Origin of the sequence: Prevotella communis (genome assembly GCF_022024175.1) — a bacterium.
GTDB lineage: Bacteria > Bacteroidota > Bacteroidia > Bacteroidales > Bacteroidaceae > Prevotella > Prevotella communis.
Window position 1 is genome coordinate 3,287,277 of the sequence record NZ_CP091794.1, and the last position, 57,671, is coordinate 3,344,947.

A 57,671-nucleotide genomic window follows, 5' to 3' on the forward strand; every position below is an offset into this window, starting at 1 on the left:
TTGCTATTAAACACTGGATAGAGAGTGTTTACAAACTCACGATGACCAACTACGCGATAGGTCACTTGGTCATTGGCAGTAAAACTACCATAGAATTTCTTATCCGTAAAACATTTATCACTTCGGCATCGACTATCGCAGAAATGGCAAGGTATCGGTAGCAGTGTGCCATAATCATTCTCTTTACAATAATCACTGATTCCCTTATTAAGATTCTTGGGTTGCCATTCGCCACAATATTCAGCCCTCACATCAAGCAAGGTCATAAGTCCTTCTGGTGCTAATAAAGGTGCCAAACGTTCCGCAAGCACTTTAAATCCATCCCTACCAAAAATTCCCATCTGCATCAATTCGTTGACAAACTTAAACGACAGTATTATGTCATATCCGTTCCCAAGATGAGATGTGTAGTGGTTAAAATCCTGCATCGACTTAATGGGCATGGGCACACAGCGAATTTTGATATTGAACCGTTTTTTAAGAGGCGACAATTCAAGGATGTCACTTAAATGATCTAATGCCAAGTTGTTACCATCAAATGCCACAACATCCAAATCTTGGATATTAGGAAGTATCATAGCAATAGCACATATAAGACCGGTCACGTCACCTCCTGTGCCACACCCGAATGTGAGGATTCTGAGAGAGGTCTTACTGTCAAGCCTTTCTTTATATGGCTTGTATGAGAACAGATTCTGATGAATGCAAAATGATTCTGCATAGCTCCTTGGGAAATAGGTTCCAAGATAATCTATGTTTTTATCCACACCCGACTCGAGGTTAAGTTTAAACTCATTCGGATCTGGTCTTTCCTTTGCGCCAAGCTGTACAAATATATAATCGTATAGCCATTCTGGAAATACTTTGCATGTATTCATAGTCAACTCATTTTTTTATTTCGTCCCCGCCTCTAAAACCACAAAAGAGCAAAAAGCCCAAACCCCTTTTTATATTGATCACTCTTCATCATAACCCATCACAACTCTATAACCAATAACCTCTAACCCATAAGCTTTCCAGGTCTATAACCTCTTACAAGTCTACACCTGTTTACGGTCGTTTACATTAATCGCAAGCCATTTTTCTTTATCTTGCTCTATAAGTAACACTGGAGGAAAACATAGATACTCGTACCCACATGTCCTCTGATCCTTCCTCCTATCCCCTTTACTTCCTTTTATATTTTTGGTAAGGATGTTTAGGACTTTGAGGATACATACGTTCCAAAAGGCCTTCTTTTAACATAGAAGGAATAACGCTCGTAAGCAAATAATCCGGATTTCTACCAATAGTAGTTGCTATATGTTCAAGAGAAACCCATTCATCACAAGCTCCCAATATAATTCTTCTCAGTTCATCCCTGCCCAATCTTCTTTTGGGTTTACTTCCTAGATTACTTCCTAGATTACTTCCTAGATTACTTCCTAGATTACTTCCTAGATTATCACTTACATCGGAAGTCTTACGAGTTTGTGGAATACGATATTTTGTACCTCGTCCATGACCCTCAGCCACTAGATAGCCTTTTCCACACATATCCTTTAGCAGATCATAAATATCCGCTTTATGGATATCCAGCGTATATCTTAGTCTTTCATTTGTCACATAACCTTCCGTATAAGCAAGAGCCAAGGTCTGTAAACAGTTATGCTCTATCCTTAGCACACTTTTTCCAAACGACTCTACAAGCCCTTCCTTTACATTCGCATCCAACAAAGAAAGCATTGGCAAATACAGGTTCACCACATCAGGACGACAGGTTGTATTAACATACGGAGTACGCCAGTTTGCATCACTCCAACCTTTCAATATCTTATCTACACCACTACCAGCCTTCTCAGCAGCACCGAGCATCATAAACATCTTCTGCAATGATTTGTTCCTGCATACGCTCTGGCCACCATGATAGTACTGAGCCTTCGTAATAAGCATAGAACCTGGGTTCGAGAATATAAACATATTCTTCACATGCTTCACAATCAAATTAGCATTCACAGAAAAATCAGAGTGTACACAAAGATTAATAAAAGCCTCACGTACTGCCACATGAGCAGTTGTCTCCTCTTTGCGCGTGTTTCCTTCTAACCGGAACGGATTAGGCAAGAAACTCTGTAGCCTTGGCAGCACCCTTCTGTAGTATTGGAAAAGGTTTGCCTCCCACGTCCCATCAGGATAGATTCTTGCCGACCACCTACCATCTGGGTCATTGTTAAGCCATTCTTGATAATCTGGGAAGAAATCAGGAGCACAAGCATTGTCTGTGATAGAATCATACTTTCCAAACATCAACAGACCAGCCAGAGTAAAACCCTCTTCACCAGTTTCTCTGTCTTTACGGTATCCCCCAAGTTTCTCTAACAACGTCATATCATCCATAACCAACCATGGATGATTCGGTCTTGCAGTGGCAAATAACTGTCTGTACTGCTGTATCGACTCTTTATCTATGTCGTCAAGACTATAATTTGATAATATTCTACTGTCTGCTGGTCTAGAGTCATTAGCATCTGCAAACATCCTCTGTATCTCTTTCTCCGTACATTTGTAATCGCCCTCATAATTCCGTTTAAACGTACCATTATAAGGATTCGTCGTTCTAAATACAGGTTTCTGTTCTCTGCTAGCACAAGGGATATGAAAGAGCATGATGTTGAAACCGCTATACTTCACGACCTCTACATCATCATTCTTCAGCAGGTTACAGCTTACCGTCGATTTATTATTAACGTTACTCCAAAATTCTTTCTGGTATTTCTCTATCGTTTCGTCAGGAATAACATCCAGATAAAGTCCGTCAGTCTTTTCCTCCACACCAAATATGATGGTTCCCCCTTCTGTATTAGCAAATGCAGAATAAGTATCCCAGAAACTGCCAGGGAAACCACCTGAAGCATGTTTAAACTCTAAGTCTTCCGACTCCTTCTTTGTAAGGATGTCATTCAGAAACTCTCTTATTTTATTTTGATCTCTAAACTTTTGCATCACTAGTGTCTAAATGCCAATTATTCCTCGGTGCAAATATACGATTAAACGAGCAAAAAAACAAATACTATATATGATCTCTCGCCATTTGGCGACTCAATTAATGATTAATTAACGTTCCAATTAAATGGAAATTATATGTTGAAATAAAACTGTCTTGGTTCTCATCAAGGAATAAACTGTTTTTTCCTGTTTTTTCTTTCAGATGTTTGTAATAACGCAGTTATGTGCTATGTGTTATGACTTTGATGTGAAAGCTCGCTTTCAAAGCCAAAAGCTTTACACTTAGCACACAGGCTCTGCAAGAGCTACAAACATATGAAAGGGTTATTCCTGTTTTTTTTCTCCCCAAATATTTTGCTCGATTTTGAATCAATTTGTTGGATTTCTCACCGTAGGTGACTCCCATCAAATTTCCGGACCTTTAGGTCCTTCTAATTTTCGTGTTTAATTTTCTTGTAATTTTGAGCTCTGCGACCATAGTTCCGTTCCGCTCGGCTTTCTTGCGTCCCGCTGGTAGCAAGCGACCAGAGGTCGAGCGGCCGCTTGGCCAGTCCAAGAATCCGACCAATCCGTGTTCACCTTCAGCCCTCAGCCCTCAGCCTTCAGACCTCTCTCAGCAGTCCCACCGGCACATACGCTATCGCCACACTCGCTATCCCTTCTATCTCCACGCACACCCTCTTACATCGTTTTATCCGCCTTATCACGCCAGTCACGCCCTCAAACGCACCACCCATGATTTCCACGCGCTTACCCTCCTTTCCTACGATTGTCTCATCATCCAGCCACATCACGCTGTCATCCGTCTTCGAAGCCACCCGCATAAAGTTCTCCATCTGCCTGCCAGGCACCGTCATAATCGTATGCGCCTCATCAGCAGTATGGTCCATCATATACCTCAGCGGCTCCAGTATCTCGTTCTTCGCTTTCAGCTCACTTATCCTCTCCTGACAAGAGTGAATAAAGATCAGGTTATTGATAGCAGGCACCAACACCCTCCGTGATTCCACCTCTCCCTGTTTCCGTGATTCCACTATCCGGTACGTCATCGGCACGAAACTCTCTATCCCAAGCCTGTCCAGCTCCGCTTTCACCTTCATTTCGCGTGCATACGTCACCCTCATTGGAAACCAAAGATTGGGGTCACCACACATTGTTGTGTCGCGCCCAATTCTCGCCTCAGCCCTCGGTTCTCCGCCCTCAGGCCTCAGCCTTCTCCCGTCTTCCGTCTCCATCATATCACTCTGATTTTCAGGCGCTTTATGACTTTAACCACAGCCTCCTTACCTAGTCAGCTGCTTTCAACGCCACAAAAATACAAAATTTTTCCGAGTTTTCTTCAAACCAACCACTTTTTTTGTATAAAAACCTCCCTTCCCCATCATACATCAGCCATCACTTTCCGTATTTCCTTAGATCCGCATTTCCATAATTCCTGCGAAGCACGCCCTCAGCCATCAGCCATCCGACATCTTCCGTATTTCCGTGAATCCTTGGATTCCTGATTCCGTTGCTTCAGCACGCCTCCACCCTCTCAGGCCTCATCTTCCCCGCATTCATCGCCTTCCTGTTCGTCTTCACCCAGTTCAGCATGTCATGCTCCTCAATCCGATGCCGCGACGGATTACGATGGTTGCTTTCTATAAAATCAACCACCTCATTATATCTTGTCAACCATCTCGTCTCTTGATCCATAATCCGTTATTCATCAATTACGCATATTCTCAAGTGGTCATCACTAAGCGTTTGTTTATCTGATATCAATACATCCAGACATCTACCGATTCTCTGCAATGTTACTTAATCTATTGAGGTCATTTCCTAAACCACCCATTAACATATTATCCACCAATTTTCCATATTTTGTCTGCAAAAGAGCATTATTTGATTTTCTCTCTATTGTTTCTAAATAATTAATGAAAGTTTGGACAACATTAACCCTAACCTTCATATCCTTCTTACCATTACTCTTTTCAGGAATTGGGAACTTTTGAACTAGATTTTCATAGACATCTTTTTCAAATAAAGGCGTATCTTGCAATATTAGCTCAACATAATAAAACCTATTTATCAATTCTGTCACATAATAATGTCCCTTAGCTGTTATTGTTATTGAGAAAATTTCTTCTGGAAAATTATTCCAGCTAATATCAGATAGTACTTTATCTGTCTCTATAAAATTATCCGTCAATAATGACTCCAGCTCTTTATTAATAACGTCTTCCCTATAGCCATAATCCAGGAATTCTTTTAGCAGATCGCCATAACTTATGAATTTATTTATATTGCCTTCAAAAGACAATTGTTCATCGAGTACTTTAAGTAGGTAGTATTTAATAAAATAATCAGAATTAGGACTTGATGGGTAGAGTATATTTTGTATCTTACTAGACTTATGATTATAATACAACTTATTTTCCAACGCAATTGTTTTTACGAACTCATGAATAGGTATTGTAATGATATGATCACCTTTGTTGAACAATACTCTCAATACATATTCTGACACATCTGTATAACCCGATATCAGGAATGTTTTAAACAAGTTAAGTCCTTCTCTGATATTAGGGAAACTCATATGTCTTAAAAAATCCAATATGGGAGCATTTTTTGCACCAAATAACGAACTTTCTATTCCGGTGAAGAATTCCTCTATTTTATCTTCATTAAGCATATATTGTTTGTCTCCAACGGACCCTGTAAAAGAATGCGTTTTACTGAATTGAATATTTTTCACTAAATAGTTAAGTCTTTTCTGTAACACTTGTCCATAATCTGGTGCTGCAATATGATACGCATTACTTATGAAAGCATTAAAAGGAGGTCGATTTCTCCAGTTATAATAATACCCTTCTCGTAATGAAATAATTACGCCAAATCTAGCCTGTGTATTCAATGAACATGCGTTCAAATATACTTGCTCTTGAATCTTGTCGCTTAATTGATCGGCATTATCAAAAATCACTACTATCCTTTTATGGATCTCTCTAGTAAGATACTTGTTAATCGCCATGAAATGATCTTGGCTATTACGCATTTTATCTTTAAAGAATGATGCTAATTCTTTTTGATACTCATCTTGATTGTTTTCAAAACTATATCTCCAAACTCCCTTCTTGTTTTGATTTATTTCTCTTATATAAATTCGTTCTAAGACCTCTAACGAGTTGATATTGAGTTGTGGATATTTATCGCAAAATTGAATAAGTAAATCATTATAGATATTCTCAAAATCAACACAATCCGCTCCTGTATAGTATTTCATTAGGTTGACAAATAAATACGGATTGTCTTGCAGATTTTTTCCATCTGATTCATTTTTAAATAAAAAGTTTAAAAAAGTGGTCTTACCTGCTCCTCGAGAACCAATAATAATGATTGGTTTGGGTGTCTCAGAGTTTGATGATAAAGACGGGAAGCTTTCAATTTCATCTGTAATCTGATTGCTTATACTATCAGAGTTAACAGCTTTTATCACTTCTTTTAATTTGGGCGGAGTGTCACGGAACAACCCTCTTAATTCTCTTTTGTTTTTTATCACCTCTTTATTTTCGACATAACATTCTTTTATAAACTCGATATCATCATCCTCTTCATTGGAATTATAAATATCTCCAAATGCCTTGTCTATAAACGGTGCAAGTTTCGCCGAAAGGTCATTCCTTACAATTTCATTATCTTTATTCAAAATAGATGATAGTACTGTTTTTGAGAATGATATTTCCACGTCAAACAACTGTTTTATGCCACAATTCCTAATAACAGACTCTTTAGAAAGCGTATTCCAGAATTCAACATAATTATTAAGAATATCTTCAACTCCGTTATAAACTATACAGTTATTCTCTTTCCAAGGAATACCATTTGTATTAAAGAATTTGGCTATGATATATTGTTTTCCATTTGTAACTACACCAATATCACAACCACAATCATCTAAATAATGGCGAATTTGATCTATTACATCTTTATTGGAAGAATAAATCGAATTTAGCTTGCATTTTCTCTTGTTTTGGTTCGGCAGTATTAGGTCATTAAACTGTTTTTTGGCTTCAACAATTAGGGAAAAACCAGCAATCGATATCTTATAGTCATAATAACCGCTGTCCACGTGACCTTCTCTTCTTATGTCTGCTTCATCCCATCCTAGCACATTAATCAAAACTGTATCAATAAGCTTTGATCTTGTGTCAGACTCAGACATATTAATAGATTTGTATGTCTCGTAATTATTCACAAATTCATCGAAACGTACTTTTGAATCATCGAATGATATTGTATTCATATTATTAACCATTATGATTATCTACCTTCTATTTTGGCTCTCACCTTCAAACCACAAAGAGGCACAGCCTCATAGCCATACCCCTTCAACAATCTCAATCCTTTCATCTCCATAAATCCCAGACTCCTTAGCTTCGTCAATCCGTTCTCAATAATTATTTTCATAGGCCTAAACATTTCACCTCTCGTAATACCCTACAACCAGGGGAGGTACATCTCCTGAGACCTTATCGGCAATAGTTTTGATATCACGCATAAGCTATTCGTACACTTTTTATGGATTTCAAAAAAGAGGCTGAGTCGATATACAGCCCCTCAAGGATAGGCTTCAAATCGATATACTCCTCCTCGGGCTCAGCATTGTGACTGTATTTAGCCAGCACCACCAGATAGCCATCATCCCACTTGACGACATCCACATACCTTTCCAGGCTATATGGAGCCCGGAAACGGATGTTGTAGCCGCCAAAACTAAAGGCGGTAAAGCCATCTGCACTACTGAGGATAGCCTCATCCTTTCTATTTGAATTCTCGCTATTGTTCATCTAAACCCAATTATTCTTCGGTGCAAATATACGATTAAACGAGCAAAAAAGCAAATATTTTGTATGATTTGTCACGATTTGTTGAATTTCTTCGACGAGCGAAGCGAGTAGAACTCGATTACTCGCCTTTAGGCGATTCAATTAACGACAATTAATGGTATAATTCTGATAATTATATGTTCAAGAAAAATTGTTTTTTAGGCTTTCCTAGCCGTTGTTTTTTCTTTTCGATGCTTGTAATAACGGTAGTTATTGCGATAAGTGGCATGGAGTGGGCATAAGAGCTCGCTCTTAAAGCCAAGTCCATACCACTTATCACTAGAGCTCTGCAGGAGCTACAAACATCGAAAAGGGTTATTTCTGTTTTTTTCTAACCTTTCCGTTCTCTCTATGTGAATTATTTCGTACCTTTGCGCGTCAAAAGAAAAAGTCATGCCCAGACAGCCACGTAAACCATCAAGCACCGGTATCTTTCATGTCATGATGCGAGGTATTAACCATCAGGAAATCTTCTGTGATGCAGAGGACTATTACCAGTTCATCAACACCCTCGACCGTATGCGCGTCCAATACGATGATGATGGCAATCCCTGTGGCACCAACTGCACCTATTATGCCTATTGCTTGATGTCAAACCACTTCCATCTGCTAATACGTGAACGAGAAGAACCCGTTGGTGACACCATCAAGCGTATAGCAAGTTCTTACGTTTATTACTTCAACAGAAAATATGGTCGTGATGGACATCTGTTCAAGGAGCGATTCAAGTCAGAGCCAGTAAATGACATGGCCTACTTCACCACCCTACTGCGCTACATCCATCAGAACCCAGTCAAGGCAGGTATCGTAGAACACGTCAAAGACTACGAGTATAGTTCCTGGTCTGAATATGACGGAAGCGTAGATTCAGTCTTTCAGATTTGCAATACGCAGACAGTGCTGAATCGTATTCCCTTTACCGAACTTGAAGCATGGGCAAACGAGCCTCTACCCGAAGACGTCTATTGCCTGGATATTGAAGGCAGCTCTCGCCGCAGGCCCTCAGACGATCAGATTTGGAAACTTATTATAGAGAAAACTGGTGTTACTAATAATAGTGCCTTTCAACAGCTGGACAACAACACCAAGCAACAAGTCTTTCTCGAACTAAAAGATTGTGGTGCCTCTTTGCGTCAACTGGAGCGACTCACCGGCATAGGTAAGGGAGTCATCCACCGTATCTGGAACTCAGATAAACTCTGATGTAGATTTACGTCCTTCATTTTATCAAATCAGGCCACTTTAAGCAGTTCGACTTGCATCCTCATGCCACCGCGAGACGCTGACCTGTCCCCCCTGTCCCCCCCTGTCCCGTTCAAACATCAGCCATCTATCATCTTACATCTTCCATCTTACTTCATAAAACACATCAGCCCTCAGCCATCATACATCAGCCATCTATCTTCTTTCATTTTCCATCTTACTTTATAAAATACATCTTCCTTCACACATCAAGCACCTTCTTACATCTTTCCGCCCTCAGCCTTCGTTCTTCCCTCTTCCCTCTTCCCTCTTCCATCTTACTTCATAAAACACATCATCCATCAGCCATCAAACATCAACCATCTATCATCTTCCATCTTACTTCTTACATCTTACTTCATAAAACACATCAGCCTTCAGCCATCACACATCAGCCATCTTCTCGGTTAATCCCGGCCGGATTTTCATCCGATGCCCTTTCTTGGAGTTCCAGAATCCAACTTCCAATCACGAAAATACTGAAGGAGGCGATAACGAAAAAAGGATAATAATTAGAAATACTACCGCAAGGCAGATAAAAAATTAATTAATTCGGGGAGGGGAGATGTTCACGTCTCTCATAAAGACAAATAGATTCTCCAACAAAAGCAATAAAAAAATGACAGGAGCTTGGCTTCTGGCTAATGACTTGAAACAAATATCTGATTGCACAGGTGGTCATAAAGTGATGCAGTTCGATACTGCCAGTCAGAACAAATTAAAGAAGAAATCATTTAATAGAAATGGCAAAATTTAAAGAGAATGGGAAGCTGAAGCTTCTGATAATTGTTGGTACGCGCCCGGAGATTATCCGTTTGGCAGCGGTGATAAACAAGTGCCGTCAGTACTTTGACTGTCTGCTAGCACATACTGGTCAGAACTATGACTACAACCTCAATGGGGTTTTCTTCAAGGATTTGAAGCTGGCAGATCCTGATATCTATATGGAAGCCGTGGGCGATGACCTCGGTTCTACGATGGGTAACATCATTGACAAGTCATATAAGGTGATGGTTGAGACCAAGCCAGATGCTGTATTGGTTTTAGGTGATACCAATAGTTGTTTGTCAGTGATTGGTGCCAAGCGTCTGCATATCCCCATCTTCCATATGGAGGCCGGCAACCGTTGTAAGGATGAGTGTCTGCCTGAGGAGACCAACCGCCGTATCGTGGATATTATCAGCGATGTGAATATGGCATACTCAGAGCATGCACGTCGTTATCTCGCTGACTGCGGACTGCCAAAGGAGCGTACCTACGTTACAGGTAGCCCAATGGCAGAGGTGCTTCATCAAAATCTAGCAGAGATTGAGGCAAGCGACATTCATAAACGTCTGGGCTTGGAGAAGGGTAAGTATATCCTGCTCTCTGCTCACCGTGAGGAGAATATTGATACCGAGAAGAACTTTATGAGCCTCTTCACCGCTATCAATAAGATGGCTGAAAAATACGATATGCCAATCCTTTATAGTTGCCATCCTCGTAGCCGTAAGCGTTTGGAGCAGTCTGGCTTTAAACTCGACAGTCGTGTCATTCAGCACGAGCCTCTTGGATTCCACGACTACAACTGTCTTCAGATGAATGCCTTTGCAGTAGTGTCAGACTCTGGAACGCTGCCCGAGGAAAGCAGTTTCTTCACAAGTGTAGGTCATCCATTCCCTGCAATCTGCATCCGTACTTCTACCGAGCGTCCTGAGGCTATAGATAAAGCATGTTTCATTATCGCAGGTATTGACGAAAAGTCATTGCTTCAGGCGGTAGATACTGCGGTGACATTGAACCAAAATGGTGACTACGGCATTCCTGTGCCTGACTACATCGAGGAGAATGTCTCTACCAAGGTCGTAAAGATTATCCAAAGCTACGTTGGCATCGTTAACAAAATGGTATGGCGAAAATTCTAGTAACAGGCGCAAAAGGGTTCGTTGGTAAGAATCTGTGCGCACAGCTGAATAACATTAAGGACGGTAAGGCACGTTGCTATGGTGACGTGACAGTGGAAGCCGTGTATGAATATGACTTGGACTCTACACCCAAGCAGCTTGATGAATACTGCAAGAATGCGAACTTCGTTTTCAATCTCGCAGGTGTGAACCGTCCGCAGAACCAGGAAGAGTTTATGCAGGGCAACTTCGGCTTTGCATCGACATTGCTTGATACATTGAAGAAGCACGGCAATACCTGCCCTGTGATGCTTTCAAGCTCACAGCAAGCATCTCTTACTGGGCGCTTTGGTAACAGCGAATATGGCCGCAGTAAGAAGGCAGGTGAAGAACTGTTTCTTGACTATAGTAAAGAGACAGGTGCAAAAGTCCTGATTTACAGATTTCCGAACCTCTTTGGCAAGTGGTGTCGCCCCAACTATAATAGTGCAGTGGCAACATTCTGCAATGCCTTTGCTAACGACCTGCCATATACAGTCAACGACCCTAGTGTAGAGTTGGAACTACTCTATATTGATGACCTTGTCGATGAAATGATTGCCTGTCTCAAAGGTGAAGAACATCATTGTGAGTTTGACGGCCTTGATGTTCTACCACAGATAGATGGCAAATATTGTTATGTGCCAACAACTCACAAAGCAACTTTGGGCGAGATTGTCAAGCTCTTGAAAAGTTTTGCTGAGCAGCCCAAGACCCTGATGATTCCTGAGATACCAGAGAATAGCTTTGCAAAGAAGTTGTATAGCACATATCTGAGCTACCTGCCCAAGGAAAAAGTTGCTTTCCCTTTGAAGATGAATGTGGATGACCGTGGCTCATTTACAGAGTTGGTGCATACCCTCAATGCAGGTCAAGTGAGCATCAATATCTCAAAGCCAGGCATCACCAAGGGACAACACTGGCACAACACCAAATGGGAGTTCTTCATTGTGGTGGCCGGTCATGGCTTGATTCAGGAACGTAAATTGGGTACTGACGAAGTAATTGAGTTTGAGGTGAGTGGTGACAATATCCAGTGCATTCATATGCTGCCAGGTTATACCCACAACATCATCAACCTCAGTGAAACAGAAAACCTCGTCACAGTAATGTATTGTAACGAGATATTCAATCCCAATAAGCCGGACACCTATTTCGAACCGGTAAAATAATAGTGATTATAATTTAAATGAGATATAGCAATGAGTTTATTTAAAGACAAAGTCCTCTTGATAACAGGAGGCACAGGATCATTCGGTAACGCAGTTCTTAACCGTTTTTTGAAGACTGACATAGGCGAGATCCGCATCTTCTCGCGTGACGAGAAGAAGCAGGACGATATGCGTCACGACTTCCAGGCTCGTATGCCGGAGGTGGCCAACAAGATTAAGTTCTACATTGGTGACGTGCGCAACAAGAGCACGCTGAAGTATGCCATGAAGGGTGTGGACTATGTGTTCCATGCTGCAGCCCTGAAACAGGTTCCCAGCTGCGAGTTCTTCCCGATGGAGGCTGTTAAGACGAATGTGATTGGTACGGACAACACCCTTGATGCTGCTATCGATGCTGGTGTGAAGTGCGTGATTTGCCTCTCTACAGATAAAGCAGCATATCCTATCAATGCGATGGGTATCACCAAGGCTATTGAGGAAAAGATTGCTGTGGCTAAGAGCCGTCTGAGTGGTGACACCAAGATCTGCTGCACGCGTTATGGTAATGTGATGTGCAGCCGTGGTAGCGTGATTCCCCTCTGGATTGACCAGATTCGTAAGGGCAATCCTATCACCATCACCGAGCCCAGCATGACTCGTTTTATTATGAGCCTGGAAGAGGCAGTAGATTTGGTACTGTTTGCCTTTGAGAATGGTAAGAATGGCGATATTCTGGTTCAGAAGGCATCTGCTTGTACCATTGAAACTCAGGCAAAGGCTGTGGTTGATCTTTTCAAACACCAGGCTCCCAATGAGCCAGAGATTCGCGTGATTGGTATCCGTCATGGCGAGAAGATGTATGAGACTCTCCTCACCAAGGAGGAGGCCGCCAAGGCCATTGACATGGGTAACTTCTATGCAGTACCTGCTGATAATCGCGACCTCAACTATGATAAGTATTTCAAGGAGGGTGACACCAAACGAGCACTGATTGAGGAGTTCAACTCCAACAATACGAGAATCCTGAATCTGGAAGAGACGAAGGAGAAGATTGCCAGCCTCCAGTATATTCAGAACGAACTGAACGGCATTCCGAATCTAGTTTAGTTGAATACTGAAACTTGAATCTTGAAACTAAGTATAATTCTCTAACTCTTGATTGATTATGTCAGAACAGTATATTGAATCAGAAACGTTCACATTTGGTGGGGGTAGAGATGCATGCTATGTATTACAAGCAGGACGTATTTTACAGTTTATTTCAACCCATATCATTAAAAGGCCTTATGGAAATTTGTACAAGCTAGGATGTGGTACTTCCATAGATTCCTATTTTGAGCACTTGAAATACAAGCTTCATCATGTATATCTCTCTGCTGTTAATTTCTATGAAGTGTGTAAGATGATTATCAATGAAGAGTTTATCTGTCAAAATTGACAGTTTACTTTCATTCATGGTTTAAGAGAAAATAGGTATGGCACAATCCGTAAAAACCAATTATATTTATAATGTATTGAATACCATAACTCAAATGGTGTTCCCTTTGGTCTCATTCCCTTATGTGACACGTATTATAGGTGCGGACGGCCTTGGAATAATTGGATTTTGTAACTCTTTTATCAACTATATAATTCTTTTTACTTGTCTTGGTATACCTATTTATGGAGTAAGAGAGATTGCAAGAGTAAGAGAGAATAAACAAAATTTATCAACCACTACCTTTGAACTGTTATTCCTGCTTATCACTTTATCTCTTTTCGGTTATTTGGTTGTTGCAATACTTTGTTTTACTGTACCTCAACTTCAAAGCTATCTGAATGTTTTTCTGCTATTAAGCTCTCAAGTAGCTTTAACAACAATGGGGTTGGAATGGTTTTATACGGGTGTTGAGGATTTTAAATACATTACAATACGTGCAATAATTATTAGAACCATTTTTATAGTTCTTCTTTTTATATTGGTAAAATCACAAGATGATTTATTGTTATATGCAGGTTTAACGGTAGCATCTACAGTAGGAAATAACGTTTTTAATATCTACAGACTACGAAAGTATATTTCTATTAAGGATATTGATAAGATTATATTTAAACCTTGCCGCCATATTAAAGGATCCTTACGCTTGTTCGCCTTGAACCTTATTAAGAGTATCTATTGTAATCTCGATGCATTAATGTTAGGATTATTAGCCTCGACAGTAGCTGTTGGCTATTATTCATCAACAGAGAAAATCACAAAGATGGTCATGGGGGTAACAACATCTTTAAGTTCTGTAATGATTCCAAGGTTATCAAACATCATACGCAACGGAGATTTTGAAGAGTTTGGAAGACTATCAAAAAAATCTTTGTCTTTTACGTTCGTAATAAGTATACCTTTGAGTGTGGGGTTAATTGTAATAGCTCCAGTGCTTATAGAGGTTTTCTGCGGCCACGGTTTTGTTGATGCCGTTTCTACTTTACAAATACTCTCTCCTATAATTGTTATTATCGCAATCTCTAATGTGCTGGGTATGCAAATTCTTTACCCTCAAGGGAAAGAAAATATTATTATTCTATCCTGCGCAATAGGTGCTCTAACACATGTAGTTTTAAATTGGATATTTATCCCTATATATTCACAAGATGGAGCAGCCTTTTCTACCGTCGTTTCAGAATTAGCTGTAACTTTTTCAATGTATGTGTTTGGTAAGAAGTTTTTTCCTTGTAAAGTATTTAATCTTGGAATAATTAAATCAATAACCGCAAGTATTATTCTGTTTTTTATATGCTCATTTGTTATCTCTCTTGATTTTAATATTTATATAGAATTAATTATAGTTCCACTAATTGGATTTTTGAGTTATGTTCTATTTATGCTTATTTGTAAAGATGAAATAATTAATGAAATAACTTTAAGTGTAATTAATAAAATTCGAAAGTGAAAAAATACGATTATCTGATTGTGGGTTCTGGCCTTTTTGGTTCTACTTTTGCATATAAGGCCACTCGCCAAGGGAAGAAATGCCTTGTTATTGACAAGCGCCCACACCTGGGCGGTAATGTGTATTGCGAAAATGTGGAAGACATCAACGTTCATAAATATGGTGCTCACATTTTCCATACCAACAACAAAGATGTATGGGACTATGTGAATGCAATTGTTCCCTTCAACCGCTATACAAACAGCCCTGTTGCCAACTATCATGGTAAGCTCTATAACCTGCCCTTCAACATGAATACCTTCTACCAGATGTGGGGGGTAACCACACCTGAGCAGGCTGTAGCCAAGATTGAAGAGCAGAAAGCAGAGGCTGTTGCCAAAATGAAGGCAGAAGGAGTTTCAGAACCTCGCAATCTTGAAGAGCAAGGCCTTTGTTTGGTGGGTAAGGACATTTTTGAAAAGCTTATTAAGGAGTACACCGAAAAACAATGGGGTCGAAAGTGTAGTGAACTACCTGCATTTATTATAAAACGCTTGCCAGTGCGCTTAGTGTTCGATAACAATTATTTCAATGATGCATACCAAGGCATACCCATCGGAGGTTATAACAAACTCATTGAGGGTTTGCTAGAGGGAGTAGTGTGCAAAACCAATACGGACTTCTTTAAGAGTGAGTATTATGATTGGCGTAAGTATGCAAAACAGTTAGTTTATACAGGCCCAATAGACGAGTACTTCGATTTTAAGTATGGTAAACTTGATTGGCGTACAGTCAGTTTCAAAACAAAAGTGCTTGACACTCCGAACTATCAAGGTAATGCTGTGGTTAATTATACATCCCATGAACAACCATTTACTCGCGTTATCGAGCATAAACATTTTGAGATGTTTGGTCAAGCCGTGTATGATTGTCCTAAGACTGTTATCAGTGAAGAGTACTCTACAGAATATAAAGATGGGATGGAACCGTTCTATGCTGTAAATGATGAACGCAACAATGCACTTGCTGAGCAATATCGCCAATTGGCCGAAAAGGAGGAGAACGTGTTGTTTGGAGGTCGTTTGGCAGAGTATAAGTACTATGATATGGCACCGATAATAGAAAAAGTAATTAATCTTCCTGTTTTTTCTAAATAAAGAAAGTATGAAAAAAATATTAGCAATAATAGTTACATATAATAGAGTTGATTTATTGAAGCGATGTCTGAATAGTTTGCGGGATCAGACTTGTGAAGATTTTGACATCCTTGTAGTTAATAACGGCAGTACAGATGGAACAAAAGCCTTTCTTGAGTCTTTAAATGACATTCTTGTCATTAATCAGGAAAACGTTGGTGGGGCTGGTGGGTTCTATGCTGGTATGAAATATGCACAAGATAACAAATACGATTGGGTTTGGATGATGGACGATGATGGCGTGGCAGATAATAATCAACTAAAATATCTTTTTGAAGAATCAAAAGCAAATGGATTATTATTTGCAAATGCGCTGGTCTGCAATATAAATAATAGAGAGGAGTTGGCGTTTGGATTAGAAGAAGGATCTTGTAAATATAGAACCGTTCATGAAGCACAACAGAAGGATTTGATAGAATGTATTAACCCATTCAATGGAACATTTATCAATATGGAAGTGTTAAACAAGATTGGATTAGTAAAAAAAGAAATGTTTATATGGGGCGATGAAAATGAATATTATCATAGAGCTATGATAAATAATATTGAAACAAAAACAGTAACAAAGGCTTTGCATTATCATCCTAAAATAAAGGGTACGGAGATGAATATATTTCCTCTGTGGTCTAAATATACTGTTAGAACTAAACCGTTTAAAATGTCGCACATTTTTTACAGGAATCTTGGATATATTTATAATACATATTACCCCAAAATTGTGAGAAGGTTATATTATAAATATATGATTTGTTTTATCTTGCATTTGAAAATTAATGAGTTACTGAAGTTTAGGAAATACTATCTTATGGGGATGAATAATGAATATGAATAAAACTGTAACAATTGCTATTGCATCTTGTAATAACGCACCTTATATAGAAAGGTGTATTGATTCTGTTATCCATCAATCTTATAATAATCTTGAGATTTTGATTGTGGACGATGGATCGAAAGATGATACTATAGATAAAATTGAGGAGTTTACCAAAGATAGCCGTTTGAGAATCATAATAAAAGAGAATGGAGGGCTAAGTTCTGTACGACAAAGAGCATTAGAGGAGGCAAAGGGTGATTATATCTGCTTTATTGATGCTGATGATTATCTGAAAAATGATTACGTAGAATTGATGCTTTCGAAGATAATGTCAGAAAATTCGGATATATGTATTTGCAGTACCCTGTTTGAGAATGAGGATGGGAGTATTAATGAAAAAGATACACAATCGTTTGCTGTAATGGATAGGTCTCCCCTAAAGGTTACAAATGACTTGTTGTCAAGTAGAAATAGTAATCTTAGTGGCCTGCTATCTTTAAGTGATTCTTGGAATAAAATGTATAGAACCAGTTTCCTTAAGGAAATAGGTGTTCAATTTAATTTGCCGAAAGGTTTTAATGGGTCTGATTTGGTATTTAATCATAAAGTAGCCCTTTTTGAACCACAATATTCTTTTGTTTCAGCAGTTGAATATTGTCATGTTCTATATAAAAAATCTGCTGTTAGAAGAAAGAAAAAAGAACTTCAACAAGGTTTCCAATTCATTATATCGGATATAACTAACGAGGCATACAGAGCAAATTGTATTGATAAGTTGAAAGGGAAAATTGTAAATTTGCACTATTATTTGCTCAGATATGCTCTTCAAGATAGGTTAAATGAAACAGACGGGCTTAACCTGAAAATTAAAGAGGTATGTAAAAGCCGTAATATAAATACCCTATTTATTGAGCAAAATGTATACCTGATAAATAAAGTCGGGTTCATGGAAACTAATTCTTTAAAGGCATTCTATATGTTGTTCCACTATATGCCATTTTTCTTGCCACTATTTTTCACTATTAGAAAGAAGCTTACAGAATGAAAATCACAAAGTTTGTTTATACTATAATAGTGCTCGGTTTGCTCTATATTTATTTTCACAATCCAATTATGTCAAATGGGTTTGGGTCGTGTAAAATTCTATATATATTTGCGATTTTATATATAGTATTCAATGTACATCGTTTCTCGAAATATATATCATTATTCAAGAAAGAGCTTGTTCTATTGTTGATTCTTATTGTATATAGCGCGTTTGAATTTTTGAGCACTGGCGAGCCCAATACCGTTCGCTTACATATTGTAGGCTTGATGGAGTATTTTGTATTGCCTTTCTTTCTAATTTGCTGTATTAAAGCATATGATAGTGAAAATAGAGGCTCTTTTATTAAATATATGTTGATAATTGGTTGTGTCGGAGCTATTATAACAACTGCATGTGTTAGTTCGTCCTCAGTAAATGAATATGTAAGAATGACATTTAACAAAGCTGTTTTGGCTTCTACTGATGATTATCGAGCAAATACTATGTATAGGGGCTTTGGCATTTCGGAGGCATTAACTTATTCATATGGAATAATTCAAGGTATGTTTTTTGTAATTACTTTTTTTTACATAAAACAAAATAGATGGGTTCTTCCTTTAACATTTTTCATATTATTATCAGCTGCACTAAATGCTCGCACAGGTATTGTTGTTGCAGCCGCAGGTCTTATATTGTATTTTATTTATAGCAAAAAAAATAGTACCTTCCTTGTTGTTGTATCTTTATTTATATTAGTGCTATTTAATATTAGCTGGATATTGAATCTCATAGGCGTAGGATCGCAAACTATAGAATGGCTTTCTATATTTATGAATGAAGCTGATTCTATTTTTACGAATGCATCATTAACTGCCAGTGATACAACATCATATATGTTTAAAGATATGCTTATTTTCCCGAGAAACATGACAGAATGGTTGGTAGGTTGCGGATATGATGTCTACTGGCAGACAGGCAGAAGGTCTGACTTAGGTTGGATAATTCAACTTAATTTCGGTGGAATACCTTATCTCTTGTTGGAACTGACACTTATATGCTATATGTATAAAAGACTAAAGAAACGTGGTTTTAAAAATATAGCAATGTTTTTTGCGATAGCATTTATTATTTCTAATACAAAGGGGCCTGTACTTCCCAATTCTGGTATATTCAGGTTTATAATGCTGTTTTACATTTATTACATAATGTATAGTAAGGAGATGAGAGAATATGGTGCTGCTTCTTCGATTTCAAAAAAAATATCAGCAAAGATAAATTTATGATTTATATTGTTACAACGGAATTGTTTCCAAATGGTCTTGCTGCAACTCAGCGTATAAAGTGCTATGCGAAGGGTATTGCAGAGAGTGGGAATGATTGCCAAGTTCTTTGTTTAAATCGTCTCGAGGACCCAGACAGGCCAATGGGAAACGTAGAGGCTCGAGGGTACATAGATGGATATACTTACCGCTATATAGGGGAATCTACGATGAAGTCAAGCAGTAGTTTAATGGCTCATCTTATAAAAGGCCTTGATACTTTACGCTTCGTAATACTAATGCTGTTTCATTTAAAAAAAGAGGATAAAGTGCTTCTTTACTCCTATAGCGTTATGCTTCTAAATATAGTTCTGGCTGTAGCAAAAATGAAAGGCTTTGAAGTATACTATGAGTTGAACGAGCATCCTTCTATTCATATGCCTGGTTTTGAAATAGACGAAAACTCGTCTGATGATCTACGGAAGCTATATAAGCGATTTCATAAACTCACAGGAATCCTTTGTATTTCAACATCATTAAAAGAGTTATTGGTGAAATGTGGTATTGCCGAGAATAAAGTCCATATAGTTAATATGCTTGTAGATCCTTCTCGCTTTGAGGGCCTCAGGAAGCAGCCAGTAGAACCATATATAGGTTATTGTGGAGCTGCGGATAATAATAAGGATGGTGTTAATCAGTTAATAGAAGCTTTTGCCATGATTAGCTCCAAGTATCCTCGTCATAGTTTGTATATTATGGGACCGAAACGTTCGGATTGTGACAATGAGACATTGGCGAAGAAACTTGGCATTGATAATAAAGTTGTGTTTACAGGAATGGTGAACTCAGATAAACTTCCTCAAAAGTTGGTGAATGCAACCGTTTTGGCCTTGGCAAGACCGCAGAGCCGTCAAGCAAAATATGGCTTCCCAACAAAGTTAGGCGAGTATTTATGTACAGGGAATCCTGTTGTCGTAACGAGTGTTGGGGATATTCCTTTATTCTTAAATAACGAAATTTCTGCATATCTTGCAAAACCTGACAGCATTAATGATATAGCAGTCCAATTAGACAAGTCGCTTTCTGACGATAATGCAATTCAGATAGGTGATAATGGACGAAAAGTTGCAGAGCTTAATTTTTCTAATGAGAAGGTAACATCACAGTTGTTAAACGCTTTAAATATTTTGGATAAATGAATATTGCTATACTATTTATTTGCACAGGGAGGTATAATCAGTTTTTCAAAGATTTTTATGAATCATGCGAAAAATACTTTCTGAAAAATATCGCGAACATTGAATATATAGTGTTTACGGATGATTATTCTATCACAGACTCACCCAAAGTACACCTTCATCATAAAGATTGTCAAGGGTTCCCAATGGATTCATTGATGAGATTTGACATGTTTTTATCCGTAAAGGAAGAATTAGAGAAGTATGATTATTGCTTTTTCTTCAATGCAAATATGCTTTTTGTTGATTATGTTGGTGAGGAATTCTTGCCAACTGCTAGTGGTTTAATGGCTGTTACGCATCCTGGTTATTATAATAAGCCAGCCTTTCTATACCCTTACGAAAGGAGATTAAAATCGACCGCATACATACCACCTTTTAAGAATGAGTACCGATATTATATGGGTAGTTTAAACGGTGGTAAAACGTCTGATTATTTAAAATTAATCAAAACATGTTCAGATAATATACATAAAGATTTGGATAATGGAATAATTGCTATATTCCATGACGAGTCTCAATTAAACAAGTATTTGTCAGAGCACGCCTGTTCTACTGTAAGTCCTGCTTATGCTTTTCCTGAAGGAGCTAATTTGCCCTTCGCTCCCAAAATCCTCATTCGCGACAAAACTAAGGTTGATTCATATTTTAATAAGGGAAGAGACCGTACAATTTATGGGAGAATTAAACAAGCTTTTTATATAGCGATAAGGGGAGTTTGTTGGTTTCTAAAGATATCGATTAATCCAGTAATTAAATAAATGAAAAACAGAAAGACTCTTGAGGAAAAAATACGTTGCGATGCGCATGTAGCGGGTGTTAAATTAGGGTTTATTCAAGAAGTTAAAAGACTATTTTGGCCATCTTATTGCTTTGAATATATTCGTTTACTACGTAAAGCTACGTATTATAAAAGGCAGGGAGGAGCTAAAAGTATTTTTGGTTATTTCCTCTCTGTGATTTGCTTACATAGGTCACGAGCCCTAGGTTTTTATATTCCAGAGGATGTTTTTGGGCCAGGGATATATATACCGCATTTTGGTTCTGTCATAATACACCCTCAATCTCGTATCGGTGCCTTCTGTCAGATTAATAATAACGTAGTTATTGGACAAGTGAACGGCAAATGTCCAATAATTGGTAATAATGTATTTATAGGTTCTGGTGCAGTTATATGTGGTGACGTGAGTATAGCAGATAATGTTTGGATAGGTGCAAATGCTGTGGTTACAAAATCCATTGCTGAAAGTAATGTTTTAATTGCAGGCTCTCCCGCTAGAATCATAGGTGTGCGTGAAAAGAATTGGGTGGAAACTTTTAATTTGAATTCATGAAAATAGTTAAATTTTATGGAGGGCTGGGTAACCAACTTTTTCAATATGCAATGCTGATAGCAATACGAGAAACTACTGGAAAAGAAGTCTTGATGGATACAAGTCTTTATTCAACTTATAGCCTTCATAATGGTTTCGAATTGGGGAAAGTTTTTAATATTACAGCAAACAGAGCTAATAAGGATCAAATAAAACAATTTGCTTGGTATACGGAAAGCTATCGGCTATCACGTATAATCCACTATTGCCTGCCAGCAATGAAACACGAATTCAAAGAAAAGGAATATGGAAAGTATTATCCTGATGCTTTGGCAGTATCTGGCGATGTGATTTATGACGGCTATTGGCAGCATTGGGAATATTTTAATAAGTTTCGCGAGTTGATAATTAGAGAATTTTCCTTAAAAGATGATCTGGATGAAAAAAATGGAAAAACGTTAGGTGCCTTAAAGAGTACAAATAGTTGTAGTGTACATGTAAGAAGAGGTGATTATCTAAAATCAAAGCATTATAAAAATACTTGTAGCAAGGACTATTATCGAAATGCCATTCAAATAGTAAAGGAGAGAGAAGGTGATGACGTGCATTTTTATTTTTTTTCGAACGATTTCCAATGGTGTGTAGATAATCTTGCAGATCTTGTAGATAATGAACATTTCCATAGAATTGACTGGAATAAAGGCTCGGATAGCTACAAAGATATGGTATTAATGAGTGGCTGTAAATTTAATATCATAGCAAACAGTAGCTTCAGTTGGTGGGGGGCTTATCTAAATCAAAGAGAAGATAGTATGGTTATAGCTCCCCAAAACTGGATTAACAAAAAAATAACGAATCCTATTCCGATGAAGGAATGGATAAAAGTATAAACATAAAATGAAAAACGATTTTTCAGTTCTGATGTCGCTGTACCATAAGGAAAATCCTAATTATCTAAGGATGTCATTGGAAAGCATATTTACTCAAACTATTGAGCCTAGTCAGGTTGTTCTTGTGATAGATGGTCCAATAGGGAAGGAATTGCAAGATATTGTGAACGATTTTTCTATTAAATATCCAACCTTGGATGTTTATCCTCAGGATAAGAATAGAGGGCTAAGTGCTGCTCTAAACATTGGATTGGAAAAGTGCAAATATGAAATTGTCTTCAGAATGGATACTGATGACATTTGCTATGTCAATAGGTTTGAACGTATCTTGAAAGTATATGAGAAACAACCAGAATTAGAAATTGTTGGTTCTTTCTCGACAATGATAGATGAGGTAGGTACTGAGGTCAAAGGTATGATAGCCCCAACAACACAAGATGAAATTTATCGTAATGTATGGACGTGCCCGTTTATCCATCCTACAGTTTCATTTAAAAAGTCCTCATTGCTTCGTGTAGGTAGTTATAATCCTAATTCTGGTCCACGCCAAGATGATTATGAATTGTGGTTTAGATGTGTGGAAAATGGATTGAAATGTAAAAACATAGATGAGCCATTACTCTATTATCGCTTCTTTAATGATAGTGTTGACAGAAATAATATTAAAGTTGGATGGTGGAGGGCAAAGGTTGGATTAAAAGGATCATGGCGGTGCAAATGCCCGTTGATAGCATACGTCGGTGTATGTTATCCGTTGGTAAGAGCTTGCATGCCATCATTCATCAGGCAGCTTATGTATAAGATGTCTGACAAAATTAACCCAAGAACAAATTGATATGGTAACGATATAATAGATAGGAATTACAATGAAAATACTTATTACTGGAGTCCATGGATTCGTTGGTTCTAATCTCGTGAAAGCGCTCTCAACAGAGCATACTATATACGGCCTTGACATCGTGTCACCAACCAAAGAAGGAATTCGAAATACTTTCTCTTGGGATTACTTAGACGTCGAGGGAGGTATTCCTGATGTGGATGCAATCATTCATTTGGCAGGTAAGGCACATGATACGAAGAATCAAACGGTGTCAGATGTGTATTTTAAAGTTAATACTGGGCTGACACAGAAGATATTCGATTATTTCTTGGCGCATGATAGCATTAAGAAGTTTGTTTTCTTCAGTACTGCCAAGGCTGCAGCAGACAAGGTGGATGGTGTATTGACAGAGGATATTGTGCCCGCACCTGTAGGCCCTTATGGCGAATCAAAAATTGCGGCAGAGCGCTACATCTTGGATACACTTGAAACTTGGAACTTGAAACCTGAAACTCCTACGAAGCAGGTATATATCCTGCGCCCATGTATGATTCATGGGCCAGGTAACAAGGGTAATCTAAACTTGCTATATGGTGTGGTGAAAAAGGGAATACCCTGGCCGTTAGGTGCATTTGAGAATCGCAGAACTTTTACTTCTATAGATAACCTATCTTTTGTCATCAATGGCTTGTTAGCTAAGGATGTGCCCACTGGCATTTACAACATGGGCGATGATGAAGCACTCAGCACCAATGAACTGATTGAGGAAATCTGTAAGTCGCTAGGTAAAAAAGCTCATATATGGAAGTTGCCTAAGGGTTTGATGAACAGAGTTGCTAAGATTGGGGGGGCACTGCATCTACCATTGAATTCTGAAAGACTGCGCAAGTTGACAGAAAACTATATCTCTTCCAATGCCAAAATCAAAGCTGCTCTTGGCGTTGAGAAAATGCCTGTTGATGCACGAGAAGGATTGAAAGTGACATTGGATAGCTTTAAATAAACCATTCTATTATGACAGCAAAAAGATTAATTTGGGCAGACTCTTTAAAAGGATGGCTAATTATCTTAGTCGTTTTGGGGCATGCAATCCAGTATACCGTGGGAAATGGGAGTGAATCTTGTCATTTGTGGTCTTTGATTTATTCTTTCCATATGCCAGCATTTGTGGCTATTAGCGGCTTTCTTGCTTATCGAAATAATGGTGTTGTTGGGGGGGGTATTTCTTGGAATAAGGTATATAGACGATTTCGACAATTGGTAATACCATTTGGGCTTTGGACAATCGTGTTATTGACAGTCATAAATTGTCTTAACTTGCAAAGCATGGTAAAATATCTGCTATACCCTGATAATGGTTTGTGGTTTCTGTGGGTACTGTTCTTCATCAATGTGTTATTCCTTTTTTCTGATTGGTCTTCAAGGAAATTTAGAGTTAAGTCAGAAGTGGTTGTGTTGATCCTTTGTATATTGCTTGCCATCTTGATGGCACTCTTTAAAATATCTCTATTTGGACTTCAATTGATTGCCTTTTATTTTCTCTTTTACTCTTTAGGGTATTATATGCATAAGTATTATGATAGGTTTTTTACATCAAATCGTTATGTCATAATCCCTTTAACTATAGTTTGGATGGTGCTAGGTTGGTTCTGGCAGATGCATGAATTGCCTTTTTTCTTAAAAGGCAACCTTGTGCCTGAAACTATATTCATCTATGCTTATCGATATTTAACAGCTACATTGGCTATTTATGTAATGTTAGCAATAGCACCGAACTTGATAAGTAAAGAGAGTAAATGGAACCTGCCATTTGTGAGAATAGGAGTCGTGTCCCTTGGTATTTACGCAACTCACTTGATTATGATGAGCAAAATCATTGCAATTATTCGAGAGCTTAATCTTTCGGAGACGATGGTTATAGTAATATCCTTTATTTGTGCCTTGGCTATATCATGGCTGCTGGTATGGTTGCTGACCAAGTGGAAAGTTACGTCAGTTTGTTTGTTGGGCAAGATATAAAATGTTTTTGGGGAATGAGTGAAACTGTGTGTGGGAGACAAACAATAGATATTTTTCTCGCATTATTGAAAGCTGGACTTTGGGAATGTGATGTTCGGCTCTCGCAGTTTAAGGACATATATTTTGAAGAAATATACCGCTTGTCCGAGGAGCAAGCGGTATTAGGTTTGGTGGCTGCGGGTTTAGAGCATATGGTAGATATGAAAGCGCCTCAGGCCATAGTCTTACAGTTTGTAGGCCAGACTCTCCAAATGGAACAACGAAATCTGGCCATGAATACTTTCATAGGTGAGCTGATTTCCAAGTTGAGAGCCTCTGATATTTATACATTGCTTGTCAAAGGACAAGGAATTGCACAATGTTATGAACGCCCCCAATGGCGAGCTTGTGGCGATGTGGATTTATTTTTGAGTGATGATAACTATGAGACTGCAAAAAGTTTTTTATTGCCACTTGCATCTTTTGTTGAAAAAGAGGTTATTGCAACAAAACACATTGGAATGATAATTGACGGTTTAAATGTGGAGCTACATGGATCTTTGAATTGTGGATTGTCAACCCGTATTGATAGATGTTTGCAGGATATTAAGAATGTTATCTTCTACGAAGGAAAGGTGCGCTCATGGCAGAATGGGAAAACACAAGTGTTCCTACCGTCAGCAGATGAAGATGCGGTATATGTGTTTACTCACTTCTTAGGTCATTTCTATAAAGGAGGAATTGGGCTTCGGCAGATTTGTGACTGGTGTAGGTTGCTATGGACATATAAGGAATCACTTAATTACGGATTGCTGGAATCACGGGTTCGAAAGATGGGATTGATGACTGAGTGGAAAGCTTTTGCTGCTTTCGCTGTAGATTACCTTGGAATGCCATCGGAGGCAATGCCTATGTATTCGTCTGATAAGAAATGGAAGCGAAAGGCCGATAAGCTATGTGCGTTTATCATGGAGGTCGGAAATATGGGACATAATAGGGATATGAGCTATTTTGAGAAATACCCTTATCTGATACGAAAAGTGTGCTCGATGGGGTGCAGGTGTGGTGATGTAATAAGACATGTGCGGATATTCCCGTTGGTTTCGTTAAGATTCTTTCCTTATATCATGTTCAATGGAATAAGGAGTGCAATGAGAGGGGAATGAAAATGGGAAACGGGGGGACGGGTATGTTTCACAGAAGAACTAAGTCAGTAATAATCAATAGTTGAGCAATGCCAAGGCAGGCGAGACAAGCATCAGGAACTGGTATATATCATGTGATGATGCGTGGTATAAATCACCAGAACATTTTTGAGGTTTAGAGTCCCTTGACAAGGGACGGCTATCGCTCGGCTTTGCCGCTTTTACAAAGCGCAGTGACTAAAAGAATGCAGGGATTTATTTACTTATAAAGGAAATGACAGGTGCGACGAATAGCAGCGCATTCCAGCAATTACCAGCAGATATAAAGAAGTCTGTATTAATAGAATTGAAGGGTAAAAGAGCATCATTGCGTCAATTGGAGAGATTGACAGGAATCAGTAAAAGCATGATTTATCGCATGTGATGAAACAGGAACCCGTCCCGGTGGTTCTCAAATATTGATGTAAAAAGAAAAAGATATAATATATGTGGGTTACTTATACGATTATTTTTGTAGTATTACTCATACTTGAGTTGGTGTATTTTAAGGTTGCAGACAAGTGTAACATCATTGATAAGCCGAATGAGAGGTCGAGCCACTCGACGATAGTGTTGAGGGGTGGAGGAATTATATTTGCAATATCAATGATAGTGTGGTTGATATTGCAAATGGTTCATGGTGAATGGTTAACGGTTCATGATTATCTGCCATTCATGGTTGGATTGATTCTGATTGCAGGGGTGAGTTTCTGGGATGATGTGAAGTCGTTGCCTGACAGGATAAGGCTGGTGGCGCAGTTCCTTGCTATGGGATTGGCTGCATGGGGCATGATTCAGGGATCGGAGTTGATGGCTCTGGAATGGTACTGGTTGGTATTAATCGGTATCGCGGCATTGATTGTATTTGTCGGGGCAACGAACATCATCAACTTCATGGATGGTATCAATGGGATCACGGCGGGGTATGCGCTCGCGGTATTGGGTCCTCTGATGATATTAGATGTAAGAGGTCAGATGGAAGATGTGACTGGGTTTATAGAGCCAAGTTATCTGATTGTGGCGATTATTGGCGTGCTGGTGTTCTGCCTCTTTAACTTCCGTCCAAAGGGTAAGGCGAAGTGTTTTGCCGGGGATGTGGGGTCAATAGGTATCGCGTTCATCATGTTGTTTGCCATCGGTAAACTGATTGTGCAGACGGGTGACGTGACTTACTTGATTTTGTTGCTGGTATATGGTGTGGATGGCTGTCTGACGATTATCCATCGTATCATGTTGCACGAGAACCTGGGGGAAGCGCACCGCAAGCATGCGTTCCAGTTGATGGCAAATGAGCTGAAGATAGGTCATGTGAAGGTGACTCTGCTATATATGGCGATGCAACTGGTGGTGAGTTTGGGATTTATCTATCTGATTCCGAATACGCCTGCGGCTCATTGGATGTATTTCATATGTGCTATCCTGGTGCTAGCTGTGGCGTATGTACTGTTCAAAAAAAAGTATTACTATCTGCATGAAGAGTACCTTAGATCGCTACGCTCTAATTGAAAATTGATAATTGAAAGGTTATGGTTGACAAGATATCACAAGCAATATTGGACGGATTGACTGCTAAGGCGAAAGGGAGTCCAAGACTTAGGATGAACTTAGATTTAAGGAATGGCAATGATGACACGTCGCAGAGAATGCTGAATGCCATCGAGCCAGGGAGTGAGGTTCCCATTCATCGGCATCAGAAGACTTCAGAGACCGTTGTCTGTCTTCGAGGTCGATTAGTCGAGGAATATTATGACGAACTTGAAAGGATATGTACCGACGCTATCGAACTCTCTCCGAATGGTCCTGTTGTGGCATTGAATATACCGGCAGGTCAATGGCACACGGTGAGAGCGTTGGAGAGTGGAACCGTCATCCTGGAAATGAAGGATGGCACCTACGAGCCAATGGGTCCTGAGGATATATTAAAATAAGAAACGAGCAAAGGCTCCTGCGACGACAAGCAGGAGCCTTTGCTCGTTTAATACCGGTGCAATAAATCCGACGATTCTTCGTTCAAAAGAAAGCTATGATGTCAGTAACAACTATTTTCAACAGATGTTTTCGTGCCTTTCACATTAGAAAGAACACAGAATGGATTTATCCTCGTCTTTTACGTTTTATTAATGAATCGCATCGCGATGGAGTGATGGGTGATGGCCGGTATGCCATTGCGTTGGGCAAAGCCGAGAAATTGCACCGATTCCTCATTATCAATGACCTGTCGTCAATTGCTGCATCGGAGTTTACAACTGAGCAGGTTCTGCAATTCCGACAGTTCATCTATGATGAGTACAAGTATGTGTCGCTGTATCCGCATCTTTATCCGCAGAGGCCAGGCAATCGATATCCCAGGAAGCGGCTGCGCGATACCACTGTAGTACATGATCTTAAATTACTACAGGCCTTCTTCACTGAATTGGAGAGCACCGATGAGATTCACTGCAATCCGTTCCACAAAATATCGATGGAGAAGCGGCGGGTGATGATGCATGTGATGTATGATGCGCCCATCTATTTGCGAGCCAATGAACTCAAGCAAATAATGATGACAGCCATTCCCGAGAGACTGCAGTGGGTGAAAGACCTGTTTGTGCTTAATTGTTGTATCGGTTGTCGTATCAGTGATTTGCTGAGGCTAACGATGGACAAGGTTGCAATGTCGGAGGATGGTATCCCCTATGTGCATTACATGCCATCAAAGACCGCAAAGATGCAAACAATCAATGCCGAGGTGATAACACCGCTGATAGAACCTGCGATGGAAATCATAAACCGCACGCAACTGCAACTGATGGGTGCCAATCCCCACTATGGCAAGCAGCGATACAACAAGATGCTACGAGAGTTGCTGAGAGAATGTGGTATCAATCGTCGCGTCACATTGTATAACCCAGAAACGGGCGACAACATGTATAAGCCCATCTGGGAGGTGGCGACATCAAAACTGGCCCGCAAGACACACATTGACATGCTGAACAAGGTGCAAATCAACTATTATGCGGCGGGCTTGCACCATGCTGGCTCTGATGCCGTATTCAGATATACCAATCTGGAACTGAAGGATCGGTACGATCTAATAAAAGCAGCATTTAGAATATAAAAAGGTCGGTGCATTAAATGCATCGACCTTTTACTTACCTATCTCCAGCGGGGCCAGAAGAGGTATGAGCAGAACGCCCAAATATTTTTAAAAATTGATTTTATCATCTTTCAGTAATTAATCACCCAACTCCGAGCTTTGTTCGCCTGAGTACTTATCTTTCATGAACGATCACGAAGAAGGTCTTAAATATCAAACCGATATCATACAGAAAGGAATGCTTCTCTACATATTCCAGATACAGCTTAATCTTCTCCTGCATAATCACCTCAATGTAGTACTTCTCGGGGTCTTCTGCTTTCTCCATCAGCTCGTTCTCGTTACGGAACTTGATACTTGCTGGGTCTGTGATGCCCGGGCGCACGTCCAGCACGTGCATTTGCTCGGGCGTCCAGTAATCTACATAGTGACGAACTTCTGGTCTTGGGCCAACCAAGCTCATATCTCCAAGGAACACATTAATGAGCTGCGGCAGTTCATCGAACTTGAACTTACGAATAAAGTATCCACTCTTTGTTACACGGGGGTCATGACCACCAATAGTCACCAAACTACCTTTGTCAGCCCCTACTCTCATAGAGCGGAACTTAAAGATGCGGAAGTCCTTATTCTTAAAGCCGACTCTTACCTGGCGATAGAACACGGGGCCCTTGCTATCCAGCTTAATCCAAATAGCTAAAACCAAAAAGAGCGGACTGAGTACAATCAGTCCCAGTCCACTCGCAATTATATCAAACGCTCTTTTCACGAATTCTTCAAAATATCTACGAAGTTAGTAATCACATACTCAACATCCTCATCCGTCAGGCGCGTATGCAAGGGCAATGTAATCTCGTTCTCAAACAGATGATAAGCATTAGGATAATCCTTGATGTCAAATCCCAGAGCCTTGTATGCAGTCATCATAGGCAGCGGCTTGTAGTGCACGTTGCAGGCAATGCCACGCTCTGCCATCTGCTCTATCACCTTATTGGCATCCTCACGAGTCTTGCCAAGTAAGCGCACCAGATACAAATGATGTGAGCTGCAATGGTCAGCATCCTTATGATTCAGAACTGCCACAGGCAGATCCTTCAACGCCTCATTATACTTAGCCACAATCTCCTGGCGACGTTTCAGCATACTATCATAGCGTTCCATTTGCACCAGTCCCATTGCAGCCATGATGTCCGTCATGTTACACTTATACCAAGGGCCAATGATGTCGTACTCCCATGCTCCCAGCTTAGTCTTTGCCAGCGCATCCTTATTCTGTCCATGCAGTGAGAACAACTGAGAAATACGATACAACAACTCATTCCAAGTTTCCCCTTTCTTCTTAGGCACGTTTGGAAGATAGTCCAAACCTTGAACATTGAACTTTGAACCTTGAACCGGAACTTGTTCATTGCCAAACGGCAAGTTCCAAGTGAGTGCACCACCTTCAGCAGTAGTAAAGTTCTTCACCGCATGGAAACTGAACGAGCTAAAGTCCGCAATGGCACCCGCCATCGTCTTCTGCTTGTCAGAAGACCCTTTCTGTGTTTTCTGTGATATCTGTGTGACCTTCTTCCAAGCGCCGAACGAGTGCGCGCAGTCTGCCGATACCACGATGCGACCAATCTTTGCCTGCAAAGCATTGTTAGGCTTAAACAGCCCCTTCTTTGCCTCCACAATCTCAAACACGCGGTCATAGTCAGCCACAATACCACCCAGATCCACAGGTGCAATCACCTTTGTCTTCTCCGTAATAGCAGCAGCCAACTTGTCGTAGTCCATCTCCACATTGTCCTTCTGACTGTCCACCAGCACCAGTTTGCAGCCCACATGCTGTGTTACTGATGCCGTAGCAGTATAGGTATATGCAGGCACTATCACCTCATCATCCGGCTGAATATCCAGCAGGTGCAGCACCATCTCCAGTGCTGCCGTTGCCGAGTTCAGACACACCGTCTTGTCCGTGTGCACATATTCCGAGATTAGACTTTCCAACTTCTTCGTACGAGGACCAGTAGTAATCCAACCCGAGAGAATTGCCTCACGCACCTCTTTTGCCTCTGCCTCCGTCATATCTGGCGGAGAGAAAGGAATATTCCTAAGTTTCATGTTCATAATTCTTCTATTTGGTTAATCTCATAGTGTTGCAAGCACTTTATTTAATATGTTTATTATTGTTTTTGTTAATTTATACCATGTGTTTGACCTTATTGTTATCATTGCGGTTTCTTCACCCCTTCCACTTCATGCGGCACGAAGGGACCTTCCTTGCATTCAAAGAATACACTCCCAGACTCCAAGCTTTCCACATTATGCCAGACGTTCTTGGGGATATCTACTCCATAGAGTCCTTCCTCTGGGCAAAGAATTACACTCTCCATCACAGTACCATCATCATTGTAGGTATTAACGCGAACCTTGCCGCGAAGTAGCACGAACGACTCGTCTTTCGTCGGATGGCGATGTATCTCCACCTTCGTTCCTGGCTCCACGGCATTCAAAAATCGATGGCACTTCTCATCAAGACTCTGATGAAAGTTGTGATTCATCCTCAACCTATCAGACTGTTTTGCCTGTGCGGAAACTTTATCAAGAAGATTATTATCTATGATTTTCATTGGTTATCGTTAAGGTTAACGTTTAAAGATTCTTTCTTTAATCTTTAACCAATTCACGCCAAGTATAATTCCTGATAAGAACCTTAAAGTATTCAGAGGAAATATGGATCCGACTCTAAACGTATCCTTAAATCTTTGCCACCTACCCCCTTTAAGAATAAAGATCACTATCTGTTCCGCTTTCTTTCTAAGTTCAGCATCAATCTCACATCTGCCATCTTCCTTCTCACTTCTTACATCGAGAAGCGGCATCGCTTCGATAGGCATACCAAGATACTCAACGGCCAAGGCTGCAAATGACTTCCATTCTGACATCAGTCCTGCTTTGCGTATTCGAGATTCCAATAATTCGTGATTCAGAGAGTTCTTGTAAGTCCACAGTAATCTGCACCAGTCGCATAACTGTCTAATTGAAACTCCACCCTCTTTATAGAAATGTTTAATGAAGTGTGTAAAAACGAAAAACACATCATTATCTGGTGCTGGCAGAAAGATTTGCGTCTTACCATTTACCCATGAGCGAACACTACCACCGTAGAAAACATCTCCTTGTACCGAATCAATGGCTTTATCAATACGAGTTGATAATCCAGTACGCAGAGTACCATGGATTTCTACATACCATGGAGCTATGCTCATACCCATTTCCTTCGAATACAGTCTTTCAGGCTTATTATCCGAAGATAAGGGAAGAAGAAATATTTTCGCTTTCTGATAATTCTCATCACTTAGAAAGAAGTCTATATCACCAGGCGTTCTCCATTGAGGTTTTTCATAACATTGTGCTATTCCCTGTCCTTTTACTAGCAAAGTATAGATGTCAGATTCTCGCATCTTCGCAACCAAATCAGCAATAAACTGATTCATCGCCTTATTACGTTGCTCAATTATCTGGACCTCACCGATCCACTGTAGCAAAAGAGCCTGAGGTGGTTTCACTTCAGAGTGTTCCAATCCGTCAAGAACAAGTCCAAGAACTGATTGTTCGATAGCGAGTCGATAAACCTCCTGCCAGTCCATTTTTTCAGAACCATGAATCATGAACCATGAATCATGAACCGAAGTATTCTCCCACAGTCCAGCCCTTACCAGTGCGAAGAATGCGTCAATTGTATAATCTCTCATCGTATCATCAAAGCCATCGTTCACTCGGCTTTGCCGCTTGTTCCCGAGGGATCTCATGAAGGTTGGTACGTCTTAACGTACCTCATCTTCTTGTAAGCATTCCCAAACACATTCATGATAACCCAGAAAGTGGCAGCAATAGGATTCATCTCTTCTGCAACACGGAACAACGGATAATGAGCCCAAATACGTTTCCACAGAGGTTTGGGGGTAATTGAATTAGCACGACGACGGTACTTGCCAAGACATTCTGGCAAAAGGTAACAATCAGCTTTCCGTATCACCTTCAACCACATCGCCGTATCATTATTCTTCTTGATGTCGTTAATCTGAATCAAGCCTATCTTCGAGGCATCGTACATCACAGACAAGCATCCTGGCCAGCAGCAGGCATACATATCAAATTTACCCACATGTTTCTTGCCACTCACGTGCACACCAAGCAAATTGTCTTGTTCGTCTATCTCCACATACTCGTGATAGGAGAATGCATACTCGTTTTCTTCCATAAACTTGATCTGTTTTTCAAGTTTAGTAGGCTCCCATAGGTCATCACTATCTAAGAATGCAATCCACCTTCCTTTTGCATTTCTCAGAGCAGTATTGCGAGTAACCGCAGCTCCGCTATTAGACGAGTTTTGATATATACTTATTCTGTCATCAGCTTTCTCAATATTCAGAACCTTATCTACTGTTCCATCTCCAGAGCAGTCGTCAACAACTATAAGTTCCCAGTTCTGATAGGTCTGAGTCTGAACGCTTTTAATACTTTCCTCTATAAAACGCCCACATTTATATGTCGGCATTATAATAGACACTAAATCGTTAGCCATTATTTTATTTCCATTTTTGGTTTATTCTCAAATTCTACTAAGCCATTTGATAATTTTATTAGTGGCACATCCTCGTATAAATCCATCCTCTTAATATTTTTAATACTTATATGATTAACATATCCTATATTAGCCATATTTTCAGAGGTAGGAATTTTATAGATGAAAATTGTATTCAGATTATCACTACCCCATATTTTCAATTTATTGATTGAAACATTGGGCCAGCATTTCTTACGTAATTCAGGACGCTGGTTTTCTCCGTCAAACGGATTTCCCGCCTGTATCAAATATGTATGCCATTCTTTGACATGCCACTCACAATCTTTTATTACTATATCAAAACCCGTATATGCGTTATAAGACGGTTCTAAAAGTATGGGAATAAAATCCAGAAACTTACAATGTGAGAACTTAATTGTCCCATAGACAGAACTAAATTGGTTATATAAATTTCCAAATGTACATCGCTCAAATGATACATTTTTCCCATAACAATGAATATCAAAGCGATTGATGTCACAATCTTTCAAGTTCACCTTATTCATATTATTAGTACCAAACACCCCCCATTTGGCCGTCGCCACCATTCTATTGACCTTAAGGTCGTGAATATTATTCATGGCCACGCCATAACCGAATTTGTTTAGTTGAGAATAAGTTCCATCAATTCTGATATTATTTAATGTTACACGCACACAATTACGAATCCCTATGATACCATCTCCAAACATTACGTCATTGTCAGGAGTTGTAATAGTGATATTTTCTAATCTAACATTATACTGATTCTGAATATTACATAAATATGTCTTTTCGTTAGAGTCACTCGTCCTATAAAAATGAAGATTTTTAACTTTTTGCTCCCCCTTCCTAACCGCGCAATATTTCCCGATTGGTTTTGATGCTATTGTATTATAACTAGCTGTTGGTTTATTATTTCCTTTTCCGTCAACGACAACAACAATATCACGTCTAGAAGCCCCGTAATCATACCCTTTGCGATTCTTCACCCATGGTGTACCGTCTTCAATCACTAGCAGATAAGTTCCCCTATTTAACTCAGGGTATTTTGTAAAGTTAGCATCATCAATATCTTGACCATCTACAGATGCAAGATTATTCAGTTCACTTTTTAGCGCGAACAGGGCAATTTCCTTGGTCGTGTTCCGAACATAAAGATTCACGTTACAGAAATCCACCGTTTTAGAAAGCGGTATGGAAACGGCATCCGATGGTATTTCTATATGTATGTCGTTAATTCCTTTATAACTTATCGACTTCCCATAATTTACTGCGTCTTGATGACATTGCAAAAGAATGTAGTATCGTTCAACATCATTCTTTGCCTTGTCAATACCATAATCTAAAGGATTCAGTATTTCTTTAGAATAGGACTCACAAACAAATATAGTAAAGAATACGAGTAAGTAAATATAACGAGATCGAGATAATGAATACATATTCGCAATCTTTTTACACCTATTTTTTATGAAATTGTCCGATATGCGTTAATTGTGTTCAGCGCAGTATTATGCCAAGAATACTTTTCATTAAGATTATCAATTACCTTCATTTGAACATCTAAATTAATCTCACCATCTATAAATTTCTTAAGTAAATCAGAGAGAGATTGAGGGTTCTCTGATTTAAAAAAGTACTCATCAGGATATCCCTCCAATGTTTCTTTAAAAGAAGGTAAGTCAGAAGTTAATATGGGTTTGTGAAAAGATAAGGCAAGCAATAGTACGCCACTTTGTGAAATTTTTCGATATGGCAACAAAATCAAATCAGACTTACCTATGGCATCATACAACGTTTCGTCAGAAACAAAGTCATTTATCCATTCAACATTAAGGGCTTTAGCTTTTTCCTGGCAAGAAGAATACAAATCTTTATCTGTCGCAAGTCCTACAATTTTCGCACTAATTTTCTTCTTATATTCTTCTGGTAGTAAACATATTGCATCGATTAATATATCAGCACCTTTATATTTATTTTGAAAGCCATACATAATAACCCGCTTAACTCCATCAGAAAAAGAATGCTCAGATGGTAAATAGTTCTCTGCTACATAGATTCCATGATATGCCACAAAGATTTTTGACTGGGGTATATTGAATTCACCAGATAATTCTTCCTTTGCGCTAATGAGATGTACTAAATAGCCATCTATATATTTGTCCAATGATATAAACCTATGGATGTATGCCTCTTTTCTACCACCAGATAGCCTATGAGGATAAATATTATGTGCTGTATAGAAAATTTTAAGTTTGGGTACAAACTTTTTTAAAAGCATGAGGTAATATTTTTCACCGCCCATGAACTCAACAAAAGGTAGCCATTGTATATGCAGTACATCAGGGCGTTTAAATACCAGGTAAAAGAATACAAAGAGATAGTTTAAGACAACTTCGATGGCCCTCACCACTCTCTTAATTCTGTCTTCGCCACCGGCCCACTTATCAGGGACTATTGTTAAGAGCTTCTTAAATTTAAAGCCATTTGCTACTCCATGCAGTTTTGGCGCAACTAACGTCACTCCTCCCTCTTTATTTATATCAGACAGTGCCTTACATAAAGCTGGATTATACTGAGCCGCATTACGACTTGTGATATCTAAAATAGCTATTTTCATTCTAAAATCAATTTAACGACATCTAATAGAGATTTGTTATTCCGGCCCACTAAAACAGTTTTTTTACAGCCAGCGTTTTCACCAGATAACATATCATTTTCACTATCACCTATCATTATAGATTGTGCCAAGTTAATATTAAAATCTCGTGCTGCTTGCAAAAGCAATCCAGGCTTAGGCTTTCTGCAGTCACAATCGAATTTATATTCTGGACGCTCGCCTTCAAAGCCCTTGTCAGGATGATGAGGACAGATATAGATACCATCAATATAGGCACCATCCTTGCCAAGAAGCGTTTCCATCTTCCTGTGTATCTCATGCAGCTCGTCCCATGTCACTTCACCGCGGGCAATCACAGGCTGATTGGTCACAACAATAGCCAAATAGCCACTCTGGTTAATCTTTTTAATGGCTTCCGATACGCCATCAATCAGTTCGAAATCGTCGATATTGCGAAGGAAGCCGACATATTTATTGATAGTACCATCACGATCCAGGAAGATTGCCTTCTGCCTGTTATGCAGATTCTTTGCCTGAACAACACCATTCTTATAATCCGCTTCCACCTGATGGAAGCGTTCCGGTGTACCCATATCCTTCACATATTCCGGACTGTCATAACAGAACATCTTTCCAGTTCCGCACAACGGCTTCAAAATCTGTCGGTCCAAATCGACCTTACCCTTGGGATAACCTGTCAATGGGTCGATCTCCAGATTCTTCAGACTCAGTTCCAGAACTTTCGGGTCGATCACATGGAGTCCTGCATTCACCCTGTTATTGTACCATTGCGGACGTTCATCCTCCTTGCTCAGCCATTTCTCAACCTTTCCGTCGTTGCCGGCAATAACCAGTCCGCTATCGTATGGATGCGAATTGGGATGTGTGAAAAGCGTAACCAAACCTCCATGCTTTTTATGAAAGTCGAGCATCCGGTTGAAATCCACATCGAAGGCTGCATCGGCATTCAGCAGGAAGAAAGGCTCCTCACCCATCTTCTCTTTCAATTGGAATAATGCACCAGCATTCCCCAGAGGTGTTTCCTCTACGAAATACTCAATCTTTACCCCCAACTGACTGCCATCACCAAAATAAGCGATAATCTTATCTGCCAGATAGCCTACGGTCAGTATGATGTCCTTGAAGCCCTGTGCCGCCAGCGACCTAACCTCCCTTTCAAGAATAGGCATCCCATCCACAGGAATCAGCGGTTTAGGAATATCGGGAAAAAGTTCAGCAATGCGGGTTCCTCGTCCGCCAGCCATTATTACTACTTTCATTTTTCTCCAAAGAATTTCTCTTCTAACATCAAGCACAAGCAATGATACACCGGCAGGTGATACTCCTGTATCTTATAAGTTTCCGTCTCAGGTACACGAATACACACATCCGCATACTTCATCAGTTTGCTTTCTTTAGCACCTGTTAAGCCAATCACCTTCAACCCTTTAGCCTTGGCATTCACAGCAGCATAAAGCACATTCTTGCTATTACCGGAAGTGGAAATACCCAAGAACACATCCCCTGGCTTTCCATAGCCGTTTACTTGCTGAGCAAACACCAAATCAGCATTAGCATCATTCATAAATGCTGTTGTCAAAGAGGAATGACCAGTAAGACAAATGGCAGGTAATGCACCTTGTAAATTATCTGCTAATACCTGACCTAGCTCAGGATCAATGGCTTTCAGAGCAGCAGCATGGTCGCTATATACTTTACGTTTAAGTTTAAACTCTTTCATCAACTCACCCACAATATGTTCTGAGTCTGACGCTGAGCCTCCATTACCACAAACAAGTAGTTTTCTACCGTTTAAATAAGCAGATTCTAGAATCCTGTATGCTTTCTCGATATCCTTTTTACATACAGCAAGTTTGGGATACCTTTCAATAAGAATATTTAACTGCTCTTCCATGATGCTTATTTCAAAATGATTTCTTTGCGCGGAGAATAGCTTTGAGGCGCATAATAAAGGACATGAGTCCCTCCATTTTCGAAATTGAATGGCACTATCATCAGTTTTTCCATTGTCTTTTTCAAGTTTTCTTGTTTCTCTTTCTCGCAATAGAACAAAAGGAAGCCCCCACCTCCAGCACCAAGAAGTTTCCCTCCTAAAGCACCGGCTTCAATAGCATTACTATATAGCTCATCAATAGAACCGTTACTAACTTTTGCTCCTGTCCCTCTCTTTAGTTTCCATGTGGTATCTAGAAGTTTACCGAATTCATTCAGAGAAGTATTCTTATCACAGAGAACACCTTCTGCTTCGTCAACCAAAGCAAGCATATCCTTTAGCTGCTGAGTTTTGTCAACTGGTTTAGCAAATGTATCTGCTTGTATTTCTGATGAGAACCGTTGAATTCCGGTATAAAAAAGAAGAAGATTCTCGTCAAGTTCCTTTTTCCTTTCTGGTGAAATAACTATTGGATGTACTGAGAAATCCCCATCCTTGAAATCAATACGGTTCAAGCCACCATATGCTGCAGCCACCTGATCCTGCCAGCCACCATGTTCCTGCAAGATATCGCGTTCTACATGGATGGCTTCCTGAGCCAGCTGGCGTTTACTCATCATCTTGCCTTTTAGCGCACAAAAAGCATTCAGCATACCAACGGCAAAAGTACTGCTTGTGCCTAATCCTGTTCTTGCAGGCAAGTCGCCCTCGTAGGTGAGACGTATCTCATGGATATCATGCAGGCGCATACATTCACGAATCAAAGGATGTTCTATCTCCTCTAAATCATTCACCCGCTCAAATCTGTTATGCACAAGTTCTGATATATAAGGGTGAAATGGAGGCATATGTCTTACATTGACATAGCAATACTTGTCAAATGTCGTAGAAATGACAGCCCCGCCATGTTCGTTAAAGAACGATGGCATATCCGTTCCACCACCAAAAAATGACATTCTAAAAGGAGTTTTTGTTATTATCATAATCAAATACTATGCATTAATGTTCTTCAAAATATGTTCTTTGAACGATTCTATACTATTATCATCACAATACCTCTTGCTTGGCGACACAAATTGACTATTTTCAACCTTCTTATAAGCCGATATCAAACTCTGAGGGGTGCAATCATTTATCAATAGGCCTAACTTATATTTTCCAACCAGATTTCCTAATAGCCCTTTTGAAGGTGCAATTACAGGTTTACCAAATTGGGATGCATAGCCAATCAAACCACTACTTTGGGACGTTCTTTTGTATGGTGTTAAAATTGCGTTACAAGCCGTACATAGCGATGCAAAAAAATCATAATCACAATATTGATCAATTACTACTATTTGAACACGGTCTTTTAACCTTTCATATAAATTGTAAAACTCTTCCCTAATATCTTCAGCTATCCTCCCCGCAAAAAAGAATGTATATTTCTCTTTTTCATCCTGAGTTAATTCCCTCACAGAAAGCAATATTTCTATTGTTCCCTTATTTGAATTCATTGCTCCAAAATGTACAAAAAGAGTCTTTGAATTTTCTATATTATATTGCTCCCTTATATCAGTTACATTTTCTGACCGCAAAGGCAAATATGGGTCTGGAAGAAAAGAGAATTTATTTGTATGATATAAACTATTAAGTTGGTCTGCACTTTCTTGATCATTTAGTATTAAGACGCGCTTATAAACTTTAAAGCAACTCATAATAAAATACTTAATTCTATCAAGAGTTTTCTGCTTCCACGAAAGTTCATCTATTTCATGCAGGAATATTCTATATATAACACCAACAATTTTTGCTTGTTTTATAAAAATTGGTGCAAAAGGAACAAAAACAATCATGTGATTAGAATAAATCACATCAACTTTGTTTTCTTTTGAATACCTTCCTAAATACTTGCATATCCGATATGAATTAGAAAACATTTGAGATATTGTAGAAGGATCATCTAGAAATTTACTATCTTCAAAGTAATCAAATGAAACATTTGATAATGGCTCCCATATGAATTTATCTCTTACATCAATAAAACTTTGAGGTAATAAGAAAACAAAATTATCCCCCGGACTCATTGCTGCAACATCATATACATGATGGAGGTACTCGAGATGGTGCCCTCCTGTTAAATGAGAAAATACAAGTACCTTCATTGTTCTATTGAATTAGACTTCGAGTTTTTGAATTCAGCCAAGCTCTCCCCAATAAGAGGCCTGTTATAGGAGTAGCATAGGGGTACTCTATGTATGTTCCTTCAAGAAATAGCAACATAAACATTACAGTTATGCTATTTATTGATACGAAAGAGGTCTCATCCGTTGTTTTATTATATTTACGCATATTACGTACAAGAACCAGTCCTATAATAAAAAGCAAACAGAAAGCAATTGGCCAACCAAAAATCCAACTAAGTTGATATATTGGATAATCATTAAATTCACCAGCAGTTTGTCCCTGCTTGGTTTTCATGCTTACCATTCCGCGGGGGAGCGTATATTGTTCAAAATTATCAAAAAAGTCATTAAGATGTTTTTGACGAGATTGATCTCCTGCAGAACCAGAATCTCCGGTTTCCAAGAAATTCTCCGTTCTTACAAAAACTCGATAATACATCTCTGGAGATGTTTCATAAACATAGTCCCTGATTACAGGCAACGCTGCCATCACCATTGCTCCAAATATTAAACTGAAAACAGTATAAGGAACAATATTTTTTTTCTTCTTAAGAAGAGAGTAAAGAAGCCCTACTAAAAGAGAAAGAAGTAAGACAACCAGCAAGCGTCTTACACCCGCAAAAACTACGGTCACAGATATTATTGCTACACCAATTAGCAATAATAAATATTTTGATTTCTTGATAGAGGAAGAACATAATATCGGGACAGCAAGCAACACCCCGTATGTAACATATTGCTCACCTGTAGCTGCCGCAGCTATAGCTTTTTGGTAATTCATCAACGAATCAACTAACCATGCAGTAATACTGCCAAATGACAACCACATCAAATCATTATTTGTTATTTGATTAGGCGTTGAGAAAGCAAACATGCATACAAACAAGTAAAACCATGAGCGGGAACTTGACAACATACCATATATTGGAAACTCGTCATATATAGAACCTATGCAAAATAATACTAGAATTATCAATACTGTAAAAAAAATATGTCTGCTTTTAAATTGAATGGTAGTTATTTTCTTTCTTAAGAAAAACAAGAAAGGAATCAATAACAGTTCAGGCATTGAGATGGGAAAATTCAGATAGTCCTGCATTATAGTAGAACTAAGTGATGAAAACACGAAGAATCCCATCAGCAGAAAGAGTATATCATTCTTTAATGAACGTTGTCTCAACCATTTAAACATTTCGCTTTACCTTTTTTTAGTAAACTACTTGAATAATGCAGGTAGTCTATGTATGTAATAACTGAGTCTTTCCGTCTCGGACAGTTGAATTCGAAATGACACTTTTTCCATTGGGGTCAATGAAACAGGACTAAACGAATTAGACTCATACATATAAAGACCACTACCGCCAACAGAATTAAGGATATTTTTTTCGAGAGGTATCATACTTATCCCCCACTGCTTCTTTATTTCGGCATGGGACAGTGGCTTTGATGATATAAAATATTCACAATGTACATTCTCTTTCTTCTTCTCACCATACAGATTCAAATCTGCATAAACATCATTACCGTTAAGGTCTATAAGAACTTTTTTTAGCTCAAAAAAGCAGTCATAGGCATACTCTTCATCAAAATTCTTAAAGACAAACGCCCGTTGAATCCCATTACACAATGGGACAATATATCCTTTATCCAACCTTACTTCAGAAACGTGTGTCCCCAATGATGGTTGTATTGTAGTATATGATTCTATGGGATAAACAAAATACTTATTGGTATCTGTCAGATAAGCTATATGATATTTTTTCCAGCTATGGGTCCATGATTTGACATAGTCTGGGATTGGTATATTTGATATGTCTTCACTATGTTCCTCATACCATTCTTTAAATGCGGTCCATTGAGACTTTGTCCACATCTGCCCCCATGAAGAAGTCCACTGCATGAAATAAGTATCATAGCCAAATGTCATTGGGTTAAACTCACGAAGGCTTTCACACAGCCTATAGCTGTATAACGAGATGCCAGCAATGTGCTCATCATTCTTGTAGAACTGGCATGCTGCGTGTGCATACTCGAAGAAGTATGGCGACACCAGCAAATCATCCTCCAATATTATAACGGCATCGTATTGGCTTGTCAAATCACCACAACTGATAATGTTGCGTCGAAGCCCTATATTTTCCTTGTGATGAATGATCACCTTTTCTCCGTGTACCCATTGAAATCCTTCAACCAAATGTAAAACATCATTGTTTCCTGAGTTATCAATAGAGAATACAAGATCAACGGGGTGCTCATACTTAGCCTGGACCAAAGAATGATACAGCTTTTTTAGTGTTTCCGTCCTGTTGTAGCACGGTATTACTATTGCAATTTTTAATTCCATATTTGTACTATTGTGCGATTCAAATAACATTGCTTCATTTATCTTTGTAAAGATAAAAGGCGGGCCTCAATATTATTCTGTGTTTTTTCACCTATTATTGCAATTATATTCCATATTGGTGTAAGCATCCAGTATATTATTGCACACGCAATTACTGTGATTAAAGTTATTATAAACACGTTTAATAATACGAAGAAAATATTATCATTCAAATTATATAAATACATCACTGCAGGATTAATTAGGCTAAATAGGAATGTTCCATGAACCATATACATTGCCAATGATGACTTTCCTATTTTGTTAATAATGCGTGAATGAAAATTCAACTTACCAATAATAATATAAAAAACGATTGCATTAATTAAAAGGACTGGACTGCAATAAGCAAAAAACACGCGCAACCAAATAGCATCTGCTATACGGCCAAAACCCATATAGGAAAAGACAGCAACGACTAAAGCATTGAAAAGGAGAAAAGCGCACAAAGTTTTATTAATATTTAACCCGTCCCACTTTGTCTTATAATATCTCAAAGTATCTCCTATTGTATAGAATAACATAAATGTAACCACATTTTTTCCGTCTTTCAATGACTCATCTGATCCTAACATTCCTATATATACACTCATATATAACAGCGCACCTAGCAAAAATATCCTATTTACGAGCGTAATGTCTTTAAGGAATTTGTTAATAACTGGCGACAAAAGATACAAAAATATGTATGTTCGGATAAACCAGAAAGGTGTATATGAAAGGAAGAATGGTAGTTTAACCAATGATTTTGCCCCCCCCAGGCCGTTGAAAGCATTAATAACTTGTTCTACCATGTATGGAATAGATAATATCAGTACCATACCGGCTAATTTTACAAATCCTTTCACTGAAGCCCTTATTCCAAAATATCCACTAATGAAAACGAATATTGGAACTCCAATATGAAGAGGGAACCAAATAGCCTTATAGAACGATAGTCCAGAGGCAGGATATACTGCAAAATACAGAATATGATAGAATACTATCATAAACTGTGCTATAATTCTTAATAACTCAAATGAGCTTTGTCTTTCCTTATTCATTACAATCCTTTTGTTCTTATCATTATAGTTTTAAACAAATATCCCCATAAACCTTTTACACCTGTCAAATAGAAACTGGATATGGATATTTTCATTTCTTTTATCTCTAACTGTACCCACTTCCAGAGGGTATAGAAGCTTCCAGAGACTGCTGGGCCTAAAAGTAAGGCCCATATTCCAATGGATGTGAATTGGAGTAATGCTATAGTTATGAGTATTTGTGCTGCAGAAGTGCTTAAGACAGCTACTGGTGAGGGTATGACATTGCGGGAACTCATCATCATGGCAAATAGCTGAGCATTAGTCAAAATAATCAGATATATTAAATAAGAGGACATCAAACTTGTTGACGGCATGGTTGTTTCAGAGCCAATAATATTTATAAGCCATGGGCATAGGATAATAATGGCGATTCCACCTAGAAGCAGAATTGAAATCATTAGGGCTATTGATAACGATGATTTCTTGATGAAGACTTCATGTTCACTTCGTAACCTTAATTTACAATATTCTGGATAGTAAGATAAACCCATATTTGATGCTAAACCTTGGACAACTCCGAACAATTGTGTCATCAACCCCCATTGAGCTGTTGCAGCCAGCGGCAAATATGCCCCAGCTATAAAAGTACTCCCTTGTGTTCCGATATAATGTCCTATTGTATTCGTTCCACTTTTTTTTGCTGTCACCCATATATCACTCAAAGCAGACAACACTTCTTTTTTTTCTGTATGAACTAATGGTAAGTTTTCAACCATCTCCTTAGTGTAAAACTTGCGATAACTATAATATCGCGCTATAAATGGAGACACTAGATTTGCGATAACTACACTCATTAGGCCAAACTCTGAATAGATGAGTGCAAAACAAATAATTATGTATGCAACTCGGGAATAGATAGATGCCATTTTTTGCTCCTTTACTAATCCCGCTCCCATCAATAAAGAATTGTAATAGAGAAAGTAAAGATTAAAATAAACACTTATCGAGAAAAATAACCATATTGATAGAGAATTTTCCACATTTGTAAATCCTTCTGTAACTCGGTACATGTATAACGAGCCTATTGTCAACAAAAGTCCCAGTACACCCAAAGATAGTCTTCTATATAAGTATTTTGATGCATCTATTATAGTTTTCAATAATTTATAATCTATTTCTTTTCCCTGATCCACCTTTTCTATCTCACCTCTAAATATCTTTCTTGCTCCGCTTAATACATAAGTAACGTTTCTTCCTATTTGGCCAGAGAATCCGAAATCTGCCATTTGGGCTAAGGCTCCTACAGACAGCATGACATAGTTCATGCCTATTTCCGATGCACTAAGCTTATGTAGGATTACAGGTAATACTATTACACCTGTTCCATACTGGAATATTTGTGCAATATATCCAAAGACGATATCCTTCTTTGTTACTTTTACTTCCATTTAGCCCAAAAGACTATTAATAATGCTTAGTAATTTGTGTTTAACTCGATATAGGAATAAACTTCCCGGCACATATAGATAGAAATAAAATATCAGTTTTTCACCCTTTGTTAAGTATTTGTTCATCTGTCGTCGCACATCGATTGTACGATAATATTCTCTGTGTCTCGCTACGCCAAAAAGATATTTGGGAACGTCTTTTCTTAGTTTAACATTCCATTTTCTATACACTCCAGGAGAGTAACTATCCATATCATGAAATATTTCGCTTAAACTACCAATAAGATATTGAGGCCAATATTTCTCCCAAGTTTTTGAAGGATTACGCTGTATTACCAAAGGGAAATAATAGTACAAACACTTTTGCGAGGATAACAAAATCCCAAAGTACATTTGAGCAAAAAACCTATAGCCATAATATTTATCATCAAAAAAAGATTTTCCGATAGTTAATACATCTTTTTTAAAAATGATACTTGAAATAAAATTAGGTTTTTCCATTACACGTAATGCAAATTCGTGTGGTGTTAGTGTTTGAGACGCATTTCCTGTATATATGGGATCAACAAGTCTGTTATTTGTACATTCTGCATCACCTGAAAGCCTATTCCAATGAAGTGCCACATAGTTTTCTTCGCTTTTTAGTAATGGCATTATATCTTCAATGAAATTTGGCGATAGTATATCATCATCTCCCATCAGATAAAGATACTTTCCATTCGCATTATCTGCAATCCATACAGCGTTTTGTTCTGGCCCCACATTCGTTTCTTGACACTTGTATATTACAGGGACATTGTATTCTTTTGATGCCTCTTCTACAACCTTTTTTGTTTCGTCTTCCGAAGCATTATCCGCAACAATTACTTCTACATCATCTAGATAACTACGCAATTGCGGAAATAATGCATCCAGATTCTCTTTTAAAAAGGCCTGTCTATTGTATGTCGGTATTCCTATTGTTAAAAGCATATTGTTTTAATTATGTCAATTATATTCTCCTTCGTCAAACCATTCCTCTCAAGTAGTTGAGCAGCTTTTATTCCATCCGTGAATTCCTTCTTTAAACCAAGGTTCACAACTCTCATCGTAAATGTACTATAATAAGCAGCTATCTTCTGACCATAGCCACCTTCAATAATACCATCTTCCAGAGTAATTACCAAGTTGTGATCTTTTTTTAGCGTCTCTAATAGTTCAGAATCAACACCAGTAATATATCGAGGATTAACTACCGTTGGAGTAAATCCAAATTCTTCTTCAATTGCAGTTGCGAACTCCTCTCCCATTTGATAGAAGTCGCCAAGTGCAAACAACGCGACCTTCTCTCCTTTTTGGGTAACCGAAGATTTGTTTAATTTACTATAATCCTTCTCCACAGGTTTATCTGTATGAACTAACTTATTACATGGAATACGAATCGCAACAGGATGCTCATTCTGCTCAATACTCCAATCAAGCATTGCTAGGTATTCCTCGCAGTTCGTAGGTGCCAGGAATACCAAATTGGGAATATTGGACATCATAGCTATGTCAAAGAATCCTATATGAGTTTCATCGGTGTCACCCCAGATAGAACCATTACGTATCAGTAATGTCGCTGGACATTTATTTATGCATAAATCATGGAGTATCTGATCGTATGCCCGCTGATAGAAAGTAGATAAGGAAACGACAATAGGCTTTCCACCATTTTTAGCAACACCCGCTGCCATTGTAACAGCGTGTTCTTCTGCAATACCAACATCAATGAACTGATTCCCCAACTTTTGCCTTATATCTGCATTAAAACCACATGACATCGGAACAGCCGGAGTGATAACACAGATAGACGGATCTTTTTCCATCTTCTTCAACAGAAAATCACGAACGGTAAAGCCATAGTTCTCACCTACACCTTGTCCTTTCTTTTGACCAGTTTCTATATCAAAGGGGGCGTGAAAATGCCATCCCTCGCGATTATCCTCTGCAATTGTATAGCCTTTTCCTTTTACAGTCCGAATATGAACAACGACAGGAACAGGTGTATTTTTTACCTTATTGAACGCTTCAATTAAAGAAGAGATGTCGTTACCGTCCTCAACATAGCTATACTGATATCCTAATGACTTAAAATAGTTATCACTTGCTTCACCTTTAGTATCTCTCAACTTTCTTAAATATTGAGTTAAAGCTCCGTGAGGTTCAGCTATAGCCATATCGTTGTCATTAACAATGACTATAAGATTTTTCCTCATTTCACCTCCGACATTGAGCCCCTCAAATGCCAAGCCACCACTAAGAGATCCGTCTCCAATGAAAGCAATTATATTTTCTTTGCCGCCTTTCAGGTCACGACCACGAGCCAATCCGCACGCCAAACTTATTGACGTAGAGGTATGACCTACAGAGAAAAAGTCATGTTCGCTTTCTCTTGGTTGCGTGAAACCAGATACATCCCACTTAGGTTCTTCATTTAAATAAGCGTCTTTACGTCCTGTGAGTATCTTATGTGTATAACTCTGGTGAGAAACGTCAAAAACAATCTTATCTACAGGAGAGTTAAATACATAATGAAGAGCAATAGTAGCTTCGACCACACCTAGGTTAGGTCCAAAATGTCCACCGCTGATACTCATCTTGTGCATGAGCAGATTTCTTATTTCAGAAGCTAAAGTCTCTAATTCTTGTATCGAGAGGCCTTTTATATCCTTTGGGCTATTTATTCTATCTAATATCATATTTGAATAATTACAATGATTGTCCGCCATCAATTGTTACGATTGCACCATTTACAAAACTTGCATCATCTGAAACCAAGAAATTAGCAACGGTAGCAACTTCTTCGGGTTGTCCGACTCTTCCCATAGGTATCATACCAATGAAGCGTCCCTCATCAAAGTTCTTGAATATTGGTGTCTGAATTACGCCAGGACAGATTGCATTTACCCTAATATGCGAACCATATTTCTTAGCAAGCATTTGGGTCGCCTTTATTACGGCTGACTTTGATGCTCCATAAGCATAACTCTGGCCGCTTGTATATGATTGCAAACCAGCAACTGATGCATTATTCAGTACTACACTTCCTTTTCCCATCAAAGGCATCATCGCTTTGGTAACCATCAACATTCCCGTCACATTAGTATCCATTACAGAAGCAACATCATTTCTTTCCAATGTCTCAAGAGGCGGCATTACCGGAAAGACTCCAGCATTATTAAAAAGGATGTCCAGTCTGCCAAAACGTTCTTTAATAAAACGAGCGCATTCTTCTATTGATTTGTCATCCTGAACATTTAGCTCACAGAAAACAGAGCCACCTCCATTTTGACTTATACGATTGACAACGCTCTCACCTCTTTCTCTATTTCGACCCGCTACTATTACTGTTGCTCCAGCCTGAGCGAAGCGTACCGCAGATGCCTCTCCCATTCCAGAAGTAGCACCCGTCACTAAAGCTATTTTATTTGTAAGATTATTCATTATCTACAATTCATTTAAAGTCTGATATCTTGTTCCCTCTAACTCAGGAACCATATCCTGAGGAGCTCGCCCAAGAGGTAATTTTGGAGATAGTTTCAAATTATCATCAATAATTAAATTGACTAACAGGGGCTTTGAAAAATCTATTGTTCCAGAATAAATATCATTACCAGAATTCACTTCTACATACGTAATACCATAAGTGTCTGCTAATTTCTGCAGATTAGGAATGCCATATCCACTATCAAAAGTCGAATGAATCACATGCCCCTGGTATGCAGCAACCTCCTTATCTCTAATCATTCCAGATACATGATTATTCATTACGACTATAACAATTGGAAGATTATGTTGTGAAATATACTGTAATTCCTGAACATTCATCTGGAATCCTTGGTCACCTATAAAACAAAGTACAGGATGGCCTGTTGCATAATGAGCTCCAATCGACTTTGTCACCGAACACCCAAGAGAAGCAAAGGATTTAGAATAAAGAACTTGTTTATTGTAAGCTGTGTGTGCGCATGCTCTTGAAATCCAGAACTCATTATTCCCCACATCGTTTAGAACAATTGTATTCTTTGGTGCGTTCTTAAGAAACGAATCTACCAGCTTTACGGTCTCATTGACATCTTCATCCCAAAGATCTTTCTTTATGATTTCGCAAACGCTTAGCCATTCATCAAAATCTGACACAACATATTCTGCTTGCGCCAAAGATGGTAATAAAGCTGTCAAATCTGCTTCAACCTTTATAGAATTGGGAATCTCCTTACCTAATTCTGAATTGTCAATATCGAAACGAACAATCTTTGCTTGATAAGGTATTCCTTTATAGCTCTGTGACGTAAGTGGAAAATTAAGCCTGTTGCCTAAAGAGATGATTAAATCTGTCTTTGAAAGGATAAAATTAGCATAGCGTACTCCAAATCCTCCAATATAACCATAATAATACGGAGAATCTGCAATAGAGTGATGTGCATACCGGCTTGAGAGTACTGGAACCTTAACCTTTTCTACAAATTGCTTTAGTTGCTCGGCTGTTTTAGTTTGATTGATACCGTCGCCTATAAGAATAACAGGTCGTTTAGAATTTATAAGTTCAGAGTTTATTATCTCAATTATCTTTGAATATTCTTCGGAGACCTTTTTCTCTTTCAATTTTGAATTTGCATCTACCACTTCTTTTTTCCACAACGAAGATGCAATATCAAGAAAGACGGGACCTTTTCTACCTGCCAGAGCAATTGAACAGGCTTCGTTTACAGATCCGGCAAAATCTTCTATAGAATCAATTCGTTTAGCGTACTTAGTTACATTCTTAACCATAGCACAAGTATCTATCTCCTGATTAGACTGTAATCTAACAGAAGGGTTCAATGCTGCACTATGTGCTGTTATGAAAAGGACCGGAATGGAGTCACAATATGCATCTGCAATACAAGTTATCATGTTGGTAAAGCCTGGGCCTCGAGTTGCATATGCTACACCTAACTTACCAGAAGCCTGAGCATAACCTGCTGCTGCAAAGCCTGCAGCTTGCTCATGATAGCTAAGGTGAGCCTCAATACCTTCTCTCCTGTCAATGGCATATATAAAATCAAGTATGACACCTCCTGGAATACCAAAAGCATCAGTAACCTGATTCTGTACAAGGATGTCAACTAAGTAGTCTGAAGCTGTCATACTAACACTCTTCTATCATTTTATCACACAATTCCTTCTCAAAACGGATCCCTGTCCCCTCTTGTTCCATACGTTTAAAGATTCGAGCCATCTTTTCAATATCAACCTTCTTCTCAAGGAGATAGTTAACAATGCTATGATTCCTCCCTGTTGTTGCAGCTAAAAAATATGGATATGAATAACCCCAAATTTCTGATTCAGGAATCTGCTTCTTGATTGGCTCAATAAAACGGTTCGCAACTTTGCAGATAGGATCCAAATCAAATGTGTAACCCTGTTGATTGAGATAATTCATAAACAGCTCTATACTAAGGTTACCAGCTCCACGACCGATGCCTAACACGGAAGCATCAAGAATCAGGTCATGCTCATACCCTTGCTCACAGAAAGTGACAGCATTGGTCATTGCCTGCTGCATATTGTTATGGGCATGGAAACCAAAGCGAATATCTGAAGCCAATCTTTTATCGTATATTTCAGCATACTTCAACATTTTATCTCTGTTGAAAGTTCCAAAAGAGTCAACAAGATAAACAGCATAGGGATGTACATCATTGAACATCTTAACAATATCACCAATCTCTGACAAGTCATATTGTTCGGTTCTTGCTAATTGGACACCAACTTGATATCCTTTATTTACAAGTTTACGGCAATATTCTACGCCCTCTTCAAGATTACGTTTCCAAAATATGACACGAATCATCTCGGTGGTGTCTGCTGAGCATACTGGAAAAAAATCTGCAGAATAGCCTTCAGCATAGGTCATTACAGACAGTTTTGCACCTCGCTTTAGATTTCCAAATACTTTCATCAGATTCTCCATGGAGCTGAATCTCACAACTCCATCCATATCTTGATGAGGGCCAATAAAACCTACTTCAACGAACTTTGCTCCAGAATACGAAACAAGTTCTGTGATGGCACGTGCATTATCAAAGCCAAACGCCCATTCATTTACATAACCGCCATCTCGAAGGGTACAGTCTAAAATCTCTATTGATTTCATATTATCATTGCTCTGAGATAAAAGTTTCTATCTCACTTACACAAATATTATAAATACTCTCATTTTTATATCTCTTGTACCAGTCCGATGTAAGTATTGCACAATTCCTCGCATTCAAACGAGGTTTCCAGCCCAAACGGGTCTTTGCTTTGGTGATATCCAGCATCAACAAATTGGCCTCATGGAGTGCATTGGGATCTGACACATCCTTCAGCTCGCCATATCCAAAGTTTTCAATCATGGCAGTTGCAACTTCCCATACGGTAAGCACAGATTCCTGTTCTGGTCCAAAGTTCCAGCCTTCACAATACTCTGTAGGGTGCCCCCACATCTTCTGAGCAAGGAGCATATAACCACTCAGCGGCTCTAGCACATGTTCCCAAGGGCGCACAGCCTTTGGCGAGCGAATCTCAATGGGCTTTCCAGCCTCCAGAGCACGGATGCAGTCAGGGATAATACGGTCTTTTGCCCAGTCACCACCACCAATCACATTGCCGGCACGAACGCTGGCCAGACTTACATGGTGTTTCTTGCCGTAATCTTCAGGATTGAAGAAACTCCTTCGCCAGCTCTGTATGGCTATTTCACAAGCGCCTTTTGATGAGCTATAGGGATCATAACCACCAAACGGATCATCCTCTTTATAGCCGGTCATCTGTTCCTTATTGTCATAGCATTTGTCAGTGGTAATCATGACTCCTACCTTAACACTATCAGTTGCACGGATGGCTTCCATAATGTTGATGGTGCCCATCACATTGGTCTGGTAGGTTTCTACTGGTATCTCGTAACTAAGGCGTACCAGAGGTTGTGCAGCCAAGTGGAAGACAATCTCCGGCTGATATTGACGGAAGATTTCTTTCATCTTCTCGCCATCACGAATATCTGCACGGATGTCTGCATTAATCTTCTTACCAATTCCAGAGAGCACAAAGTTGTCTTTCTCAGAATAAGGTTCCAGACCTACGCCAACAACCTCTGCACCCAGTTCGTGTAGCCAGATGGAGAGCCAGCTACCCTTGAAACCGGTGTGACCGGTTACAAGGACGCGTTTGCCTTTATAGAAATTATTGAATACGTCTATGTTCATATTACTTGGCATGTGATTTACAGAACTCAGATATGCACTTTATCATCCACAGGTTCATCTCCTTGGTCATGCCAGGGAATACGCCAATCCAGAAGCCATTGGTCATCACAAAGTCAGTATTCTTCAGTTCACCAACAATGCGATAGCCCTCTCCTGTCTGACGCATCTCGTCAAAGCAAGGATGCTTGGTCAGGTTACCGGCAAAGAGGTTACGGGTCTGAATCTTATTCTGCTCCAGATAGCCAGTCAATTCATTGCGGGTAAAACCTGCATCTTCCTTCACAGCAATCAGGAAACCAAACCAAGAAGGATTACTGTTAACCTCTGCTACAGGAAGAATCAGACCTGGAACATCCTTCAGGCCATCATGCAACATCTGATAGTTGGCGCGACGGGCAGCAACAATCTGATCCAGCTTATCCAACTGAGCGCAACCTACAGCGGCCTGCATATCCGTAATCTTCAAGTTAAAGCCAAAGTGACTGTATACATACTTGTGATCATAACCCTGAGGCAGTTCACCAAACTGACCGGTGAAACGCATACGGCAGGTGTTATCTACTCCTGAAGCGCACCAGCAGTCACGCCCCCAGTCACGGAAAGAGAGCGTAATCTTATTCAGTTCAGGATCGTTGGTATAAACAGCACCACCCTCACCCATCGTCATATGGTGAGGAGGATAGAAACTACTGGTACCAATATGGCCCCACGTGCCGGTCTTCTTGGTCACGCCATCAATGGTGTATTCAGAACCAAGAGCATCACAGTTATCCTCAATGAGCCAAAGGTTATGCTTCTCACAGAAAGCCAGAACAGCCTTCAGGTTGAAAGGATTACCCAGAGAATGAGCCATCATCACAGCCTTAGTCTTGGGACTATAAGCTGCCTCCAACTGATTGACATCAATATCAAATCCGGGAAGCGCAACATCTACAAACACAGGAATTGCACCATACTGGATGATAGGAGTTACAGTAGTGGGGAATCCTGCAGCTACAGTAATCACCTCATCACCCTTCTTGATTCTACGGTCGCCCAACTTATGTGAAGTCAGTGTGTAGAATGCCAGAAGGTTTGCACTCGAACCAGAGTTGGTAACTGCACAGAATTTTACACCCAACCAATCTGCCAAACGACGCTCAAACTTGTGCGTCCAAGGGCCTTGAGTCAGCCAGAAATCCAGTGATGAGTCCACAAGGTTCACCATCTCCTCATCATTGAAGAAACGACCACCATAATGGACAAATGACTTACCTGGTTCAAACTCCTTTTTCTGGGCATGAACCTCTTTATAATACTCACGCGTAAGCTCTAAGATCTGAGCTTTTAATTCTTCTTTCTTAGCCATATTTTATTTCACTTTTTAATCAAATTGCTTTAAGGGGATTGGGCACCTGCCTATCCCATTTTTTCCATGGTGCCTTATCGTTCTTCAAGAGTTCTTCCAGCATATTTTTCTCTCGGATATTATCCATGCACTGCCAGAAGCCTTCATGGATATAGGACATCAGTTGACCTTCCATTGCCAACTGAGTGAGAGGACCCTTTTCAAAATTAGTGGTATCACCCTCGATATAATCAAACACCGCTGGTTCAAGTACCATGTAGCCTGCATTAATAGGTGCGCCATCTAGTTGGTTCTTTTCACGGAATGCCCTAACGGAATTATTCTCGATACTTAAAACGCCTTTCTCTTGTGCCATCTTTACAGCTGTTAGTGTTGCCAACTTGCCATGGCTTTTATGGAACTCTAAGAGTTTGTTTATGTCAACATCACAGACACCATCACCGTAGGTCATCATAAAGGGTTCATCGCCCACGTATTCCTGTACGCGCTTAATACGACCACCAGTCATGGTGTTGTAACCTGTATCAACAACTGTCACCTTCCAAGGCTCCAAATGGCTATGGTGAACTGTCATCTCGTTCTTCCCGTCTCGGAAATCAAAGCTGATGTCAGAGTTGTGAATGAAGTAGTTGGCAAACCACTCCTTGATATACTCCTGTTTATACCCAGCACAAATGATAAACTCATTGTGGCCGTACCAAGCATACTCTTTCATAATATGCCACAAAATAGGCATTCCACCTATTTCTATCATTGGCTTGGGTTTAAAAACCGACTCCTCGCTAATACGGGAACCAAAGCCTCCGGCTAATAATACAACTTTCATATCACCTAATGGAATTAAATTCTTAAAAAATGGGGCAAGATTACCAAGTTTTATTGAACCTTGATTATTTATGAGAGAGCCTGATAAGAGCCTGCCCCATACATAACGATTTTTTATATTCGCTGCTTCACAGCAGTATTAAGTTGTTCTTTGTACATGGACTTGCAAAGCAAGATAATCAACGAAATTGCCTTTCGCATTGCGTTCCGTGCTAGATTCCGGTGTCACATTCAAATAAACCTCAATATCAGATACTATCTTGCTTAAATATTCACAGACCGCCCTTTCCAAATCATCCTTACTACCAGGAAAAGGAGTAACGCAATCCACTTGCAATAGTGGATACTCTCCCACGTTAGATTGAAGGAAGGGCACTAATGTGTCTGGTCTATTGAATTGTCCTTTATTGTATATCAGGGTAAACATCTTGTTAAATGTTAACTTGTTAATTGTTAATTTTGAGGTTTTGCTATGTTTGACAGGAAGCGTGCTTCTGTCATTGGAAAATCTTATCTCTTTCTTAAGACTCGCTGACGCTCGAATAAGCGACAAAGTCGAGCGGACAAAAGTGATAAACACCACTTTTCAGAATCGAAATGTGGCTGTAAGCCTCTTTGAGATTTCCTTTTAAGGCTTATCTCGTTGCTCTTTAAAAGCTGACAGATCAATATTTGGTATATAGCCTACTGTCTCACCTACCTTGACATTACTTTTCTGTTCCTTATCTAAATCATCTATCTTCTCGTCACGAACTTGATTATCCTTATCATCAGAAAACCAAATAATAACAGGTACAATAACAGTTAAACCAGAAAGTACGCCAACAACATATTGCTTATCGAGAAATGAGATTATAGCGCAAATGATGGCTCCAATAATCACAAGGAGCATCAATATCTTTTTCCAGTTCTTACAAATAAAGTTCATGTTTTTTCCTTTATGTAAGTTGCTCTACCAATTATGTCTGGAGCTGTGCTCCTGTCAGATAAATAATCCGCTCTCTTCGTCAGATGTGAGCGACACCGCTTTCTGTAATCGCGATGTGGCTGAAAGCCTCTTCGAGATTACTAGTCCCTCTTAAATATGTCTCTTGTGTAAACCTTATCTTTTACGTCGTCCAAACAAGCATCATAGCGATTGGCAATGATGGCCTTGCTTTGATCCTTGAACTTCTCCAGGTCGTTAATCACCTGGCTACCGAAGAACGACTGGCCATCGGGGATCGTAGGTTCATAAATGATAACCTCGGCACCTTTAGCCTTGATACGTTTCATAATGCCTTGAATGGCACTTTGGCGGAAATTATCGCTGTTGCTCTTCATCGTGAGGCGATAAACGCCAATGACACATTTCTGCTCACGGTTGGAATCCCACTGACTACTACCATCGTAATAGCCAGCCTTGCGCAACACCTCATCTGCAATGAAGTCCTTACGGGTTCGGTTGCTCTCAACAATAGCTGTCATCATGTTCTGTGGCACGTCAGCATAGTTGGCCAGCAACTGCTTGGTGTCCTTTGGCAGACAGTAGCCGCCATAGCCAAACGAGGGGTTATTATAGTGCGTGCCAATACGTGGGTCGAGACCTACACCAGAAATAATGGCCTGAGAATCCAAGCCCTTGACCTCGGCATAGGTGTCGAGCTCGTTGAAGTAGCTGACACGAAGGGCGAGATAGGTATTGGCGAACAATTTCACTGCCTCTGCTTCAGTCATTCCCATGAAGAGTGTATCAATATCTTCCTTAATGGCTCCTTCCTGCAACAGTGCAGCGAAGGTCTTGGCCTTTTCTTCTGCCTCTGGATTGCCAATAGCTGTAATAGCAGCATTCTCTTCATCCCACTTCTTATTGCGATCTGTTGGGAATATCTTTGGGTAGCCCACAATAATACGACTCGGATATAGGTTGTCATAAAGTGCTTTGCTCTCGCGAAGGAACTCTGGTGAGAACAGGAGGTTGAACTTTTTGCCTTTGAGGGCAGGGTCGGTCAGGAACTTCAAGGCGTACTTAACGTACAACGAGCGGCAATAACCCACGGGAATGGTGCTCTTGATGACCATCACGGCATCGGGATTGACACTGAGCACAAGGTCGATGACATCCTCAATGTGATGGGTATCGAAGAAGTTCTTCTGAGGGTCATAATTGGTGGGGGCCGCAATGACTACATAG

52 protein-coding genes (2 of these 52 cut by a window edge) are annotated in these 57,671 nt (G+C 39.3%); 21 read left to right on the top strand and 31 right to left on the bottom strand.

Annotation, left to right across the window (positions count from 1 at the left end):
* The 6 genes from L6466_RS13215 to L6466_RS13235 form a co-directional block, all read right to left on the bottom strand.
* Nucleotides 1-878: the 5' portion of a hypothetical protein gene (locus tag L6466_RS13215; RefSeq protein ID WP_237802599.1), read on the bottom strand. It extends 94 nt beyond the left edge of the window; only the first 878 of its 972 coding nucleotides appear in the window; the start codon lies at nucleotides 876-878; its stop codon lies off the left edge, out of view.
* 289 nt (nucleotides 879-1,167) lie between these two features.
* The gene (locus L6466_RS13220) at nucleotides 1,168-2,982 is read right to left on the bottom strand and encodes an RNA/DNA-binding domain-containing protein (RefSeq protein WP_237802598.1); all 1,815 of its coding nucleotides are present in this window, start codon (nucleotides 2,980-2,982) and stop codon (nucleotides 1,168-1,170) included.
* Nucleotides 2,983-3,587: 605 nt separating this feature from the next.
* Nucleotides 3,588-4,223, bottom strand: a complete 636-nt coding sequence (locus L6466_RS13225) for a UpxY family transcription antiterminator (RefSeq protein WP_348535385.1) — start codon at nucleotides 4,221-4,223, stop codon at nucleotides 3,588-3,590.
* A 277-nt stretch (nucleotides 4,224-4,500) separates the two neighbouring features.
* Nucleotides 4,501-4,680 carry a helicase associated domain-containing protein gene (locus tag L6466_RS14340; protein ID WP_431356500.1) on the bottom strand — a complete coding sequence of 60 codons (180 nt, stop codon included), beginning with the start codon at nucleotides 4,678-4,680 and terminating at the stop codon, nucleotides 4,501-4,503.
* Nucleotides 4,681-4,762: 82 nt separating this feature from the next.
* Entirely contained in the window at nucleotides 4,763-7,270 is a 2,508-nt protein-coding gene (locus L6466_RS13230) for a P-loop NTPase fold protein (protein WP_237802597.1), read from the bottom strand.
* 247 nt (nucleotides 7,271-7,517) lie between these two features.
* On the bottom strand, nucleotides 7,518-7,814 hold the full coding sequence (locus L6466_RS13235) for a DUF7724 family protein (RefSeq protein ID WP_237802596.1): 297 nt from the start codon (nucleotides 7,812-7,814) through the stop codon (nucleotides 7,518-7,520).
* Nucleotides 7,815-8,246: 432 nt separating this feature from the next.
* On the opposite strand from L6466_RS13235, the gene L6466_RS13240 reads away from it, so the two are divergent.
* The 20 genes from L6466_RS13240 to L6466_RS13335 all read left to right on the top strand — a co-directional run bounded on the left by L6466_RS13240 (nucleotide 8,247) and on the right by L6466_RS13335 (nucleotide 29,907).
* A complete protein-coding gene (locus L6466_RS13240) occupies nucleotides 8,247-9,056 on the top strand; it encodes a transposase (RefSeq protein ID WP_237802595.1) in 810 nt (269 codons plus the stop codon).
* Between the two features lie 782 nt (nucleotides 9,057-9,838).
* Entirely contained in the window at nucleotides 9,839-10,999 is a 1,161-nt protein-coding gene (wecB, locus tag L6466_RS13245) for a non-hydrolyzing UDP-N-acetylglucosamine 2-epimerase (protein ID WP_237802594.1), read from the top strand.
* Nucleotides 10,984-12,189, top strand: coding sequence for a polysaccharide biosynthesis C-terminal domain-containing protein (locus L6466_RS13250; RefSeq protein WP_237802593.1), 1,206 nt, complete (start codon nucleotides 10,984-10,986; stop codon nucleotides 12,187-12,189). Before wecB ends, L6466_RS13250 begins: the two co-directional genes overlap by 16 nt.
* 30 nt (nucleotides 12,190-12,219) lie before the next feature.
* On the top strand, nucleotides 12,220-13,275 hold the full coding sequence (locus L6466_RS13255; protein WP_237802592.1) for a polysaccharide biosynthesis protein: 1,056 nt from the start codon (nucleotides 12,220-12,222) through the stop codon (nucleotides 13,273-13,275).
* A 368-nt stretch (nucleotides 13,276-13,643) separates the two neighbouring features.
* On the top strand, nucleotides 13,644-15,092 hold the full coding sequence (locus tag L6466_RS13260) for a flippase (protein ID WP_237802591.1): 1,449 nt from the start codon (nucleotides 13,644-13,646) through the stop codon (nucleotides 15,090-15,092).
* Entirely contained in the window at nucleotides 15,089-16,228 is a 1,140-nt protein-coding gene (glf, locus tag L6466_RS13265) for a UDP-galactopyranose mutase (RefSeq protein ID WP_237802590.1), read from the top strand. The genes L6466_RS13260 and glf overlap by 4 nt, the downstream gene beginning before the upstream one ends.
* Nucleotides 16,229-16,235: 7 nt before the next feature.
* Nucleotides 16,236-17,099 carry a glycosyltransferase gene (locus L6466_RS13270; protein ID WP_237802589.1) on the top strand — a complete coding sequence of 288 codons (864 nt, stop codon included), beginning with the start codon at nucleotides 16,236-16,238 and terminating at the stop codon, nucleotides 17,097-17,099.
* Nucleotides 17,092-18,126 carry a glycosyltransferase family 2 protein gene (locus L6466_RS13275; RefSeq protein ID WP_237802588.1) on the top strand — a complete coding sequence of 345 codons (1,035 nt, stop codon included), beginning with the start codon at nucleotides 17,092-17,094 and terminating at the stop codon, nucleotides 18,124-18,126. The genes L6466_RS13270 and L6466_RS13275 overlap by 8 nt, the downstream gene beginning before the upstream one ends.
* Entirely contained in the window at nucleotides 18,123-19,391 is a 1,269-nt protein-coding gene (locus L6466_RS13280) for a hypothetical protein (protein WP_237802587.1), read from the top strand. The genes L6466_RS13275 and L6466_RS13280 overlap by 4 nt, the downstream gene beginning before the upstream one ends.
* Nucleotides 19,392-19,531: 140 nt before the next feature.
* Complete coding sequence (locus L6466_RS13285; RefSeq protein WP_237802586.1) at nucleotides 19,532-20,566, top strand: glycosyltransferase; 1,035 nt, start codon at nucleotides 19,532-19,534, stop codon at nucleotides 20,564-20,566.
* Nucleotides 20,563-21,366 (top strand): family 6 glucosyltransferase, encoded by an 804-nt coding sequence (locus L6466_RS13290; protein WP_237802585.1) that lies wholly within the window; start codon nucleotides 20,563-20,565, stop codon nucleotides 21,364-21,366. Before L6466_RS13285 ends, L6466_RS13290 begins: the two co-directional genes overlap by 4 nt.
* Nucleotides 21,367-21,939, top strand: a complete 573-nt coding sequence (locus L6466_RS13295) for a serine O-acetyltransferase (protein WP_237802584.1) — start codon at nucleotides 21,367-21,369, stop codon at nucleotides 21,937-21,939.
* Entirely contained in the window at nucleotides 21,936-22,808 is an 873-nt protein-coding gene (locus L6466_RS13300) for an alpha-1,2-fucosyltransferase (RefSeq protein WP_237802583.1), read from the top strand. Before L6466_RS13295 ends, L6466_RS13300 begins: the two co-directional genes overlap by 4 nt.
* A 7-nt stretch (nucleotides 22,809-22,815) precedes the next feature.
* The gene (locus L6466_RS13305; RefSeq protein ID WP_237802582.1) at nucleotides 22,816-23,643 is read left to right on the top strand and encodes a glycosyltransferase; all 828 of its coding nucleotides are present in this window, start codon (nucleotides 22,816-22,818) and stop codon (nucleotides 23,641-23,643) included.
* 31 nt (nucleotides 23,644-23,674) lie between these two features.
* Complete coding sequence (locus L6466_RS13310) at nucleotides 23,675-24,631, top strand: NAD-dependent epimerase/dehydratase family protein (RefSeq protein WP_237802581.1); 957 nt, start codon at nucleotides 23,675-23,677, stop codon at nucleotides 24,629-24,631.
* 11 nt (nucleotides 24,632-24,642) lie between these two features.
* Nucleotides 24,643-25,647, top strand: a complete 1,005-nt coding sequence (locus L6466_RS13315; protein ID WP_237802580.1) for an acyltransferase family protein — start codon at nucleotides 24,643-24,645, stop codon at nucleotides 25,645-25,647.
* Nucleotides 25,581-26,792: a nucleotidyltransferase family protein gene (locus L6466_RS13320; protein WP_237802579.1), complete on the top strand. Its 1,212-nt coding sequence runs from the start codon at nucleotides 25,581-25,583 to the stop codon at nucleotides 26,790-26,792. The genes L6466_RS13315 and L6466_RS13320 overlap by 67 nt, the downstream gene beginning before the upstream one ends.
* A 465-nt stretch (nucleotides 26,793-27,257) precedes the next feature.
* Nucleotides 27,258-28,316, top strand: a complete 1,059-nt coding sequence (locus L6466_RS13325; protein ID WP_237802578.1) for an MraY family glycosyltransferase — start codon at nucleotides 27,258-27,260, stop codon at nucleotides 28,314-28,316.
* A gap of 20 nt (nucleotides 28,317-28,336) precedes the next feature.
* The gene (locus tag L6466_RS13330; RefSeq protein WP_255779992.1) at nucleotides 28,337-28,738 is read left to right on the top strand and encodes a WbuC family cupin fold metalloprotein; all 402 of its coding nucleotides are present in this window, start codon (nucleotides 28,337-28,339) and stop codon (nucleotides 28,736-28,738) included.
* A 95-nt stretch (nucleotides 28,739-28,833) separates the two neighbouring features.
* Nucleotides 28,834-29,907: a site-specific integrase gene (locus L6466_RS13335; protein WP_237802576.1), complete on the top strand. Its 1,074-nt coding sequence runs from the start codon at nucleotides 28,834-28,836 to the stop codon at nucleotides 29,905-29,907.
* A gap of 154 nt (nucleotides 29,908-30,061) precedes the next feature.
* Here the strand turns inward: L6466_RS13335 and L6466_RS13340 are convergent, their stop codons facing one another.
* From L6466_RS13340 to L6466_RS13460, 24 genes are all read right to left on the bottom strand, one after another.
* Nucleotides 30,062-30,655: a sugar transferase gene (locus L6466_RS13340; protein WP_237802575.1), complete on the bottom strand. Its 594-nt coding sequence runs from the start codon at nucleotides 30,653-30,655 to the stop codon at nucleotides 30,062-30,064.
* Nucleotides 30,652-31,998 carry a DegT/DnrJ/EryC1/StrS family aminotransferase gene (locus tag L6466_RS13345; protein WP_237802574.1) on the bottom strand — a complete coding sequence of 449 codons (1,347 nt, stop codon included), beginning with the start codon at nucleotides 31,996-31,998 and terminating at the stop codon, nucleotides 30,652-30,654. Before L6466_RS13345 ends, L6466_RS13340 begins: the two co-directional genes overlap by 4 nt.
* 101 nt (nucleotides 31,999-32,099) lie before the next feature.
* Nucleotides 32,100-32,501: a WbuC family cupin fold metalloprotein gene (locus L6466_RS13350; protein ID WP_237802573.1), complete on the bottom strand. Its 402-nt coding sequence runs from the start codon at nucleotides 32,499-32,501 to the stop codon at nucleotides 32,100-32,102.
* A gap of 15 nt (nucleotides 32,502-32,516) precedes the next feature.
* Entirely contained in the window at nucleotides 32,517-33,626 is a 1,110-nt protein-coding gene (locus L6466_RS13355; RefSeq protein WP_237802572.1) for a nucleotidyltransferase family protein, read from the bottom strand.
* 53 nt (nucleotides 33,627-33,679) lie between these two features.
* Nucleotides 33,680-34,459: a glycosyltransferase family 2 protein gene (locus L6466_RS14260; RefSeq protein ID WP_348535386.1), complete on the bottom strand. Its 780-nt coding sequence runs from the start codon at nucleotides 34,457-34,459 to the stop codon at nucleotides 33,680-33,682.
* Nucleotides 34,459-35,922: a hypothetical protein gene (locus L6466_RS13370; RefSeq protein WP_237802571.1), complete on the bottom strand. Its 1,464-nt coding sequence runs from the start codon at nucleotides 35,920-35,922 to the stop codon at nucleotides 34,459-34,461. Before L6466_RS13370 ends, L6466_RS14260 begins: the two co-directional genes overlap by 1 nt.
* A 26-nt stretch (nucleotides 35,923-35,948) precedes the next feature.
* Nucleotides 35,949-37,100: a glycosyltransferase gene (locus L6466_RS13375; RefSeq protein ID WP_237802570.1), complete on the bottom strand. Its 1,152-nt coding sequence runs from the start codon at nucleotides 37,098-37,100 to the stop codon at nucleotides 35,949-35,951.
* Nucleotides 37,097-38,380, bottom strand: a complete 1,284-nt coding sequence (gene gmhB, locus L6466_RS13380; protein ID WP_237802569.1) for a D-glycero-beta-D-manno-heptose 1,7-bisphosphate 7-phosphatase — start codon at nucleotides 38,378-38,380, stop codon at nucleotides 37,097-37,099. Before gmhB ends, L6466_RS13375 begins: the two co-directional genes overlap by 4 nt.
* The gene (locus L6466_RS13385) at nucleotides 38,377-39,015 is read right to left on the bottom strand and encodes a D-sedoheptulose-7-phosphate isomerase (RefSeq protein WP_237802568.1); all 639 of its coding nucleotides are present in this window, start codon (nucleotides 39,013-39,015) and stop codon (nucleotides 38,377-38,379) included. The genes gmhB and L6466_RS13385 overlap by 4 nt, the downstream gene beginning before the upstream one ends.
* Nucleotides 39,016-39,020: 5 nt before the next feature.
* The gene (locus L6466_RS13390; RefSeq protein ID WP_237802567.1) at nucleotides 39,021-40,037 is read right to left on the bottom strand and encodes a GHMP family kinase ATP-binding protein; all 1,017 of its coding nucleotides are present in this window, start codon (nucleotides 40,035-40,037) and stop codon (nucleotides 39,021-39,023) included.
* 9 nt (nucleotides 40,038-40,046) lie between these two features.
* A complete protein-coding gene (locus tag L6466_RS13395; protein WP_237802566.1) occupies nucleotides 40,047-41,198 on the bottom strand; it encodes a glycosyltransferase in 1,152 nt (383 codons plus the stop codon).
* A gap of 4 nt (nucleotides 41,199-41,202) precedes the next feature.
* Nucleotides 41,203-42,288, bottom strand: coding sequence for a hypothetical protein (locus tag L6466_RS13400; protein WP_237802565.1), 1,086 nt, complete (start codon nucleotides 42,286-42,288; stop codon nucleotides 41,203-41,205).
* Nucleotides 42,289-42,435: 147 nt separating this feature from the next.
* On the bottom strand, nucleotides 42,436-43,563 hold the full coding sequence (locus L6466_RS13405) for a glycosyltransferase family 2 protein (protein ID WP_237802564.1): 1,128 nt from the start codon (nucleotides 43,561-43,563) through the stop codon (nucleotides 42,436-42,438).
* 38 nt (nucleotides 43,564-43,601) lie between these two features.
* Nucleotides 43,602-44,645: an acyltransferase family protein gene (locus L6466_RS13410; RefSeq protein ID WP_237802563.1), complete on the bottom strand. Its 1,044-nt coding sequence runs from the start codon at nucleotides 44,643-44,645 to the stop codon at nucleotides 43,602-43,604.
* The gene (gene wzx, locus L6466_RS13415; RefSeq protein WP_237802562.1) at nucleotides 44,645-46,075 is read right to left on the bottom strand and encodes an O-unit flippase-like protein; all 1,431 of its coding nucleotides are present in this window, start codon (nucleotides 46,073-46,075) and stop codon (nucleotides 44,645-44,647) included. Before wzx ends, L6466_RS13410 begins: the two co-directional genes overlap by 1 nt.
* Nucleotides 46,076-47,047 carry a glycosyltransferase family 2 protein gene (locus L6466_RS13420; RefSeq protein ID WP_237802561.1) on the bottom strand — a complete coding sequence of 324 codons (972 nt, stop codon included), beginning with the start codon at nucleotides 47,045-47,047 and terminating at the stop codon, nucleotides 46,076-46,078.
* On the bottom strand, nucleotides 47,038-48,795 hold the full coding sequence (locus L6466_RS13425; RefSeq protein ID WP_237802560.1) for a 1-deoxy-D-xylulose-5-phosphate synthase: 1,758 nt from the start codon (nucleotides 48,793-48,795) through the stop codon (nucleotides 47,038-47,040). Before L6466_RS13425 ends, L6466_RS13420 begins: the two co-directional genes overlap by 10 nt.
* A gap of 10 nt (nucleotides 48,796-48,805) precedes the next feature.
* Nucleotides 48,806-49,540 (bottom strand): SDR family NAD(P)-dependent oxidoreductase, encoded by a 735-nt coding sequence (locus tag L6466_RS13430; protein WP_237802559.1) that lies wholly within the window; start codon nucleotides 49,538-49,540, stop codon nucleotides 48,806-48,808.
* A gap of 3 nt (nucleotides 49,541-49,543) precedes the next feature.
* Nucleotides 49,544-51,226, bottom strand: coding sequence for a thiamine pyrophosphate-binding protein (locus tag L6466_RS13435; RefSeq protein ID WP_237802558.1), 1,683 nt, complete (start codon nucleotides 51,224-51,226; stop codon nucleotides 49,544-49,546).
* A 1-nt stretch (nucleotide 51,227) separates the two neighbouring features.
* Nucleotides 51,228-52,235, bottom strand: coding sequence for a beta/alpha barrel domain-containing protein (locus L6466_RS13440; RefSeq protein WP_237802557.1), 1,008 nt, complete (start codon nucleotides 52,233-52,235; stop codon nucleotides 51,228-51,230).
* 4 nt (nucleotides 52,236-52,239) lie between these two features.
* Nucleotides 52,240-53,325 carry a CDP-glucose 4,6-dehydratase gene (gene rfbG / locus L6466_RS13445; RefSeq protein WP_237802556.1) on the bottom strand — a complete coding sequence of 362 codons (1,086 nt, stop codon included), beginning with the start codon at nucleotides 53,323-53,325 and terminating at the stop codon, nucleotides 52,240-52,242.
* A gap of 1 nt (nucleotide 53,326) precedes the next feature.
* On the bottom strand, nucleotides 53,327-54,673 hold the full coding sequence (gene rfbH / locus L6466_RS13450; protein WP_237802555.1) for a lipopolysaccharide biosynthesis protein RfbH: 1,347 nt from the start codon (nucleotides 54,671-54,673) through the stop codon (nucleotides 53,327-53,329).
* 19 nt (nucleotides 54,674-54,692) lie between these two features.
* Complete coding sequence (gene rfbF / locus L6466_RS13455; RefSeq protein WP_237802554.1) at nucleotides 54,693-55,499, bottom strand: glucose-1-phosphate cytidylyltransferase; 807 nt, start codon at nucleotides 55,497-55,499, stop codon at nucleotides 54,693-54,695.
* 627 nt (nucleotides 55,500-56,126) lie between these two features.
* Nucleotides 56,127-56,426, bottom strand: coding sequence for a hypothetical protein (locus L6466_RS13460; RefSeq protein WP_237802552.1), 300 nt, complete (start codon nucleotides 56,424-56,426; stop codon nucleotides 56,127-56,129).
* Between L6466_RS13460 and L6466_RS13465 the strand changes: the two genes are divergently transcribed.
* Nucleotides 56,425-56,580 carry a hypothetical protein gene (locus tag L6466_RS13465; protein ID WP_237802551.1) on the top strand — a complete coding sequence of 52 codons (156 nt, stop codon included), beginning with the start codon at nucleotides 56,425-56,427 and terminating at the stop codon, nucleotides 56,578-56,580. The two genes, L6466_RS13460 and L6466_RS13465, sit on opposite strands and share 2 nt — an antisense overlap.
* On the opposite strand, the gene L6466_RS13470 is transcribed toward L6466_RS13465, so the two are convergent.
* On the bottom strand, nucleotides 56,567-57,671 hold the 3' portion of the coding sequence (locus L6466_RS13470; protein WP_237802550.1) for a UDP binding domain-containing protein. The gene runs 224 nt beyond the window's last position; only the last 1,105 of its 1,329 coding nucleotides appear in the window; the start codon falls outside the window, past its right edge; the stop codon is at nucleotides 56,567-56,569. The two genes, L6466_RS13465 and L6466_RS13470, sit on opposite strands and share 14 nt — an antisense overlap.

Bases quoted from the DNA above. Each gene is read 5' to 3' on its own strand.
- L6466_RS13220 (WP_237802598.1), bottom strand. From the start codon at position 2,982: ATGCAAAAGTTTAGAGATCAAAATAAAATAAGAGAGTTTCTGAATGAC.
- L6466_RS13225 (WP_348535385.1), bottom strand. From the start codon at position 4,223: ATGATGGAGACGGAAGACGGGAGAAGGCTGAGGCCTGAGGGCGGAGAA.
- L6466_RS14340 (WP_431356500.1), bottom strand. From the start codon at position 4,680: ATGGATCAAGAGACGAGATGGTTGACAAGATATAATGAGGTGGTTGAT.
- L6466_RS13230 (WP_237802597.1), bottom strand. From the start codon at position 7,270: ATGAATACAATATCATTCGATGATTCAAAAGTACGTTTCGATGAATTT.
- L6466_RS13235 (WP_237802596.1), bottom strand. From the start codon at position 7,814: ATGAACAATAGCGAGAATTCAAATAGAAAGGATGAGGCTATCCTCAGT.
- L6466_RS13240 (WP_237802595.1), top strand. From the start codon at position 8,247: ATGCCCAGACAGCCACGTAAACCATCAAGCACCGGTATCTTTCATGTC.
- wecB (WP_237802594.1), top strand. From the start codon at position 9,839: ATGGCAAAATTTAAAGAGAATGGGAAGCTGAAGCTTCTGATAATTGTT.
- L6466_RS13250 (WP_237802593.1), top strand. From the start codon at position 10,984: ATGGCGAAAATTCTAGTAACAGGCGCAAAAGGGTTCGTTGGTAAGAAT.
- L6466_RS13255 (WP_237802592.1), top strand. From the start codon at position 12,220: ATGAGTTTATTTAAAGACAAAGTCCTCTTGATAACAGGAGGCACAGGA.
- L6466_RS13260 (WP_237802591.1), top strand. From the start codon at position 13,644: ATGGCACAATCCGTAAAAACCAATTATATTTATAATGTATTGAATACC.
- L6466_RS13270 (WP_237802589.1), top strand. From the start codon at position 16,236: ATGAAAAAAATATTAGCAATAATAGTTACATATAATAGAGTTGATTTA.
- L6466_RS13275 (WP_237802588.1), top strand. From the start codon at position 17,092: ATGAATAAAACTGTAACAATTGCTATTGCATCTTGTAATAACGCACCT.
- L6466_RS13280 (WP_237802587.1), top strand. From the start codon at position 18,123: ATGAAAATCACAAAGTTTGTTTATACTATAATAGTGCTCGGTTTGCTC.
- L6466_RS13285 (WP_237802586.1), top strand. From the start codon at position 19,532: ATGGGAAACGTAGAGGCTCGAGGGTACATAGATGGATATACTTACCGC.
- L6466_RS13290 (WP_237802585.1), top strand. From the start codon at position 20,563: ATGAATATTGCTATACTATTTATTTGCACAGGGAGGTATAATCAGTTT.
- L6466_RS13295 (WP_237802584.1), top strand. From the start codon at position 21,367: ATGAAAAACAGAAAGACTCTTGAGGAAAAAATACGTTGCGATGCGCAT.
- L6466_RS13300 (WP_237802583.1), top strand. From the start codon at position 21,936: ATGAAAATAGTTAAATTTTATGGAGGGCTGGGTAACCAACTTTTTCAA.
- L6466_RS13305 (WP_237802582.1), top strand. From the start codon at position 22,816: ATGAAAAACGATTTTTCAGTTCTGATGTCGCTGTACCATAAGGAAAAT.
- L6466_RS13310 (WP_237802581.1), top strand. From the start codon at position 23,675: ATGAAAATACTTATTACTGGAGTCCATGGATTCGTTGGTTCTAATCTC.
- L6466_RS13315 (WP_237802580.1), top strand. From the start codon at position 24,643: ATGACAGCAAAAAGATTAATTTGGGCAGACTCTTTAAAAGGATGGCTA.
- L6466_RS13320 (WP_237802579.1), top strand. From the start codon at position 25,581: ATGGCTGCTGGTATGGTTGCTGACCAAGTGGAAAGTTACGTCAGTTTG.
- L6466_RS13325 (WP_237802578.1), top strand. From the start codon at position 27,258: ATGTGGGTTACTTATACGATTATTTTTGTAGTATTACTCATACTTGAG.
- L6466_RS13330 (WP_255779992.1), top strand. From the start codon at position 28,337: ATGGTTGACAAGATATCACAAGCAATATTGGACGGATTGACTGCTAAG.
- L6466_RS13335 (WP_237802576.1), top strand. From the start codon at position 28,834: ATGATGTCAGTAACAACTATTTTCAACAGATGTTTTCGTGCCTTTCAC.
- L6466_RS13345 (WP_237802574.1), bottom strand. From the start codon at position 31,998: ATGAACATGAAACTTAGGAATATTCCTTTCTCTCCGCCAGATATGACG.
- L6466_RS13350 (WP_237802573.1), bottom strand. From the start codon at position 32,501: ATGAAAATCATAGATAATAATCTTCTTGATAAAGTTTCCGCACAGGCA.
- L6466_RS13355 (WP_237802572.1), bottom strand. From the start codon at position 33,626: ATGAGAGATTATACAATTGACGCATTCTTCGCACTGGTAAGGGCTGGA.
- L6466_RS14260 (WP_348535386.1), bottom strand. From the start codon at position 34,459: ATGGCTAACGATTTAGTGTCTATTATAATGCCGACATATAAATGTGGG.
- L6466_RS13370 (WP_237802571.1), bottom strand. From the start codon at position 35,922: ATGTATTCATTATCTCGATCTCGTTATATTTACTTACTCGTATTCTTT.
- L6466_RS13375 (WP_237802570.1), bottom strand. From the start codon at position 37,100: ATGAAAATAGCTATTTTAGATATCACAAGTCGTAATGCGGCTCAGTAT.
- gmhB (WP_237802569.1), bottom strand. From the start codon at position 38,380: ATGAAAGTAGTAATAATGGCTGGCGGACGAGGAACCCGCATTGCTGAA.
- L6466_RS13385 (WP_237802568.1), bottom strand. From the start codon at position 39,015: ATGGAAGAGCAGTTAAATATTCTTATTGAAAGGTATCCCAAACTTGCT.
- L6466_RS13390 (WP_237802567.1), bottom strand. From the start codon at position 40,037: ATGATAATAACAAAAACTCCTTTTAGAATGTCATTTTTTGGTGGTGGA.
- L6466_RS13395 (WP_237802566.1), bottom strand. From the start codon at position 41,198: ATGAAGGTACTTGTATTTTCTCATTTAACAGGAGGGCACCATCTCGAG.
- L6466_RS13400 (WP_237802565.1), bottom strand. From the start codon at position 42,288: ATGCCTGAACTGTTATTGATTCCTTTCTTGTTTTTCTTAAGAAAGAAA.
- L6466_RS13405 (WP_237802564.1), bottom strand. From the start codon at position 43,563: ATGGAATTAAAAATTGCAATAGTAATACCGTGCTACAACAGGACGGAA.
- L6466_RS13410 (WP_237802563.1), bottom strand. From the start codon at position 44,645: ATGAATAAGGAAAGACAAAGCTCATTTGAGTTATTAAGAATTATAGCA.
- wzx (WP_237802562.1), bottom strand. From the start codon at position 46,075: ATGGAAGTAAAAGTAACAAAGAAGGATATCGTCTTTGGATATATTGCA.
- L6466_RS13420 (WP_237802561.1), bottom strand. From the start codon at position 47,047: ATGCTTTTAACAATAGGAATACCGACATACAATAGACAGGCCTTTTTA.
- L6466_RS13425 (WP_237802560.1), bottom strand. From the start codon at position 48,795: ATGATATTAGATAGAATAAATAGCCCAAAGGATATAAAAGGCCTCTCG.
- L6466_RS13430 (WP_237802559.1), bottom strand. From the start codon at position 49,540: ATGAATAATCTTACAAATAAAATAGCTTTAGTGACGGGTGCTACTTCT.
- L6466_RS13435 (WP_237802558.1), bottom strand. From the start codon at position 51,226: ATGACAGCTTCAGACTACTTAGTTGACATCCTTGTACAGAATCAGGTT.
- L6466_RS13440 (WP_237802557.1), bottom strand. From the start codon at position 52,235: ATGAAATCAATAGAGATTTTAGACTGTACCCTTCGAGATGGCGGTTAT.
- rfbG (WP_237802556.1), bottom strand. From the start codon at position 53,325: ATGAACATAGACGTATTCAATAATTTCTATAAAGGCAAACGCGTCCTT.
- rfbH (WP_237802555.1), bottom strand. From the start codon at position 54,673: ATGGCTAAGAAAGAAGAATTAAAAGCTCAGATCTTAGAGCTTACGCGT.
- rfbF (WP_237802554.1), bottom strand. From the start codon at position 55,499: ATGAAAGTTGTATTATTAGCCGGAGGCTTTGGTTCCCGTATTAGCGAG.
- L6466_RS13465 (WP_237802551.1), top strand. From the start codon at position 56,425: ATGTTTTTTCCTTTATGTAAGTTGCTCTACCAATTATGTCTGGAGCTG.
- L6466_RS13460 (WP_237802552.1), bottom strand. From the start codon at position 56,426: ATGAACTTTATTTGTAAGAACTGGAAAAAGATATTGATGCTCCTTGTG.